The sequence below is a fragment of the Pseudomonas sp. Root401 genome, assembly GCF_001425105.1.
In the GTDB taxonomy this organism is placed as follows: Bacteria; Pseudomonadota; Gammaproteobacteria; order Pseudomonadales; family Pseudomonadaceae; genus Aquipseudomonas; species Aquipseudomonas brassicacearum.
In genome coordinates this window covers 1-57,184 of sequence record NZ_LMDO01000007.1, presented here as the reverse complement: position 1 = coordinate 57,184, position 57,184 = coordinate 1, and the positions used below count along the sequence as shown (strand labels likewise).

Here is a 57,184-nt window from a genome sequence, read left to right as displayed (position 1 = left end):
CAGCACTCTGGCATAAAAACCGTGGATTTACGCCTGCTTCAATTCGAGCGCGGCGATGACCGTTCATCTGTGCTAGCATGCCGGGCTCGGGTATTTCCAGGCTGCGGATGACAACTCGTCCCGGCGGCAAATGTTCGAATAACCCTGATTTGAATCCCAGTCACTCTGGTTCGGTTTTCCCGGTTGGCCGCAAGGCTCCTGCCGCTGTAAGGCAGGCGTTCGTCATTGAATGGCCTGGACTGGATCTTGTACTGGCTCATCCCAACCCACGTGACCTTTGGTAGGGGTCACCACTAGGAGAGGAGGCGCCATGCCAACTATTACTCTTCCCGACGGCAGTCAACGTTCATTCGATCACCCGGTTTCCGTAGCCGAGGTCGCCGCATCCATCGGCGCGGGCCTGGCCAAGGCCACCCTGGCCGGCAAGGTCAACGGCAAGCTGGTCGACGCCAGTGACGTCATCGACAGCGACGCCACGCTGCAAATCATCACGCCAAAGGATGAAGAGGGGCTGGAGATCATTCGCCACTCTTGCGCGCACCTGGTCGGCCATGCGGTCAAGCAGCTGTACCCGAGCGCGAAGATGGTCATCGGCCCGGTCATCGACGAAGGCTTCTATTACGACATCGCCTTCGAGCGTCCTTTCACGCCGGAAGACATGGCGGCCATCGAACAGCGCATGCAGCAGCTGATCGAGAAAGATTACGACGTCATCAAGAAAGTCACCCCGCGCGCCGAAGTCATCGAAGTCTTCAAGGCCCGTGGCGAGGACTACAAGCTGCGTCTGGTGGAAGACATGCCGGACGAGCAGGCCATGGGCCTGTACTACCACGAAGAATACGTCGACATGTGCCGTGGGCCGCACGTGCCGAACACGCGTTTCCTGAAGTCCTTCAAGCTGACCAAGCTGTCCGGCGCCTACTGGCGTGGCGACGCGAAGAACGAGCAGTTGCAGCGCGTCTATGGCACTGCCTGGGCGGACAAGAAGCAACTGGCGGCCTACATCCAGCGCATCGAAGAAGCCGAGAAGCGCGATCACCGCAAGATCGGCAAGCGCCTGGGCCTGTTCCATACCCAGGAAGAGTCCCCGGGCATGGTGTTCTGGCACCCGAACGGCTGGACCCTGTACCAGGTGCTCGAGCAGTACATGCGCCAGGTCCAGCGTGAGAACGGCTATCTGGAAATCAAGACGCCGCAAGTGGTGGACCGCAGCCTGTGGGAGAAATCCGGGCACTGGGCCAACTACGCCGACAACATGTTCACCACCCAGTCGGAAAACCGCGACTACGCCATCAAGCCGATGAACTGCCCATGCCACGTGCAGGTGTTCAACCAGGGCTTGAAGAGCTACCGCGAGCTGCCGATGCGCCTGGCCGAGTTCGGTGCCTGCCACCGCAACGAGCCGTCGGGTGCGTTGCACGGCATCATGCGCGTGCGGGCATTCACCCAGGACGATGCGCACATCTTCTGCACCGAAGAGCAGATGCAGGCCGAATCCGCCGCCTTCATCAAGCTGACCATGGATGTCTATCGGGACTTCGGCTTCACCGAAGTCGAAATGAAGCTGTCCACTCGTCCGGAAAAACGCGTTGGCTCCGACGAGCTGTGGGATCGCGCCGAAGCGGCCCTGGCCGCCGCCCTTGATAGTGCGGGCCTTGCGTACGACCTGCAGCCGGGCGAAGGGGCCTTCTACGGTCCGAAAATCGAATTCTCGCTGAAAGATTGCCTCGGTCGTGTGTGGCAGTGTGGTACCTTGCAGCTCGATTTCAACCTGCCGATCCGTCTGGGCGCTGAATATGTGTCCGAAGACAACAGTCGCAAGCACCCGGTCATGCTTCACCGCGCGATCCTCGGTTCGTTCGAGCGTTTCGTCGGGATTCTGATCGAACACTACGAGGGTGCGTTCCCTGCGTGGCTGGCGCCGACCCAGGCAGTGATCATGAATATCACTGATAAACAGGCAGATTTTGCCGCCGAAGTCGAAAAAACTCTCAATCAAAGCGGATTTCGTGCCAAGTCCGACTTGAGAAATGAAAAGATCGGCTTTAAAATCCGCGAGCATACTTTGCTCAAGGTTCCCTTTCTCTTGGTTATTGGAGATCGGGAGGTCGAGATGCAGACTGTCGCTGTGCGTACTCGTGAAGGTGCTGACCTGGGCTCGATGCCCGTCGCCGAATTCGCTGAGTTTCTCGCGCAAGCGGTTTCCCGGCGTGGTCGCCCAGATTTGGAGTAATTATTATTAAGCGTGAAATGAGACAAGATAAACGAGCTGCACCGAAAGCCCCGATCAACGAGAATATCTCGGCACGCGAGGTTCGGTTAATTGGCGCTGACGGCGAGCAGATTGGCATCGTCTCGATTGATGAAGCGCTTCGTATTGCTGAAGAAGCCAAGCTTGATCTGGTAGAAATTTCCGCAGACGCAGTCCCACCGGTTTGCCGGGTGATGGACTACGGCAAGTCGATCTTCGAGAAGAAGAAGCAGATTGCCGCGGCGAAGAAAAACCAGAAGCAGATTCAGGTAAAAGAAATCAAGTTTCGTCCAGGGACGGAGGAAGGGGATTACCAGGTAAAACTGCGCAACCTGGTACGTTTCCTGAGTGACGGGGACAGGGCCAAGGTATCCTTGCGATTCCGCGGCCGTGAGATGGCCCACCAGGAGCTGGGGATGGAACTCCTCAAGCGGGTTGAACAAGACCTGCTCGAGTACGGTTCGGTCGAACAGCATCCTAAGATGGAAGGACGCCAGCTGATCATGGTCATCGCCCCGAAAAAGAAGAAGTAATCACCAGGGCACGGCAGGCCTTGCGATTATGTTTATCAACTGAATGCGGAGTATCCGAACATGCCAAAGATGAAGACCAAAAGTGGTGCTGCTAAGCGGTTTCTGAAAACTGCTAACGGTATCAAGCACAAGCACGCTTTCAAGAGCCACATCCTGACCAAAATGTCGACCAAGCGTAAGCGTCAACTGCGCGGTAGCAGCTTGCTGCATCCGTCTGACGTGGCAAAAGTCGAGCGCATGCTGCGCCTTCGTTAATTTTTGGATCAAGAATAGAGGAAGTAACTCATGGCTCGTGTAAAGCGTGGCGTCATTGCCCGTAAGCGTCACAAAAAAATTCTGAAACTTGCTAAAGGCTACTACGGCGCGCGTTCCCGCGTATTCCGTGTTGCCAAGCAAGCGGTAATCAAGGCAGGCCAATACGCCTACCGTGACCGTCGTCAGAAAAAACGTCAGTTCCGCGCTCTGTGGATCGCTCGTATCAATGCTGGTGCTCGTGTTAACGGTCTGTCCTACAGCCGTTTCATCGCTGGCCTGAAAAAAGCGTCCATCGAGATCGACCGTAAGGTTCTGGCTGATCTGGCAGTGAACGAAAAAGCGGCGTTTGCTGCGATTGTCGAGAAAGCTAAAGCCACCTTGGCTTAAGTACCCCCGGCAGTCACCTGGGCCTACATCTGTGGGCCCAGGTGTCAAACGTCATAAATAGGGGAAGAGCCTTAAAGCTCTTCCCCTATTTCGTATCTGGAGTCTGTACATGGAAAACCTGGACGCGCTGGTCGCTCAAGCACTAGAGGCTGTGCAAAGCGCTGAAGATATCAATGCCCTGGAGCAAATCCGGGTTCACTACCTTGGCAAGAAGGGCGAGTTGACTCAGGTGATGAAGACCCTGGGGAACCTGCCGGCCGAAGAGCGTCCGCAGGTCGGTGCGCTGATCAACGTTGCCAAGGAGCGTGTCACAGAGGTCCTCAATGCGCGCAAGGCGCTGTTCGAGGAGGCGGATCTGGCCGCCAAGCTCGCCGACGAGTCCATCGACGTGACCCTGCCTGGCCGTGGCCAGACTTCCGGCGGCCTGCATCCGGTGACCCGGACGCTGGAACGCATCGAGCAGTTCTTCACCCACATCGGCTACGGCATTGCCGAAGGCCCTGAGGTCGAAGACGACTACCACAACTTCGAAGCGCTCAACATCCCAGGCCATCACCCGGCCCGGTCGATGCACGACACCTTCTATTTCAACGCGAACATGCTGTTGCGCACCCATACCTCGCCGGTACAGGTCCGCACCATGGAATCGCAACAGCCGCCGATCCGCATCGTCTGCCCAGGCCGTGTGTACCGCAGCGACTCCGATATCACCCACTCGCCGATGTTCCACCAGGTCGAAGGCCTGCTGGTTGATCGCGACATCAATTTCGCCGACCTGAAAGGAACGATCGAAGAGTTCCTGCGGGTGTTCTTCGAAAAAGAACTGGCCGTGCGTTTCCGCCCTTCGTACTTCCCGTTCACCGAGCCATCGGCTGAAGTCGACATGGAATGCGTGATGTGCAGCGGTAAAGGCTGCCGCGTCTGCAAGCAGACTGGCTGGCTGGAAGTCATGGGTTGCGGCATGGTTCACCCGAACGTGCTGCGTATGTCCGGGATCGATCCGGAAGAGTTCTCCGGCTTTGCTTTCGGCATGGGCGTCGAGCGCCTGGCCATGCTGCGTTACGGTGTGAATGACTTGCGCCTGTTCTTCGACAACGACTTGCGATTCCTTGCGCAATTTCGCTAGGGCTTGTACGAAAAGTCGCCGAGCGGCGATCAGGCAAGGCGAAAACAGGCGAGGAAGCGGAGTCTACTGGTTGTAAATGAGCATTCCGAGCCTGTTTTCAACGCAGCATGATCGTCGCGCAGGCACTTTACGTACAAGGCCTAGGTCGCAGTCCGTAACGAATCTATTAGGGGAGCAGGATGAAATTCAGTGAACAATGGCTGCGCGGCTGGGTAAGCCCGCAGGTAAGTCGGGACGAGCTGGTTGCTCGCCTGTCGATGGCCGGCCTTGAGGTCGATAGCGTCACGCCGGCCGCCGGTGATTTCAGTGGTGTAGTCGTGGGCGAGGTGCTGGGCACCGAGCAGCACCCGGACGCTGACAAACTGCGGGTTTGCCAGGTCAGCAATGGCGCGGAAACCTTTCAGGTGGTCTGCGGCGCGCCCAACGTGCGCCCGGGCCTGAAGATCCCGTTCGCCATGATCGGTGCCGAACTGCCGGGCGACTTCAAGATCAAGAAAGCCAAGCTGCGTGGCGTCGAGTCCAACGGCATGTTGTGCTCCCAGGCCGAACTGCAGATTGGCGAAGGCAACGATGGCCTGATGGAACTCCCGGCGGATGCGCCGGTTGGCCAGGACATCCGTGAATACCTGGGCCTGGACGATGCGAGCATCGAGGTCGACCTGACGCCGAACCGTGGCGATTGCCTGTCCCTGGCCGGCCTGGCCCGTGAAGTCGGCGCGTTGTATGCCGCTCCCGTGACGCGCCCCGTGGTTGCGAGCGTGCCGGCCGTGCACGACGAAGTGCGTTCGATTGAAGTCCTCGCGCCGGCCGCGTGCCCGCGTTACCTGGGCCGTGTGATCCGTAACGTCGACCTGTCCAAGCCGACGCCGCTGTGGATGGTCGAGCGCCTGCGTCGCGCCGACGTGCGCAGCATCGACGCCGCTGTCGACATCACCAACTATGTGATGCTGGAGCTGGGGCAGCCGCTGCATGCGTTCGATCTCGCCGAAATCAACGGTGGCATCCGCGTACGCATGGCCGAAGAGGGTGAGAAGCTGGTGCTGCTCGACGGCCAGGAAGTGACCCTGCGCAGCGACACCCTGGTGATTGCCGACCACTCCCGTGCCCTGGCAATCGCTGGCGTAATGGGCGGCGAGCACAGTGGTGTCTCCACGACGACCCGCGATGTGTTCCTGGAAAGTGCGTTCTTCGACCAGATCGCCGTTGCTGGCAAGGCCCGCTCCTATGGCCTGCACACCGACGCCTCGCACCGTTACGAGCGTGGTGTGGACTGGCAACTGGCCCGTGAAGCCATGGAGCGCGCCACAGGCCTGCTGCTGGACATCACCGGTGGTGAAGCCGGCCCGATCATCGAGACTGTCAGCGAACAGCACCTGCCCAAGATTGCCCCGGTCACCCTGCGTGCCCAGCGCATCACCCAGATGCTGGGCATGGAAATGGACCCGGCCGAAGTCGAACGCCTGCTCAGCGCCCTGGGCCTGAACATCAGCGCCGATGGGGCAGGGCAGTGGCGCGTCGAAGTGCCAAGCCATCGCTTCGATATCAGCCTGGAAGTCGACCTGATCGAAGAACTGGCCCGCTTGTACGGCTACAACCGCCTGCCGGTTCGCTACCCGCAAGCACGCCTGGCCCCGCAGGCCAAGGCTGAAGCCCGCAGCGACCTGCCGGAACTGCGCCGCCTGCTGGTGGCCCGTGGGTATCAGGAAGCGATCACCTACAGCTTCATCGATCCTCGTCAGTTCGAGCTGTTCAATCCGGGTGTCGAGCCGCTGTTGTTGGCCAATCCGATTTCCAACGACATGGCCGCCATGCGCTCGTCCCTGTGGCCAGGCCTGGTCAAGTCGCTCCAGCACAACCTGAACCGCCAGCAGGATCGCGTGCGGCTGTTCGAAAGCGGCCTGCGTTTTGTCGGTCAACTGGAAGGCTTGAAGCAAGAGCCGATGCTGGCCGGTGTCGTCTGTGGCAGCCGCTTGCCGGAAGGCTGGGCGCAAGGTCGCGATGTCGTCGACTTCTTCGACGTCAAGGCTGACGTCGAAGCGGTGCTGGGCTTCGCCGGCGCGCTCGACGCATTCACTTTCGTCCCGGGCAAGCACCCGGCGCTGCACCCGGGGCAGACCGCACGCATCGAGCGAGACGGGCGTGAAGTCGGCTATGTCGGTGCCATTCACCCGGAATTGTCGAAAACCCTGGGCCTTGATCGTCCAGTCTTCGTTTTCGAGCTGGTTCTGGCCGAGGTGGCACTGGGGAAAATGCCGAAATTCCAGGAGTTATCGCGCTTTCCTGAAGTGCGTCGTGACCTGGCGTTGCTGGCCGACCGTGAGGTTGCTTCCAGTGCTGTACTGGACGTAATCCGTGAAAATGCAGGCGAATGGCTGACGGACCTCAGGCTATTTGACGTGTATCAGGGTAAAGGCATTGATCCGCATAGAAAAAGCCTTGCAGTCGGCTTGACCTGGCAGCATCCATCGCGCACTCTTAATGACGATGAGGTGAATACCGCAACGCAGAATATCCTCACCTCGCTCGAAACCAGGTTGAACGCCACGTTAAGGAAGTGACGTATGGGGGCTCTGACGAAAGCTGAGATGGCGGAACGTCTGTATGAGGAGCTGGGCCTGAATAAACGGGAGGCCAAAGAATTGGTCGAACTGTTTTTCGAAGAAATCAGGCACGCTCTGGAAGACAACGAACAGGTCAAATTGTCCGGTTTCGGCAATTTCGACCTGCGGGACAAACGCCAGCGGCCTGGCCGCAATCCGAAAACGGGAGAAGAAATCCCGATCACGGCTCGCCGTGTGGTCACCTTTCGTCCAGGGCAGAAGTTGAAGGCCCGAGTTGAGGCTTATGCTGGAACCAAGTCATAACGACGAACTACCCGTCATCCCGGGCAAACGCTACTTCACCATTGGTGAAGTCAGCGAGCTGTGTGCGGTAAAACCACACGTGCTGCGCTATTGGGAGCAGGAGTTTCCTCAACTCAACCCGGTCAAGCGCCGCGGAAACCGTCGGTATTATCAGCGCCAAGACGTGCTGATGATCCGGCAGATCCGCGCGCTGCTCTATGACCAGGGGTTCACCATCGGCGGAGCGCGTCTGCGCCTCTCCGGTGATGAGGCCAAAGACGATACAACCCAGTACAAACAGATGATCCGCCAGATGATCGCCGAGCTCGAAGATGTACTGGTGGTGCTCAAGAAATAAATTTCTGCTTTTAAATACTTCCAGTTTTCAAAAGCTTGCGATATATTCCTGAGCGTTCCGTTGAGAAGCGGAACAAGATTCACGCCTAGTCGGGGCGTAGCGCAGTCCGGTAGCGCACTAGCATGGGGTGCTAGGGGTCGAGTGTTCGAATCACTCCGTCCCGACCATATTTTTCAATGACTTAGCCCAACCTGAAAAGGTTGGGCTTTTTCATGTCTGAAAAATTACTACCACATTTACTCCCTCGGATATTCTGGATCGCGAAAAGTTATGCCGCGATGGTCTCGTTAGCTTGTGCTGTGTGGTATTTGCCGGTGCCCGCGCAATCCGGGTGATGTCAGCCACGTCGACAATGCCTGGGTGGCTGAGCTGAAAATCCAAAGCCGTTTCCAACGTTCCTGCCTCATCCACCAGCTTCTGTCATGGACGAAACGGCCCCAGTGCTCATCCGACAATACCTCTGGCTATCGCAGCTTACCTTGAAGCGCTGTTGCGAGAATCGGTCATGGCCGACAACGCCACGGAGGTCGCTGCTGTGCGCGTCTCTACACCTAACTTCACATACACATGTTCCAGATGTTTGTTCACGGTGCGTGGGCTCAGATCGAGAATGGTGCCGATGTCGCGGTTGGTCTTGCCGCAGGCGACCCAGCGCAGAACCTCGACTTCCCGACCGGTGAGCTGAAAGCGTGCCGACAGCACCCTGTGCGCCGGCTCGTCGTCCAGGCTCGGCGCGGCTGGCTGTGACGCCGCTCGGGCCGAGAGCAGGATGCGCGAGGTGCGCAGGTGCGCGGCGACCCGGGCCAGCACTTCGTCGGTCTGGATCGGCTTGGTCACGTAGTCGCTGCCACCCACTTCAAAGCCCTGGACCACATGCCTGCTTTCCGTCAACGCGGTCATGAACAGCACCGGAATATCGGCGTTGGCCGGGTGCTCCTTGATCCGCCGGCAGGTCTCGAAGCCGTCCAGGCCCGGCATCATCGCATCCAGCAGGATCAGGTCCGGACGCCGACGTTCGATGCGGTTCAGGGCGCTGAGCCCGTCGAGGGCCACCAGCACCATGTAGCCGGCATCGTTGAGGGCGTCGGAGAGCATGGCGAGGTTGTCCGGGGTGTCGTCCACAATCAGCACGACACCGGGTTCAGCGACTGTGGTCAGTGCATTCATCTTCTGCCTCCTTGAGGGCGCGGTTGATTTCGTCCAGGCGAAAGTTTTTCAGCAGCTTGCGTAGCGAACTGATGAAAGGGGCGGTGGCTGGCGTTTCGGCCTGGATGGCGTCGAGTTTTTCGTGCAGACCGCGTACGTAGCCGATGGCGCTGAGTTCGCCGAGGGCGATGAGGTCAGGCTGGGAGGGCAATATCCCCGGTTCGGGGAATGTCGCAGGGGCTGGTTGTTCGCGGCGCAGCCAGTGCAGGTCGAGCTGTTTCTGGATCCGTTCGAGCAGCTCCGGGGTGTGTACCGGCTTGGCAAGGTAGTCGTTGCAGGCACTGGCCAGGCTGCGCTCGCGCTCGTCGTTAAAGGCATTGGCCGATATCACGATGATCGGTGCCGTGGACAACGCATTGCGGCGGATCAGCCGACTGGTTTCCCAGCCATCCATCGTCGGCATCGACAGGTCCATGAGGATCAGGTCCGGCCCCAGCAGGGCGACCTGGCGAATCGCTTCCTGGCCGTTGCTGGCCTGGACCACTTCAAAGCCCAGGGGCGTGAGCATGCCGCTGAGGACCTTGCGATGGTCCACATGGTCGTCCACTACCAGCACCAGACGCCGCGGCCCCTGGTAGCCGATGATGTCGTGTTCGACATGGATCACCGCCTGCGGCACCCGTACTTGCGAGAGAAACAGGCGCACCTGGAAACAGGTGCCCTTGTCCTGCTGACTCTTGACCTGCAACTCGCCGCCCATAAGCGAGGTGAGCATGCGGGTAATGGTCAGGCCCAGGCCAACGCCCTTGTCCTGGCGCATCAGATCGCCGCGTTCGAAAGGCTGGAAGATTCGCTCGATGTGCTCGGGGTCGATGCCGATACCCGTGTCGATGATGTCGAAGGTTGCCGTCTCGCGCATGTAACTGACCCGCAGGCAGACCTCGCCGCTGTCGGTGAAGTTGACCGCATTGCCCAACAGGTTGATGAGGATCTGCCGGACGCGCTTTTCGTCGCCTCGCACCACCGCCGGCATCTTGCCGATCAGCTCCAGGCGAAAGCGCAACCCTTTGTCCCGGGCTTGTGGGGTGAACATCAGCTCCAGATCGTGAATCAGTTCCGGGAAGGGGATTTCCGTCGCTTCCAGGCGCAGTTTGCCGGCCTCGATCTTGGCCACATCGAGCAGGCCGTCGATCAGCGACAGCAGGTGCGAGCCGCTGCGCAGGATGGTCGCCAGGGCATCCTGATGCTGCTCCGGCATGGCCGCGTCGCGCTGCAGGATCTGGGTAAAACCGAGGATGCTGTTCAACGGCGTACGCAGTTCGTGGGACAGTCCGGTGACGTAGCGACTCTTGGCCGCGTTGGCCGCCTCGGAAGCCTCCTTGGCATCTTGCAGGGCCTGGTCGGTCAAGCGGTGGGCTTCGATTTCCTGCATCAGCAGCTGGGTCTGGCGGTCCGATTCTTCCTGGGCCACGTGGCGGCTTTCCCGCGTCAGAACCACCCACCAGGCGAGGATGGCCGCCAGTACCGAGAGCGTCAGGAAGGCCTTGAAAAATGCCTGGTACAGCGTCGCCTGGGCTTGCGGCGAGTGGGGCAGCCCCTGGGACGCCTGGCCATAGATCAACGCCAGGGCGCCGCTGAGCATCAGGATCAGTGCGAGCAGCAGGCCCAGGTAATGCACTAGCCGGGTGTGCAGGCGTGGCACCGTTGCATTGGGCAGCAACCAATGCAACAGCGCTTCGAACTGTGCCGACAGACGCCCGTGGGGTTTGCAGCGATCGCCGCAACGCGCGTCCAGCGAACAGCAAAGTGAGCAGATGGGCGTGCTGTAGGCCGGACAGAAAGCCATGTCGGCGGTTTCGAACGGGTTGCTGCACAGGCCGCAGGTGATCTGCGTGCTCGGTGCCACCGGTTGCAGCAGTAGCGGATCGCTGGTGCGGGCGATGTAATAGCGGCTGCGGGTGGCCCAGGCCAGCAGCGGGGTCATGACCAGCGAGGTGCCGAGGGCGACGAAGGGCGGGGCGGCCTGGGCCAGCGCACCAAATAGACCGAAGTGGGCGAGGACCGACAGCAGCGAGGCAATCAGCATGGAGCCGACGCCCACCGGGTTGATGTCGTAGAGGTGAGCGCGCTTGAACTCGATGTGTTTCGGTGACAACCCCAAGGGTTTGTTGATCACCAGGTCGGCGACCACCGAGCCGATCCAGGCGATGGCGATGTTGGCGTAGAGACCGAGCACTTGGTCGATGACGTCGAATACCCCCAGCTCCATCAGCATCAGGGCAATCGCCACATTGAACACCAGCCAAACTACGCGGCCGGGGTGACTGTGGGTGACCCGGGCGAAAAAGTTCGACCAGGCCAGGGAGCCGGCGTAGGCGTTGGTCAGGTTGATCTTCATCTGCGAGACGAAGACGAACAGCACCATGGCCGCCAGGGCCCATTCTGGCGAGGCGAACACATAACCGAAGGCCACCAGGTACATCTGGGTCGGTTCCGTAGCGCGCTCGATGGGGATCTCGTGTTGCAGGGCGAGAAACGCCAGGAAGGCGCCAGCGAACATTTTCAGGGCGCCGGGCAGGATCCAGCCGGGGCCGGCGCAGAGTAGGGCGGCCCACCAGCGCTTGCGGTTGGCCGCGGTTTTTTCCGGCAGGAAGCGCAGGTAGTCGACCTGTTCGCCGATCTGCGTCACCAGGGACAGGGCCACGGTACAGGCCGCGCAAAACGCCAGCAGATTGAAGTCGCCGCCGCCGGTATCACGGCCCTGGAAACTGGTCCAGTCGCTGAAGGCCTCGGGGTTTTTCAGCAGCACAAACAGGTAGGGCAGCACCAGCAGCACCAGCCACAACGGCTGGGTCCAGAGTTGCAGGCGACTGATCAGGGTCACCCCATAGGCCACCAGGGGGATCACCAGCACAGAGCAGATCACATAGGCAAAGGCCAATGGGATATGGAAGTACAGCTCCAAGGCCAGGGCCATGATCGCAGCTTCCAGGGCGAAGAACAGAAAGGTGAAGCTGGCGTAGATCAGCGAGGTGATGGTCGAGCCGATGTAGCCGAAGCCGGCACCGCGGGTCAACAGGTCCATATCGACGCCGTAGCGGGCGGCGTAGTAGCTGACGGGCAGGCCGGTGAGGAAGATGATCAGGCTCACGGCGAGGATCGCCCAGAAGGTGTTGGTGAAGCCGTAGCTCAGGGCCAGCACCCCGCCAATCGCCTCCAGGGCCAGGAACGACACCGCGCCCAGGGCGGTGTTGGCGATGCGCAGTTCCGACCACTTGCGAAAGGACTTTGGTGTGTAACGCAGGGCGTAGTCTTCCATGGTTTCGTCGGCGACCCAGCTGTTGTAGTCGCGACGGATCTTGGCGATGCGCTGGGTGCCAGGTGGAAGCACGGTGAAAGACTCCTGGGGTCAAGGCGCTCCGTGCCAGGCGGGTGTGCCCGTGGCGGATAGCCGAGCAATTTTCATGCCCTGCGCCACGGCGTCTTGCCGCGCCAGCTGGTGCCTGCGCGCGCGTGTGCGCAGTGCCGGTCGGTCGGGACCTGGAGCAATAGCCTGCGCCGCATTGGTGCATTTTTCCCTACGTCAAATGACGTATGCGCTTACGTCAGGCTGCGTATACCCGTCGTCGAGACGCCCCTCCATGCTGATACCACCACCGTTGCTGGCCGCCATAGGGCGTACCACCAGCGTCACCGCAGAGGAGTAGCAGCATGCAACCACCATTGATCCGGACTAAAGGCTTGTTGCCGCGCCGCTTGGCGCTAGGGGCGGCGGCCCTGTCGTTACTGGCTGCCAGTGTGTTCAGCCAGGGTGTATGGGCGGACGAGGCCAACAGCACCGGCCTGGCGGTGACCGCCACTGAAGTCACGGTCGGCCAGTTGCACTCGGCCACCGGCACCATGGCGATTTCCGAGACCGGTTCGATCCAGGCCGAACGCTTGGCCATTGAGCAGATCAACGCTTCAGGCGGCATCCTCGGTCGGCAGATCAAGGTGATCCAGGAAGACGGCGCCTCCGACTGGCCGACCTTCGCCGAGAAGGCCAAGAAGCTCCTGGTCAACGACAAGGTGGCCACGGTGTTCGGCTGCTGGACCTCGGCCTCGCGCAAGGCTGTGCTGCCGATCTTCGAGAAGGAAAACGGCCTGCTCTACTACCCGACTTTCTACGAGGGGCTGGAGCAGTCGAAGAACGTGATCTACACCGGCCAGGAAGCCACCCAGCAAATCCTCGCCAGCCTCGACTGGATCGCCAAGACCAAAGGCGCCAAGACCTTCTACCTGGTGGGGTCGGACTATATCTGGCCACGCACCTCGATGAAGATTGCCCGCAAGCACATTGAAAACGTGCTGCACGGTACCGTGGTTGGCGAAGACTACTACCCCTTGGGCAACACCCAGTTCGGTTCGCTGATCAACAAGGTCAAGCTGAAGAAACCCGACGTGGTGTTCGCCGCCGTGGTGGGTGGCTCCAACGTGGCTTTCTACAAACAACTCAATGCGGCGGGCGTCAATTCGGCCAAGCAGACCTTGCTCACGCTCTCGGTCACCGAAGATGAATTGCTGGGCATCGGCGGCGAGAACATGGCCGGTTTCTATGCCTCGATGAAGTACTTCCAGAGCCTGGACAACCCCAACAACAAAGCCTTCGTCGACGCCTTCAAGGCCAAGTACGGCAAGGATTCGGTGATCGGCGACGTGACCCAGGCCGCGTATCTGGGCCCATGGTTGTGGAAGGCTGCGGTGGAAAAGGCCGGCAGTTTCGATGTCGACAAAGTGGTTGCAGCTTCGCCGGGCATCGAGCTGAAAACCGCGCCTGAAGGCTACGTCAAAGTGCATGAAAACCATCACCTGTGGAGCAAGACCCGCATCGGTGAAGTGCAGCCCGATGGCCAGTTCAAGGTGGTGTACGAGTCTGATCTGATCGAACCGAATCCTTTCCCTAAAGGTTACCAGTAAGGGCTGGCGCCATCACAGGCAAGCCAGCTCCTACGGGCGTTGTGTAGGAGATGGCTGGCTGGCGATGGGGGCCCAACGGTTTTCCACGTCCTCCCTCCAAGCAGGAGTCCATCATCATGGAATGGCTATCGGAATTTGGTGCCATCGCGGCGATGCAGGGGTTCAACGGCTTGTCCGTGTTCTGCGTGCTGCTGTTGATGGCATTGGGGCTGGCGATCATTTTCGGCCAGATGGGGGTCATCAACATGGCCCACGGCGAGTTCCTCACGATCGGCGCCTACACCACCTATGTCTGTTCGAGCCTGACCAGTCATTTCGCCCCATGGTTTCAACCCTATTATTTTTTCATCGCCATCGCCTTGTCGTTTCTGGTGGCCGGGGCCATCGGCTGGCTGGTGGAGTGGGCGATGATCAGTCGGCTCTACAAGCGTCCGCTGGACACGCTGCTGGCGACTTGGGGGCTGTCCCTGGTGATGCAGCAGACCTTCCGTTCGGTGTTCGGCGCCCGTGAAGTCAGCGCCACGCCGCCGGAGTGGCTGATGGGCTCGTTCAACTTCACCGAGTCCATCGAGATCCCGCGCAACGGTCTGTTCATGATGGCCCTGACCCTGCTGCTCACTGGGGCCATTTTTCTCTTGCTCTACCGCTCACGCTGGGGTCTGCAAGTACGGGCTACGGTACAGAACCGGTTGATGAGCCGTGCCGTGGGCATCAATACGCGCAAGGTCGATCGCATGACCTTTGCCCTCGGTTGTGGTGTCGCGGGGGTGGCCGGCGCGGCCTTTACCACCATTGGCTCCACCGGGCCCACCGCGGGCTCGCAGTACATCGTCGACACCTTCCTGGTGGTGGTCTTCGGCGGCGCACAAAGCCTGTTCGGCACTATTGCGTCGGCGTTCGTCATTGCCCAGACCCAATCGATCTCGGAGTTTTTCCTCAGTGGTTCGATGGCCAAGGTACTGACCCTGTCCGGGGTGATCCTGATCCTGATGTTGCGCCCTCAAGGGTTGTTCTCCATCAAAGTGCGCAAGTAGAGGCAAGCCGATGAAGCTTTTAGACAAGATGCTGGCGGGCAAGCGGAACCTGTTGGGCGTTGCCCTGTTGGCGCTGCTGATTTTCGTGGTCTTCCCGCTGACCCTGGATGCCTTTCGCCTGAACATGGTGGGCAAGTACCTGACCTATGCCTTCGTCGCTGTCGGCCTGGTGTTGTGTTGGGGCTATGGCGGCATTCTCAGCCTCGGGCAGGGGGTGTTTTTCGGCGTCGGCGGCTACTGCATGGCGATGTTTCTCAAGCTCGAAGCCTCCGACCCGCAGAGCACCAAAATCCAGTCGACGCCGGGCATTCCGGATTTCATGGATTGGAACCAGATCACCGAACTGCCGTGGCTCTGGGTGCCGTTCCACAGTTTCAGCTTCACCCTGTTGGCGGTGATCCTGGTGCCGGTAGTGCTGGCCTTCATCATTGGCATGGCGCTGTTCAAGCGGCGGGTGGGGGATGTTTATTTCTCCATCGTCAGCCAGGCCATCGCGCTGATCCTCACGGTGCTGATCGTCGGCCAGCAGGGCCTGACCGGCGGGGTCAACGGCATCACCGATCTCAAGACGCTGCTCGGCTGGGATCTGCGCAGCGACAGCGCCAAGTTGCTTTTGTACTTCATTAACGCGGCTCTGCTGTTCGGCTGCATTTTCATCGGCCGCTTCGTCCTCGCGTCTAAGCTCGGGCGGCTGCTGATGGCGATGCGCGACAAAGAGGAGCGGGTGCGTTTCTCCGGTTATGACGTGGCCAGTTTCAAGATTTTCGTGTTCTGCATCGCCGCTGCCTTCTCGGCCATTGGCGGCGCCATGTTCGCCTTGCAGGTGGGCTTCATGTCGCCTTCGTTCGTCGGCATCGTGCCGTCCATCGAGATGGTGATCTTTGCCGCCGTCGGCGGGCGCATGTCGCTGCTCGGCGCGGTGTATGGGGCTTTGCTGGTGAACTACGGCAAGACCTATTTCTCCGAGTCCTTCCCCGAGCTATGGCTGTACCTGATGGGCGGGCTGTTCATTGCCGTGGTCATGTACTTTCCCAATGGCTTGGCCGGACTCTGGGACAGCCATGGTCGCCAGGCCCTTGGCCGTTTATTGCGGCGTACCCCGCAGCAAGCCGCCGTTGCCGCACCCCTGCCGGAGACGCCGCGCACTGCGCCGCCGACCCCGGCTCCTGAACGTCCTTCGCTGGAGACGCAGCCATGACCGCCGTGGGTTTTCAAATGAACAAGCCGGTGCTGGTTATCGAGGGGCTGACGGTGTCCTTCGACGGTTTCAAGGCCGTGGACAACCTCAACCTGTACATCGACCGCAATGAAGTACGGGTGGTGATCGGGCCCAACGGCGCAGGCAAGACCACGGTGCTCGACCTGATCTGCGGCAAGACCCGCGCCACCAGCGGCAGCATCCAGTTCGATGGTAAGGAGCTGACCAAGATGCGCGAGTACAACATCGTCCGTGCCGGCGTCGGGCGCAAATTCCAGAACCCGTCGATCTACGAAAACCTCACGGTGTTCGAGAACCTGGAGATGTCCTACCCGGCGGGGCGCAAGGTGTTTGGCGCGTTGTTCTTCAAACGCAGTGCCGCGGTGATTGCCCGGGTTGAAGAGGTGGCGCGGGAGATCTTTCTCGGCGAGCTGTTGCAGCAGCAGGCCGACCTGCTGTCCCACGGCCAGAAGCAGTGGCTGGAGATCGGCATGCTGCTGATGCAGAACCCTGACCTGTTGATGCTCGATGAACCGGTCGCCGGGATGAGCGTCAACGAGCGCGTACAGACTGCGGAGCTGCTCAAGCGCATCAGCCAGGGACGCTCGGTGCTGGTGATCGAACACGACATGGAGTTCGTCAAGAGCATCGCCCATAAGGTCACGGTGCTGCACCAGGGCAAGGTCCTGGCCGAGGGCAGCATGGAGTCGGTGCAGAACAACCCGAAAGTCATCGAAGTCTATTTAGGCCATTGAGGAAGCAGGCATGTTCAACGTAGACAAGCTGTCCTGTGGTTACGGCCAGAGCCAGATCCTCCACGACCTCGACCTGGCCGTGGCCAAACGCGAAATCGTCGCCGTGATGGGGCGCAACGGTATGGGCAAGACCACGCTGTTCAAGAGCTTGATGGGCATCCTTCCGCAGTGGCGGGGGCAGGTCAGCGTCGATGGCCAGGAAGTCTCGAACCTGGAAACCCACGAGCGGGTGGAGCACGGCATCGCCTATGTGCCTCAGGGACGGATGATTTTCCCCAGCATGACGGTGTTGGAAAACATTCAGACCGGCCTGCCGGCATCGGCCCGGGGCCAGGTGCCCGAAGACCTTTATGCGTTGTTTCCGGTACTCCACGACATGCGCTCGCGCAAGGGTGGCAACCTTTCGGGCGGGCAACAGCAGCAGCTGGCCATTGCCCGGGCGCTGGCGACCAATCCCAAGGTGTTGTTGCTCGATGAACCCACCGAGGGCATCCAGCCGTCGATCATCAAGGACATCGCCCGCACGTTGAAAGAGATCCGCCACCTGCGCGACCTGACCATTGTGGTCTCCGAGCAGGTGCTGTCATTCACCCTGGAAATCGCCGACCGCTTCCTGGTGATCGAGAAGGGTCGCTTCGTGATTGAGGAGACCCGGGACAAGGTCGACGAAGCCACCATCAGTCGCTACCTCTCCGTGTAGGCGCGATCGGCCCCCTTTGTAACAGCTGGCAAGACAGCTCAAAGGGGTACGTCATCCAACGTATTGGCCGATTCGTGCCGCCATTCGAGACTGGTTCCAACGCGGTACATCCCTAATGTTCAGGAGCTTCGCCATGACCGATACCTTGATCAAAGTCGACCTCAACCAGCCCGCCACCGAGAACGAACAGATCCACAACCGCTGGCATCCGGACATTCCCATGGCTTGCTGGGTCAAGCCGGGGGATGACTTTATTCTCGAGACTTACGACTGGACCGCCGGCGCGATCAAGAACAACGACGACGCCTCGGATGTGCGTGACGTCGACCTGTCCACCGTGCACTACCTGTCCGGTCCGGTGGGCGTGCATGGCGCCGAGCCGGGGGATCTGCTGGTGGTCGACCTGCTGGACATCGGCGCCAAGGCCGAATCGATGTGGGGTTTCAACGGTTTCTTCTCGCGGCAGAACGGTGGCGGATTCCTCACGGATCACTTTCCCAGCGCACAGAAAGCCATCTGGGATTTCAAAGGCATGTTCACCAGCTCGCGGCACATTCCCGGGGTCAACTTTGCCGGCCTGATCCACCCCGGATTGATCGGTTGCCTGCCCGACCCGGTAATGCTCGGCGACTGGAACCGCCGCGAGCAGGAACTGATCGACACCGACCCGACCCGCGTACCGCCCCTGGCCAACGCCCCGCTGGCCGCCACTGCACACATGGGCAAGCTCAAGGGCCAGGCGCGGGATGATGCCGCAGCCACCGGCGCACGCACCGTGCCGCCGCGCGAACATGGCGGTAACTGCGATATCAAGGACCTGTCCCGGGGTTCGAAGATTTTCTTCCCGGTCTACGTCAAAGGCGCCGGGTTGTCGGTGGGGGATCTGCACTTCAGTCAGGGCGACGGCGAGATCACTTTTTGCGGCGCAATCGAGATGGCCGGCTGGGTGCATATGAAAGTCGAGCTGATCAAGGGCGGCATGGCCAAGTACGGGATCAAGAACCCGGTGTTCAAACCCAGCCCGATCATCCCGACCTACCAGAACTACCTGATCTTTGAAGGTATCTCGGTGGATGAATCCGGCAAACAGCACTACCTGGACGTCAATATCGCATACCGCCAGGCCTGCCTGAATGCGATCAACTACTTGACCAAGTTTGGTTATTCGCCCGCCCAAGGCTATGCACTGTTGGGCTCTGCGCCGGTGCAAGGGCATATCAGCGGCGTGGTCGACATCCCCAACGCCTGCGCGACCCTCTGGTTACCCACCGAAATCTTCGAGTTCGACATCAACCCCAACGCCAACGGCCCCATCAAACACCTCGATGGCAGTATCGATCTGCCGATCGCCCCGGACCTGTGAGACACGCCCGAGCTCGATCAATGTCTGGAGAGCGCCATGCCGACTTATGAGTACGAATGCCAAACCTGTGGCTCTTTCACAATGTTGCGGCCCATGGCCCAACGGCACGAGTCGTGCCAGTGCCCGTCTTGCGCGGGCCCAGGAGGGCGCTTGCTGTTGTCTGCGCCAGCACTGACGACGTTGTCGAGCAGTCAACGCCAGGCCATGGCGACCAACGAGCGAAGTGCCCACGCGCCGCAGACGCTTGGCGAGTACCAGCAGAACCGTCGTCACCCCAGTGGGTGCAGTTGTTGCGCACCGAGCAAACCGCTCGCCCCGACCAAAGAAAATCCACAGGGGCTCAAGCGTAAAACCGGCTCCAGACCTTGGATGATCAGCCATTAACGGAGGTAAATTTCATGCGTCATGGTGATATTTCCAGCAGCCCGGACACCGTGGGTGTCGCGGTCGTCAATTACAAAATGCCGCGGCTGCATACAAAAGCCGAGGTCATTGAAAACGCCCGCAAGATTGCCGACATCATCACCGGTATGAAACGCGGTCTCCCCGGCATGGACCTGGTGGTGTTTCCTGAATACAGCACCATGGGCATCATGTACGACCACGATGAGATGATGGCGACTGCCGCCAGTATTCCAGGCGAAGAGACGGCGATCTTTTCCGCCGCGTGCCGTGCGGCAGACACGTGGGGGGTGTTTTCACTGACCGGTGAGCGGCATGAGGAACATCCCCACAAAGCCCCGTACAACACGTTGGTGTTGATCAATAACCAGGGCGACATCGTCCAGAAGTACCGCAAGTGCATTCCCTGGTGCCCCATTGAAGGCTGGTATCCGGGTGACCGGACCTATGTCTGCGAGGGTCCCAAGGGCCTGCAAATCAGCTTGATCATTTGTGATGACGGCAACTACCCGGAGATCTGGCGCGACTGTGCAATGAAAGGGGCTGAGTTGATCGTCCGTTGCCAGGGCTATATGTACCCGGCCAAAGAGCAGCAGGTGATGATGTCCAAGAGCATGGCCTGGGCCAATAATTGCTATGTGGCAGTGGCCAATGCGGCCGGCTTCGATGGGGTTTATTCCTACTTTGGTCACTCGGCGATTATTGGCTTCGACGGTCGCACCCTGGGCGAATGCGGTGAAGAGGAAATGGGCATTCAGTACGCACAATTATCCGTTTCGCAAATCCGCGATGCGCGAGCGAACGACCAATCACAGAATCATTTGTTCAAGCTGCTGCATCGCGGTTACACCGGAGTCTATAACTCCGGGGACGGCGACAAGGGCGTGGCTGACTGCCCGTTCGACTTTTACCGCACCTGGGTACTGGATGCACAGAAAGCCCGGGAAAACGTCGAAAAACTGACCCGTAGCACCGTCGGCGTGGCTCATTGCCCGGTGGGAGAGATTCCCCACGACGGTAAAGAAAAACACGCAGGCTAAACCATGCCTTTCGTGAATGATCGCATCGACCCAAACCCCCCACAGCCCAGCCTGACCAGCGCATCACCGGCAGCAGATGTGTTCACCTCACGCTTCGTCTTCAATCCCGCCCAAGTCATGGCGTTGTTGCGCAGTCGAATTGTCGGCCAAGAACACGCCATGAGCGCGGTCGAGGCGTTGCTGAACGTGGTTAAGGTCGATATTGGTGAACGTGAGAGACCGTTGACGGTGAACCTGTTCATGGGGCCGACCGGTGTCGGCAAGACCGAAATCGTCCGTCTGCTGGCACTGGCCATACACGGTCGCGCCGATGCTTTTTGTCGCATCGACATGCACACCTTGGCCCAGGAGCATTACTCGGCGGCGCTCACCGGAGCGCCACCTGGTTATGTGGGGAGTAAAGAGGGCGTCAGTCTGTTCAATAGCGAATTGATTCAAGGCACCTACAGTCGCCCAGGCATCGTGCTGTTCGATGAATTGGAAAAGGCCAGCAAGGAAGTGGTGCGCAGCTTGTTGGGCATTCTTGAGAACGGCCAACTGACCTTGGCGGGCGGTAGCCGAACGCTGGATTTTCGCAATAGCCTGATCTTCATGACCAGCAACATTGGTGCCCGGCAAGCGAGCACCTACAGGGAACGTTTTTCACGCGGTTGGCGGCGCTGGCTCGGCATCGCCCCACAAGGTGAGCAGGCTATGTTGGAGCGAGCGTTGCACGCCTGGTTCGAACCGGAATTTCTAAACCGTATTGATCGCATCCTGGTTTTCCAACGCATCGAAACCCAATGGCTGGAAGCGTTGTTGCAGATCGAACTGAACAAACTCAACCAACGGCTCGGTCAGCATCGCCGTACGCTGGTCCTGGACGTTGCGGCAAGCGACTGGCTGTGCCGAAAGCATGACCCACGCTTTGGTGCTCGGGCCCTGACAAGGCGAGTGCGGGTCGGGCTGGAGCCTGCCATCGCTGAGTGTCTGCTGGCTTATCCGCAGGCAATGCAGATGACTGCGACGGTCGAATCAAACAGGCTCACGGTTGCTCCATTGTCGTAAGAGACGACACCGGATTGCGGTTTGATGCTATAGCCTCGGGAATCGCTGTCGCACTACGCTGGGTGACGATGCGCATCACCCAGCGTGTTGGCTTTTACAGCGTCGGGCTTTTTCATGTCTGCGATTTTCGCTTCTGAAAGTTAAAACTGGATCTTACTGGCGCAGTTGTCTTGGGGATGCGTTCAACAGGCGGCGCATAAGTCGCCGCAGGGCCGTGGCATCCTGGTATCCCACCTGCTCGGCGATAGATTCAACGGAGTGTCTACTGGTTTCCAGTAGCACGCGGGCCCTGTTCAGTTGCACACGCTGGATCAAATATTGGGTTGAAAGGCCGGTTGCTTTTCGAAGGTGGCGGGACAGCGTTCGCTCAGACATGCCCACGTACGCCGCAAGGCTCGGAACGCTGGGAGGATGGGGCAGGCAGGCTTCTATGTAGTCGGTGAGGTTGGCGACCAGTGTATTGCCCCGTGCCATGATCGCTGGGTTGATGAATGGGGATTGCAACTGTCGGCCGTCGAGTAGAAGAGCCTTGCCCACATAGTCGGCGAGCGTCGGCGACAGGCGTCTGCGCAGCAGGTGCAGCATCAGGTCAGTTTGCGCGAAGGCTGCGCCAGCGGTCGTCAAGGGTGGGTCGCAAAGCACCATGACGTTGGGGTCGACAATGCAGTCCGGCGCAATGCTCGACAGCCAAGGGGCGAGCCACCAGGAGGTCGTTACCTTCCGACCGTCCAATAATCCTGCGGCATGCAGGAGAAAGACAGCCGAGCACGAGGCGGCAATCTCCTTGCCTTCATTCACATGTGCCCTCAGCGCTGGCAGTGTCTGAAGTACCCAGTCTTCCCCCAGACGCAGCAGTAGCGCGTCGAAGTCGCTGATGCCAAGACCCGGAATGACCCAGCAGGAGTTGTCCTCGGCGTCTGTCGTCAGTTCGTCGACCAACAGTTGCATGCCTTGCCCTAGCGTAATCAGCCCTGGCTGCGGCCCGCAAACTCGCCAGCGTGGCACGGCAAGGCCTTGCCGCTGCGCAAGTGTCGCGGCGGAGCCGAGGATGTCCAGGGTGGCCGCCACGCTTGAGGCGAACGACCCGGGAAAGACTAGAACAGTGAAATCGTACATTGTCCGATTATGCCCGAAAGAAGGCAAATCGGTCACTTATGGAGTGGAGAGATAACTGGCCCAATGGCGCTTCCAATTAACAGTGAGGTTTTGCCATGCCAAACATCTTGATCAAGGTGCCTACGGGAGCTTTCAGTCAGCCACAGCGCCAACAGTTGCTTCGAAGCGTGAGCGACGTGGCAATGCTTAATGAACACATGGGCGATGCCCCTCAGCAGCGTGCTTTGTGCTGGGTGCTCATTGAGGAAATTCAGGCTGATGAATGGTTCTGTGGAGGCGTTGCTCCTCATGCCAGGGCCGTTCCATGCATTGTCATCGTCAAGGTGCCTGCCGGCGTTCTTGATGCACCGATGCGCCAGCGCTACGTACGTGAATTGCATTGCGCAATACAGTCGAGCCTGGCAACGGAGGATCAGCGCCAGTTGCTGACCTCAATACAGATCCAGGATGTTGTCGATGGCACTTGGGGGGCGAACGGTGATATTTGGCATTTGGCCGACTTCACCCGTGCAGCCGGGTACGGACATCTCGCTCCCTAGGCTATAGGCCTTCCAGAAAGTGCAATGCCTGGTGACCGTCTTATTGCAGAGTGTTGACGTGTGTATAAGCATGCACATATAGTCGGTTGCATGACTGATCGAATCCTTCACCGAACCCGCGCAATTGACGCTGCCATCGAGTCGCTCGATGGCGCTTTCTTCAAGGCGCTTTGCGAGCCTTCGCGTGTCGCTGTGCTCAAGCGTGTGATGCAATTGGGGCGCGCCGATATCGGCGAGATTGCCCAAGGATTGCCCCAGGAACGTTCAGTGGTTTCCCGACATCTGCAAGTGCTGTTAGAGGCAGGTATTGTCCGCGGCACCAAGGTCAGCAGGCAGATGTTCTACGAGGTGGACGGTCCGGCGGTGGTGGCACGCCTCGAAGCCATTCTTGAGCATATGAAAAGCCTGACCCCGTTCTGTTGCCCAGGTACGTCCTGATATTTTTTTGTCTTGTAGTGTGCATGAGTGTGCATATATGAATGTAATGAATGAAATTCTGGATGTCATCGTGATTGGCGCTGGCCAGGCAGGATTAGCCTGTGGTTGGCACTTGCAGCAGCACAACCTCAGGTTCCTGATTCTGGATGCTGAGCGATCTGCGGGAGGGAATTGGCGCAACTACTACGACAGCCTGAAGCTTTTTTCTCCAGCGGCTTACTCGTCATTGCCAGGCATGCGCTTCCCGGCGGAACCTGATCATTACCCGCTTCGTGATGAGGTCGTGCGCTATCTGGAAGACTATGCAAAGGCATTCAAATTGCCAGTTCGTCAGTCCACCCGCGTACAGCATGTACGCAGAGAGCACGGGCTGTTTCGGCTTCAGACCGACGATGGGGAAAATTTTTGCTCCAAGGCGCTGATCGTCTGCACGGGTGGATTCAATCAACCTTCCATTCCAGATATTCAAGGGCTGCAGGGCTTCCTCGGGCGCAGTTTGCACAGCGCGCAATATCGAAATGCCGATGGCTTTGGTGGGCAGCGAGTGGTTGTGGTCGGTGCTGCAAACTCGGCTGTTCAAATTGCTTATGAACTGGCCCATGTGGGCAAAGTCGTGCTGGCCAGCAGGGAGCCGATTCGGTTTTTTCCGCAAAAGATCCTCGGCCTGGATTTTCATGGGTGGCTGAAGTGGTCAGGGTTGGAAAAGACCCGTTGGTTGAGCGATCAAAGTACGCCGGTGCTCGATGACGGCATCTATCGTCGAGCCCTCAAGCAACGGCTTTTCGAGCGCAAGCCGATGTTCGAGGCGATAACACCAACCGGCGTGATCTGGGCTGATGGGCAGCACACTGAGGTGGATAGTTTGGTGTTTGCTACAGGATTTCGCCCGAACCTGAAATTTTTGAGCGGGTTGGAATGCCCGGGCGGTGAATATTGGGCTCATCGTAACGGGCAGGCGAAGCACCTGCCTGGGTTGTATTTTGTCGGTCTGCCGAAACAACGGAATTTTGCTTCAGCGACACTTAGGGGCGTCGGCCAGGATGCGGCCTACATCATGCCCAGCTTGATGCGATCTGTTCGCAATGTGCCTGTTTAGCAGGCAACTTTCGAGTTTTTCCGAAGGGAGGGGTTTATCTATTATTCGTAAAATCATATATTCGAAAAACCGTATATGAGTCGAGACTTCACAATGACCAGCAAAGCCCGTGTTCTGTCCGCTGAGAATCGATATGGCTGACCATCTGACACCGACCGCTGTTTTCAAATGCCTGGCTGATGACACCCGCGTGCGCACCATGCTGCTCATCACTCGTGAAGGAGAGCTTTGTGTTTGCGAGCTGACCTGCGCGTTGAACGAGAGTCAGCCAAAGGTCTCCAGGCACCTGGCGCAGTTGCGCACTTGCGGCCTGCTTTCTGACCGTCGGCAAGGCCAATGGGTGTATTACCGACTGCACCCGAATCTCCCCGATTGGGTTCATCAAGTGCTGACCACTACGCTGGAAAGCAACAAGCACTGGTTAAGCCCTGATGCCAAACGCCTTGATGGAATGGGTGATCGCCCTGAGCGTGCAGCCGTGTGCTGTGAAAGGCAGACCGCCTGATTACGCTGATTGGCACGCTGTAGCCTCAGGAACAATGATCATGAGTAACAGGAGCTCTTCCTTCCTGCATCGGCCAGTTCGACAGCCAATCGAACGCCCACTGACAACAGAGCACAACAACATGGCTATCAAAGTTGGCATCAATGGATTTGGTCGGATCGGTCGCCTCGCTCTGCGGGCTGCCTGGAGTTGGCCTGAGTTTGAATTCGTGCAGATCAACGATCCAGCGGGTGACGCGGCCACTCATGCTCACCTGATCAACTTCGACTCGGTGCACGGCCGTTGGAACAACGAAGCCCGCGCCGAAGGCGACAGCGTCGTCATCGACAATAAGCGGATCAAAGTCACGGCCAACAAGGCGATCGCCGACACAGATTGGTCGGGCTGCGATCTGGTGATTGAAGCCAGCGGCAAGATGAAAACCGTCGCGGTGCTGCAGGCTTACCTGGACCAGGGGGTCAAGCGTGTGGTGGTGTGCGCGCCGGTGAAGGAAAAAGGCGCGTTGAACGTCGTCATGGGCGTCAACCAGCACCTGTTCGACCCGGCGCAGCACCGCATTGTCACCGCCGCCTCGTGCACCACTAATTGCCTGGCCCCAGTCGTGAAAGTCATCCACGAAAAGCTGGGCATTCGCCACGGTTCGATCACCACCATTCACGATCTGACCAACACCCAGAGCATTCTCGATCAGCCACACAAGGATCTGCGTCGTGCGCGGGCCTGCGGCATGAGCCTGATTCCAACCAGTACCGGCTCGGCCACCGCCATTGCCGAAATCTTCCCGGAGCTGCGTGGGCGCCTCAATGGTCACGCCGTACGTGTGCCGCTGGCCAATGCTTCGCTGACTGATTGTGTCTTTGAAGTCGAACGGGCCACCACCGTCGAAGAGGTCAATCAGTTGCTCAAGGACGCTGCCGAGAATGAGCTCAAAGGCATCCTCGGTTTCGAGGAGCGCCCGCTGGTGTCCATCGACTACCGTACCGACCCGCGTTCATCGATCATCGATGCGCTGTCGACCATGGTCATCAACGGCACCCAGGTCAAACTTTACGCCTGGTATGACAACGAGTGGGGCTATGCCAACCGCACGGTCGAACTGGCCAAAATGGTCGGCCTGGCAGTCTGAGGAGCGGCCATGAAAGCGTTGTCCGCCCTCGCTCCGCAAGTGCGGCAGTACCTGCTCGTGACGGGCAACTACTGGGCCTTCACCCTCACCGACGGCGCTTTGCGCATGTTGGTGGTGCTGCACTTTCACGCGTTGGGCTACAGCCCGCTGCAAATCGCGGCGTTGTTTCTGTTCTACGAACTCTTTGGCGTGATCACCAACCTGGTGGGTGGTTACCTCGGCGCCCGGCTGGGCCTGAACCGAACCATGAACATCGGGCTGGGCCTCCAGGTGGCGGCGCTGTTGATGCTGACAGTGCCGGTAGCTTGGCTGACCATCCCTTGGGTAATGGGGGCTCAGGCGTTGTCCGGAGTCGCCAAGGACCTGAACAAGATGAGCGCCAAAAGCTCCATCAAGCTTCTGGTCCCCGATGGGCAACAGGGCAAACTCTACAAATGGGTGGCGATCCTCACTGGCTCGAAGAACGCGCTCAAGGGTGTCGGCTTCTTTCTTGGTGGCGCCTTGCTGGCAGGGGTCGGTTTCAAAGGCGCCTTGCTGGCCATGGCGGGTGGCCTGGCGCTGATTTGGATCAGTAGCCTGGTCCTGTTGAAGAAGGACCTGGGCAAGGCCAAAGCCAAGCCAAAGTTTCGTGACATCCTGTCCAAGAGCCGGGCGATCAACATCCTTTCGGCGGCGCGGATGTTTTTGTTCGGCGCCCGCGATGTCTGGTTCGTGGTGGCTTTGCCGGTGTACCTGAGCAGCGTGTTCGGCTGGGACTTCTGGAAGGTTGGCGGCTTCCTGGCGGCCTGGGTGATTGGCTACGGCATCGTCCAGTCCTTCGCGCCCAACATCACTGGAAAAAAACGAGGTCACGTGCCGGATGGTCGTGCGGCGTTTCTGTGGGCACTTGCACTGGCGGGTCTGCCCGCGGCCATTGCCCTCGGTCTGGACACCGGGCTGTCGCAACAAATGGTGCTGTTGGGTGGGCTGATGGTTTTTGGTGCGTTGTTCGCCGTGAATTCGTCGCTGCACAGCTACCTGATCGTGTCCTACGCCAAGGAAGACGGCGTGTCGCTGGATGTGGGGTTTTATTACATGTCGAACGCCATGGGGCGCTTGATCGGCACCGTGCTCTCTGGCTGGATTTACCAGGTGTTTGGATTAGGCGCATGCCTTTGGATATCAAGCGCATTCGTGTTGCTGGCCGCCTTGATTTCCATCGCTTTACCCAGGCATGCCGAGGCGATATGAAGCCGCCAGGCAGGACGGCATGAACCTCATCGGGCTACGTGCATGTGGAGGAACTGGCAGGGCCCGCCGTCGAAATCCAGCCCTGAATATCCGCAACCGTCGGAATCCTTCCGCTGCTGACTACCTTCTCGTTGATCACCAGAGCCGGCGTGGAGAGGATGTCATAAGTCATCATCTTGCCCATGTCGGTGATCTTTTCGAATTCGGCCTGGATATTGAGATTCTGCGCAGCTTGACGGGCTGCGGCCTCCAGTTTCTTGCAGTTGGCGCATCCTGAACCGAGGATTTTGATGTTCAGCATTTGGAAGCTCCCTGGTGTGAAAGTCAGCTTGCTGTTTGTTGACGCTGAGAACGGATCAACTGGCAGATTGCAGCGGTCATGACCAGCGCGACCGCCACCCCTGCACCAAGGGTGCGCCAGCCGGTGCCATCGACCCAGGCACCGTAGAGCAGGCCTGCCACGATGCTGAACGACGCGACTAATCCAACGTAGGCGGCGGTCTTCTTGCGACCAATCACAGCCACCACCATGAGCATGCTCTGCAAGCTAAGTTCAGGATCTGCCATCAGATAGGCCAGGAGCGGGCCAGGATGCATACCAAGATCAAGGAACATGCGGGCGACGGGTACTTCTACCAAGGTTGGGAAGTACATGAACACGCCGAACCCTACTGCTATGGCATTGGCGAGCACCGAGTTGCTGCCTGCAAGGCTTTCAATCCACTCGGGTTGAATAACCTGGCGAACCATGCCGACGATGAACACCCCCACCACCAGCACAATAAATATCTGCTTGACGAAGCGCCAGGCTTCCCACAGCCAGCCTTGCCAGTCTTCGGCTGGCAGTTTTCGGGCAAAGTACCAAACAGACAATAGGGCCAGTGCGACACCGAATACTCGACCCGTGAAGATGAACACCAACATGCCAGGTTCTGGCGTCAGGCGCATCGAGGCGATCAGCAAAGTACTGGCGGTCAGACCCAGTGCAACCCATGTCCAGCTGTTGGCACCTTCGGTGATGTTATCCAGACCACGCTTGGCCGTGGCGGCAATCATCAGGAGCAGGGCGATGAGTACAGACCCCTGCAAGCTCACGCCTTCTTCTCCTTTGCTGGCGTCATAGGGAACCCAGTCAAACAGGGTGTCCTGCCACGCCTGGGCCCAGACAAGCGGGACTTTGATACTGAACAGGTCTGCGGTCAGGGGCCACAGTCTCAAGGTGCCCGCGATCAGCAGGGCCACCAGAGATAGGAGGATGCCCAGGGCAGGCCCGGAAATGCTGGCCTTCTCTGCGAACAGGGCATCTGCCTGTGCATCGTGGGTCAGGTCGTCTTTCCAGAATAGAGTCGCCATTATCAAGCCAATACCGATGCCGAAGATCAGGCAGAGAATCAAACGGGCAATTGCAAACTCTGCTCCCAGAATGTTGCCGGTATAGGCGAGGGCCATGATATTTCCTGCCGGGGCAAAAAACAGAAAGGTGATCGCCGGGCCGATACCCGCGCCTTTGCGGTAAACGCCCGCGAACAAAGGAACAATGGTGCATGAGCAGACGGCGATCAGTGACCCGGCCAATGCCGCCGCAGGGTAGGAAACATAGACAGGTGCATGCCGTCCCAGCCAGTGAGTGATGCTGGCTTTGGGAATAAGTGCTGCCATGGCCCCGGCAATGAAAAACGCTGGCAACAGACAAAGCAGGACGTGGGCCGCCAAGTAGGAAGCCAGACTGCCAGCTCCACCATTGATTAACTTAAGCAAAAGGTCCATGGCAAACCCTGGAACATGACCATTAAAAGCCAGGTTCCAAGGTATTTGTTGTGCGCTGAACGGGCTTGACGTAGATCAGTTGCATGCTGAAAAACTTTACGTCATTCGCTAGACCACTGCACGGCGCGGCCCAGCGCAAAGCAAATCATTCACTGAGCTGTAGCCAGGGTGAAGCTTGGACGTCGATAGCAGGATAGGGCGGCGCTCTGAATCAACGCCGACGGTCTGCCCGCCCGCGTACCATTTTGCAGAAAACCAGTATCGTGCGAGCTTCACCTGGGTACTAAGGTCTACCTGACCTTTTACGCATAGATCCTCCCGTTCCTCGGCTGACCTCAAAGGATCCTTCTTTGCGCTGGGCAGGCCATCTTGATATGAAGGGTGACTCGCTTTTAGCGAAAGCGTCTACGCAGCTCTTCGCAAAGAAGTAATAAGGACATTGCGTGCTACAAAAAGTGATTCTGCTGATTCTGATCGTCAGCTTGAGCGGCTGCATGGCCACCGCGATGCGGATGGATTACGACAAGCACCGATGCCCCTACATCGGCCTGCGGTTTGACTGGTGGCTGGTGGGCACGTCCAAGGGAAAGCTGATCCCATTCTTGCTTATCGACGCGCCGTTTTCATTGGTGGTCGATACCGTATTCTTCCCCTTCGAATACCAGTACAGCTGCAACCTCTAAGCGACAGAGATTTTTACGTGTCGGGGGATTTGTGGTTACTGTTGGCGTTGGTTCGCGGCCAGGCCTGTCCGCGAACCCGGATTCAGACATAGCGCTTTTCTAAAGTAGAGGGATCCTCATGAAAGCCGTAGTTTACGAAGCCTTTTCCCAACCCCCACGTTTGATGACCGTCGAAGACCCGACCCCCGAGCGTCACGGTGTGGTGGTTCAGGTCCTTGGCACGGGCGTCTGCCGAAGCGACTGGCATGGCTGGAAAGGTCATGATCCTGATATTCAGTTGCCCCATGTCCCGGGTCACGAATTGGCGGGGATCGTGGCGGAGGTGGGGAGGGATGTCACTCGGTGGAAGGTGGGCGATCGCATTACCGTGCCTTTTGTCGGTGGCTGTGGGGCTTGCCCGGAATGCAATAGCGGCAACCAGCAGGTGTGCCACAGCCAGTTTCAGCCGGGCTTCACCCATTGGGGGTCTTTCGCCGAGTATGTGGGGATTCACAAGGCGGATTTGAACCTGGTCGCGTTGCCTGAAAACATGGATTTCGCCACGGCGGCGAGCCTGGGCTGTCGTTTCGTCACCTCGTTCCGTGCGGTTGTCGATCAAGGCAAGGTCTCGGCGGGCCAGTGGGTCGCGGTTCATGGCTGTGGCGGTGTGGGGTTGTCCGCGGTGATGATCGCCAACGCTATCGGGGCGAACGTTATCGCCATCGATATTTCCGACGACAAGCTCAAGCTTGCCCAGTCACTTGGTGCCGTCGCGACGGTCAACGCAAGCCGCGTGGCGGATGTCACCGAGGCGGTACTCGAGATTACGAAGGGCGGCGCTCACGTTTCGCTGGATGCCCTGGGTCATCCAACGACCTGCTTCAACTCCATCAATAATCTCAGACGGCGCGGCAAGCATGTCCAGGTCGGCTTGATGCTGGCCGACCACAGCACGCCAGCGATCCCCATGAGCAAGGTCATTGCCTACGAGCTGGAGATCTGTGGCAGCCATGGCATGCAGGCTCACCGTTACGGCGCGATGATGGAAATGATCACGTCTGGCAAGCTGGCGCCTGACAAATTGGTCGGTAAGACCATCAGCCTCGAACAATCCATTGATGCGCTCATGAACATGGATCGGTTTGACACGGCAGGGGTGACGGTGGTGACGCAGTTCTAGGTGTTCGTCGACGGTTGGCCGAGGGATTGCCGATAATGCGCTTCGTCGACTTCGGTCAAGGTTGCATAACCATCGTAGTGATAGATGCGATGTTGGTCACGGGCGTAGCGGTCATCCAGGAATTGGAGGGTCGTCAGGTCGATCCGCTTGGCGCTCAGCGGGCGTCGGTGGCAGAACAACTTGCGCGTGCCCAGTTGCAGGAAGTCGGGATGGGGCACGCGGACTTCATCAGGGTCGAATGCCACATCCAGCGGCTTGCCTTCCGAGAGAATCAGGGTAGGGCTGATGGCATAGGTGCCGAGAATGCGGGTGTCCGAGGGATGTAGCCGCTTTTTCGCCTCGCCGTAGTAATACACCGCATCCCGATCCTTGGCCCAACCATGACCGCAGGACTCGAACGTGGCCGCTTGCGCCTTACGAATCGGCTCCGGGACGTGGTAAAAAATCCGCTGACAGAACACCGTCTTACCGTCAGTCAGGTAGGGCGCACCCAGTGAGCGGAAATGCTCCGCGGGTTCCTGGGAAAACCGTTCGGGCACCTCGGATTCGGCGTTATGAAACGGGATCAGATACAAGCCCTGGGCATCGCCGCACAGGTGCGTGTCCAGCAGTTTGAAACTCGCCGCGTCCAGCCCGTTGATCACGCGGCCATGGAAATACACCTGGCGGCCCAGCTCGAAACCCTGGCCGATGGCACGCAAGGGCAGGGTTTCTGCAGGTGTTTGCGCTGCTTCAGGCAGGGCCTGTAGACGGTGCCACCAATAGTCCTTCAACTGCGGATGGGCTTCGAAGTAAGGAGCCCATGCCTGTTGCATGGCCGCATCGATGATGCCGCCAGAGCCCAGCGGGCCGTGCTTGTCACCGACCAGCACGGGCGCGTAATCCTGGTCATTGCGATAGAGCTGGGTCACTACGAAGCTTTCCACGTCGACATCAAGGCGTTTCTGGCGCCTGTAGACGTGCTGATGATCACGGTAATAGTCGAACCCCAAGTGGCGAAAACTCGGACCATGGGCATCACGCAAACGGGTTCCGGCGGCGTAGACGAACGTGTCGTCCACGGCAAAATAGTCATGCTCGCGTTCGCTGGCGCTGACCACGCGGCCGCACTCATCAAACACTGGCTGCCAGCATTTGAGCAGGTGGAAATCGCCAACGTAGCGAATGCTCTTGCCGGTCAGGTAATAGGCGCGGTGTCGATCTTTGGCGTAGCGCTCGTTAAGCATGGTGAAGGTTGTCAGGTCGGCATTGTCGATGCGGTAGAAGTATTCATAGGAAATGCTCGAACCTTGCTGCGCTTGCACGATGATCGACTGCCCATCGGTGCCCCAGCGATGGGCGAGCATCTGGAAGTCGTCGGGATTTTCGATCGGCAGCGGCGTGCCGTCCTTCTGGTGCAGGGGTTTGAAGCCCTTGTAGACCTGATTGTCGATCACTCGATAGGACGGGTGGTTGCAATAGCGCACCCGCGGCGTGGCGCTGGCGATAAATTGCCCTTGCAGGAAGATATTCACTCCGTCGCTGAACAGGGCAGACGCTGAAGTCACCGAGGCTGGCGACGCTGGCAACAGGGCCAGGCTGTCGGGGCGTGCCTCGGGGATTTGGCTGATCGCGTAGTCGCCGAACCAATAGGCGCCGGTTGCGTCGCGCCAGTACTGGTGGCCGAGGCTTTCCAGGCCGTTGTCGAAGCGAAACGGCAGGGCCTGCAGCGCGTGGTAGCCATGGCGCTCCCGGTAGGCTGGAAGCAGGTAGTAATCGCGCAGCGTGTCGCGCAAGACCCAAAGGTTGCGTCGATGTCGCCAAACCGGCTGACCGGCAAGCAAGGGCGAGGGCGGATAATGCCCAGCGCTGGCAGACTGTGCTATCGCGCTGGGGTATGCACCTTCGGGGTTGAGCATGATGTACACATCAGGCACTTGCCCGTCGCCCAGCAGCACACCGTCGACGAAGGCGAAACCTTGATGCCATTCAAGTTGCAGCGGCTCCCAGTCAGCAATAGCCGTCTCTATGTCAGTCATGTTATTGCGTCTTGAACGTCTGATGGTTGGCCAAGGACTACAAGTTTTGCAGCGAGCTCGATCCCTGGCGAGGCAGGCTCAAGAGTGTATACTTTGGCAAATTTTGTCAAAAAACAGGCAAAGCCATGAGTACCATGAACATCTCCCTGCCGGACGCTCTCAAATCTTTTATAGATGATCAGGTTAGCCTGCGAGGCTACAGCACCAGTAGCGAATATGTGCGGGAGCTGATTCGCAAGGATCAGGATCGGCAGCATCTGCGCGGCCTGGTACTGGCCGGGGCTGAGTCGGCTCCCACTGCTCCTGTGAATGGCGACTACTTCGAATCTCTACGGGCCAAGGTGCGCAAGGGGTGAGGATGAAGGCGAAACCCGTCATTCCGCGAGCTCTGGCCAGCCAGGATGTAGAGGACGCCGTCAACTATTACCTAGATCAGCAGGCCGAGCAGGCGGCACTTAGTTTCATCGACGCCCTGGAAAACGCCTATACGAACATCAGCCGCCATCCGGCATCGGGTATGACCCGGTACGCCCATGAGCTGGATATACCCGGATTGCTCTGCTGGCCGCTGAAACGTTATCCCTATCTGGTGTTCTACGTTGAACGCGATGAACACATTGATGTATGGCGAGTTTTGCATGGCATGCGGGACATCCCTGAATGGATGTCGTCATGACTCAAGCGAACCGGTTGGCCACAATAACGTAGCCCAATCTGTAAAGATTGGGCTTTTTCACGCCAGAAAAATGGAACGCCAAGCCACTGGCCGCCGCCAGGCTCAAAAAATGAACTTGAACAGCGCAATCACCACGATCAGGCCAATCAGGAAGATGATGCCTACGGTACCGCCAAGGAATTTCAACATAAAAACGCTCTCATCGGATGGGCTTAATCGTCTAGACCGCTACCGATAACGCTCGTTTCGTTGAATATTCATGCGTGGTGATCAATGAACCGCAAAGGATCTAGGCACCGGCACATGCTCGAATTTGGAAATGGTCTTGATCCAGTAGCGGCGATAGTCCGTCTGGTCCGGCGCCAGCGGTTTGTGGCTGGACCAGGGATGTTTCTCCTTCAGGCTGGCGCGGTATGCCTCCCATTCTTTCTGCTCGGCCACTTCCCGGGCTTTGCTCCGGTCATCGAACCAGCCCAGAACGTAAGCTTCGCCCTGATCCGTGCCGTGCGCTATCAGCAAATAAATCTCTGTCATGACTGACCTACCGTTCTGTCCTGCGCCCCAGTCGCGGGGTCTTATCCTGGGTATCGGCCGTTATTGGCCGTTTTTGAGATTGATCGCAGAAAAACGCTGAGCCCAAAGGTGCGCCTGACGAAATTGTTGAACAGTCGAGCGGTCGCTTTGGCTGGCGAGTGCTTCCGTGGCGGTTTTACCCAGATCGGTGCCTTCATCCACGATCCAGACCCCCGGTTCCCGGTCGCGCAGGGCCATTTCACCGAAGCGAGTGGAGATGATGGGCAGGCCGAGGGCGCGGTATTCGTAGTATTTGATCGGGTCGACCGAGGCGGTCAGGCGGCTGAGCTTGAACGGGATCAAACCCACCGAAAACGTTGCCATGGCGGCGATTGCACTGGCGTGGGAGCATTCGGCGAGCAGCTCGATGTTGGCGGGCAATACGCAAGGCGGTGGTGTGAAGAGGGGGCCGATCAGCCGGATGCGGTTTCCAGGATTGGCCTGCGCCAGCGCGATGACCAGCTCCCAATCGAACCAACGCCCCAACGTGCCAACGTAGCCGAGTACCTGTTGTTTGGCACCGAAGTCCAGGCTTTCGACCGGCGCCAGTGCGTGCATGTCACAGGCATTGAGGGCCAGTTCCACCTGGTCGGTTGTGCCCAGGAGTTTGTCGCGAAGGGGGTTGGAGGACGCCAGTACTTTGGATACCCGTCGAATGAGCTGTGCCTGGCGGCGTTCCATGGATCTGCGTGACAGGCCCTGATAAAAGGCCGGGAAATCATCCATGGCATCGTAGACGGCATGGCTTGCAGGGATGAGGGCGAGCAGTTGCAGGGCCAGTTCGGAAGGTTTTCCGACACAGATCATGCATGGGCCTTCTGCGGAAAATGCCGCGGCCTCTTTGAACAGGTTGCGCCACAGTCGCTTGAGGAGCATGGCCGAGCCCGGAATGGGCTCGATGGGTAAGCTCCGGGGTTTGCAGACCTGCAACCAGGGTGGAACGGCGACGCTTTGCTGATCGGCAACAGGCGGCTTGCGCTTGAAATCGTTCGGCGTGGGTAAACGCGTCGGGTACGGATCGATCCAGAGTACTGGCGCCCCGGTCTGGTTGTGATACCAGTTGATGAAGTGATGGGGGCGCTGGCTGAAGCTGGCCCATGGCAATGGGGACAGGTAGATCATGCGCATGGCTGCAAGTGCTGCCTTAAAACGTCGACGATGCGCGCGGCGGCCTTACCGTCGCCATAGGGGGACACCCCGCGTGCCATGGCCTGATAAGCCTGCGGATCATCGAGCAGCCGCTGGGCTGCTTCGACAATGGTGTCCCGGTTGGCGCCGACCAGCTTGACCACGCCGAGGTCGACCGCCTCCGGGCGTTCGGTTTCCTCTCGAAGGACCAGCACCGGTTTGCCCAGGGCCGGGGCTTCTTCCTGCACGCCCCCGGAGTCACTGATGATCAGGTACGAGCGCTTCATTACCGCGATGAACGGCGCGTAATCCAGCGGTGCGCAGAGGATGATGTTCGGGGTCCGCCCGAGCAGTTGGTGCGCGACATCCTTGACGTTCGGGTTGGGATGGACGGGATAGAGGATCTGGATGTCCGGATTCCGTTCGGCCAGGTGCTTGATTGCCTGGCAGATATTCTGGAACGGTTCGCCGAAGTTTTCCCGGCGATGGGCGGTCACCAGCACCAGGCGTTTGCTGGCGTCCAGTGGGATAGCCAAGGCGCAGTCTTGTGCGGCAGTCATCAGCAAGGCATCGATCACGGTATTGCCGGTCAGGGTGATATCGCTGGTGGCGACACCCTCGCGCAGCAAGTTGTCCACGGCTTGCTGGGTGGGCGCGAAATGCCAGCGGGTCAGCTTGCTGGCGATCACCCGGTTGGCTTCTTCGGGGAACGGATTGCCGAGGTCCCCGGTACGCAGGCCCGCTTCGACATGGCCAAAGGGAATCCGCAGGTAGAAGCACGCCAGTGCAGCACTCATGACCGTGGTCGTGTCGCCTTGAGCCAGCACGACATCCGGTTTCTCGGCTTGCAGTACGCCGTCGAGTTCCAGCAGCAAGCGTGAGGTCAGCGCCGCCAATGACTGGTTGGGGCGCATGATGTCCAGGTCCAGGTCGGCGGTGATTGCGAAGCCCTCAAGCACCTGGTCCAGCAGATCTCGGTGCTGGGCAGTGGCGAGCACCCGACAAACGATATTGTCTTGGGCCTGGAGCGCCTTGATCACCGGTGCCATTTTGATGGCCTCCGGACGCGTACCGACGATGCAGAGTACCTTGCGGGTCATGCCTTTTGATTTCCTATCATTGTTACGAGTGAGCGTGCTATCCGGTCCGCGTTGGCCATGAGGGTCAGCGTGTGGGATTTCTCGGTAAGGCTGGGCAGGCAGGCGCCGTCGACAATATGCACACCGCCAAGGCCCGCGACTTCGCCAAGGCGATCGGTCTGCCCGATCCTGGGCGTCGAGTGCATGGGCAGGGTTCCCGCATAATGGATATCCGCCCCCGGCTTGCCGACGGTGAAGCTCATGGGCATCAACAGCGCGCCCATTTTCCAGTAGATCCGGCGCAGCGTTGCCTCGGCAGTTTTCATGAGCCCGGGAAGCTCGGAATGCACTTGGCCGTCGATGCGCAACGTACCGTCGGGGCGCAAGACCGCGGTGTTGTTGGACAGGTGCCCGGGAAGGAAGATGTTCCCGACGAGGCAAGCGCTGAGCAGGTTTTTCAGCAGTTCGATGCTGTAGCGTTTGCTCATGGGGATCCGGCTGACAAACTCGGTCATCGGCAAGCCTGTGGTACTGAACGTCGAACCGAAAGCCGTGGTACTGGCCGTCAGCGCCAAGGCAAACGATAGCTGGCCCAGGCCGAATGTCGACCCCCTTGGGGTTCCGAGCATTTTTGGCAGCCACAGCAGGAAGGCGGCCGTCGGTGATGACAGTAGTGGGATCGGGGCCGAATGTTTCAGGCTCTTGAGGGCGAGCCGGGTCGTGGCCAGGGTCCCCGCCGCCAGCAGCAGGCGCGTACCGCAGAAGCGCCGGGCGGAGCGATGGTCGGTGATCGCCCAGGCACCGTCCAGTTTCTGCAGATCCTCCACGAGGAAGTCCTGGACGTGCTGGAACCCAGGGTATTGCTTGAGTTTTTGCAGCTCTTGCGAGGCGCTATACAAGGCCTGGTTCTGGCAGCCCCACAAGCAGTTTCCAGACAGGTCGCAGGCCTTGCGCTCGTCCAGCGGCTGGCTCAAGACGGCGACCCTGGAGCGGCCAAGGCGAAACCCCAAGTCGGGAAAAGCCGATCGGCGCCGGGTGTACTGATCGAGCAGGCGCTGGTGCAGTGTGTCCAATGGCAGGGGCGGTTGCGACCACTCGTCGAGACCGAAGTAGCTTGAGAGGTCGTCGTCGATCCGGCCACTGATACCGATCCGGCGAGATACCGTTTCATAGGATGCCTGCATCTCGGAACAATCGATGGGCAGCCCGGCAAAGTCGCTGGCCCCGAGCGTTGCCACGCCGCAACCCCAGGCGTTGGACAGGCCTCCGGTGGCCAGTGAACCGATGCCGATAAAGTTGTCGGTCTCGATGCGATTGCGTGCGCTGAACCCCTCGAAGACATGGGCGTGGGTCGGCGTCTTCAGCTTGGGCGATACCGCGTCCAGTTGGTTCAAGGCGTGGAAGTTTTCGCCGATCATCCATTTCCACTGATGCTCATCGTTTGCCCTGGCGCTGAGAAATGGACGCGTCGGCGGCGTCGCTGAGCCTGTATCGGCCTGGGCATCGACCATCAGGACGTTCAGGCCCGCCTTGACCAGCGGATAGGCCGCCGAAGTCCCGGCCGGGCCGCTGCCGACAATGATCACATCAAATTCAGGCTTCACGGTGGGCTTCACTTCCAAGCAACAACTGGCGGGCAAAGGGGCGGCCTAACAGCGCCGCTATCTTCCACGCCAGCGCTTTGACCGAGGTGAGTCCCAGCGCAACCAGCGTGGCGATCAGGCTGCGCGGCGGTTGGGTGCCGAGAAACACCTGCGCCCCCTGGGGGCTGGCTTCGGCAATACCGAGTGCAATCTGCAGGCGCCAGGCCAGTTCCTGGCCTTCGGGCTGGTGCAGGACACCGGGATTGTCCAAGAGCGCCAGGAATATCGGCCAGCGCATCAGCAAGCGTGAGTGAATGATGGATCGGGTTTTGCCCGCACGTTCCAACGCCCTGGCGTAACGACTGACCAGGCTTTTTTGCGGCGGGCGTTTGAGCAGGTAGTGCAAAAGCACCGCGGCTTCTTGCAGAAGCCCACGACGTTGCCCATGGCCGGAGCGATGCATGCCGTGGGCAAGGGGGCGCAACTGGATGCCGAGTTTTTGCAGGGAACGCGCGCTGTCCATGGGCGGCAGGTGGATGAGGGAAAAAATTCGCTCCAGGCCCAATTTCGCGCTCAAGGATCGTCCGAGTGACAGGCGCAATAGCCTGAGCAATGCCACTGGCAGAGGGACTGGCAGGCGAGCGGCACGCACCCGGTGCGCGGCAATCGACATCAGGAAGCGGCCAAAGGCAACCGGCTGCACGGCGCCCAGATTGAGGATCTCGGCGTGAATGTCGTTCCGCTCGACGACCGCCAGTATCGAGGCTGCCAGGTCGTCGACATGAATAGGTTGTACGCCAGGCGCCGGCATCAGGATCGGAATAAACGGGCTTCGACGCACCAGCCCTGACAACAGGCCAAAGAGCCCGCGTTCGGGGCCGCCATACACTTGGCCGGGACGGATCACGCTGCCCCCGGCGGCCAGCACGTGCTGTTCGATACGCCACTTGGTCCGGCCATAAACGCCAGGGGCCGTGGCCTCGGCGGTTTGACTGGAGATGAAAATGAACCTGGCCGAGCCTTGTTGGGCGCAACGGATCAGTGCCTGGGCCGCCTTTATTTCGTCGTCCGCGCCGGCGTCAGCGCTTGTCCATGTGTCGGCCGCCAAATGGATCAACACCTGGGTGCCCGCCGGGCACTCGGGCGCCGGGCCCCGCAGGTCATAAGGCAGCCAGGTGTAGACGGTGGGGCACGGCTGGCGCGTGGCGCACACGACCTCGTGTCCGCTTGCCGCCGCGAGGGCTGACAAGCGTTGTCCGATGTAGCCTGTCGCGCCGGTAATCAGTAGCTTCATCGTCATGCGCCTTCGGCGCGGTCAGCGGGAACAGGCGGGCGCGCGGCGGAATGGAACACGAACAGTTTGCTGATCCAGTAGGTCAGGGCCACACAGACCACGTCGGAGACGAATTTCACCGGGGCAGGGCTGTTGACGAAATACAGCGCCACGCTGAACAGCGCCGAAGCGAGCGGAATATTGATGGCAAGCAATGAGAAATAGCGCACCGCTTGAACCTTGCTGCTGCCCCCGGTCGACTGGAACGTGAAGTGCCGATGCAAAAAGAACGCGAACACACCGGCGACGCCTTTACCGGCGATGTTGGCCAGGACGGGTTGATCGTTGAACAAGGCCATCAACAGCAAAAAGGTTCCCATGTCCAACGCATAAGCCACGAGTTGGATGGCGCCGTACCGGATAAAGGTCAAGACTTCCTCCGGATGACCACGATGTGGTGCAGCGCCAATACCCGTCTCAACGGATACAGCAGTTTTTCAACGACCTTGAGCACAGGGATCAGCGCGTCGGGCAGCAACTGGCGAAAGTTCAAGCCACCGGAAATCAGGTAGCGCAGATAATTGCCGCAGATTTCCTGGTGGACGATTTCCAGGCCCGGGTGCTTGCGCTCGAACGCCTGCCTGTCGCGAGCGAAGACGATGTAGCTGAGGGCCTGGTTGGCGCCGTTCATGGGCCCGGTCGACGGGGTTTCCCAAGACGGGAAGTGCATGTCGAAGCCTTCGGACTTGAACAGGCGCTTATAGAGAAAAGCGGCAAAGGGGCCGTGGAAGGGTTCGATCAAAATGGCGCCGCCGCCGATCTTGAGGGTTCTTTCCAGCTCCGTGAAGAAACGATCGGGATGAGGGAAGTGGTGAAAACAGTTCTGGCCGTAAAAAGCCCTGACCGAGTGATCGTCCAGGCTCATTGCCTCGGCATTGAGCGCCATGTCCAGTTGCTCGGTGGCGACAATGTCGGTCGCCAATACATCAGGGTACGAATTGCGCATGGGCGCGATGCCCGCCCCCAACTCCACCTCAAGACCTTCGACCTTGAAATGGCGGTCCGCCAGGCGATGAAACGCATGGTGGAACTCTACGAAGACTTCCCGAAGCATTCGCTTGCGTTCAAGCACTTTGCCGTGAAGTTCGAGGCGTTCGCTGCCATCGACGTCCAATGCCTTGAGCGACGGGTCCGATAAAAAATCTCTCAGCGCTTTAATGAGTTTTCTTCCCGCAATGAGGTTGCTCTACCACGCCTGGATTGCCGTGGCCTGCTGGGTACGGAGGCGATGTCATAACCGAGGAACGCCATGATCAGTTGCAACCCCATGAGCATGGGCAGTGCGCTGAGCATCACGGTGCCGGCTGGCGTCGCGATGCCATTCTGCGCCGATTCATACCAGTGATAACTGCCGAAAAAGATGCCGAACAAGAACATGAGAATCCCGATCGGCAGTTCGATCGAAGCCAGGGACATGTCGCGCAGATAATAGTTGTAGAGCACGCGCTTGGTGAAATTGCGCAGGTGTTTGAACAGGAATTCACCGACGATTTTCGAGATCTTGAGGTGACTGACCTCGTCGCCGTATCGGGCTTCCATTGGAATATCCACCACGACGGCGCGCACGGTGTTCAGGCGGAACAGAATGTCGGTCTCGAAAAAGTAGCGTTGGCTGACCTTGTCCAGGGGTAACAGCCTGGCGACGTCACGGTGAATCGCCGTGTAGCCGTTGGTGGGGTCGAACAGATCCCAGTAACCCGTCGACAGTTTGGCCATCAGCGACAACACGGCGTTGCCGAAAAGGCGAATGCGCGGCATCGATTGGACTTCTTCCAGATCGAAAAACCGATTGCCCTTGGTGTAGTCGGCCTCTCCCCCCAGGATCGGCTCGATGAACAGCGGGATCAGGGTTGGGTCCATCTGGCCGTCCCCATCGATTTTGACGATGATACTCGCGCCGTCGTCGAGGGCGGCTCGATAGCCGGTCATGACCGCACCGCCCACGCCTTTGTTGACGTCATGGGGCAGCACCTTGACCCGAGGGTCGTTACAGGAGGCCAGGACATGCCCGCCTGAACCGTCCGGGCAGGCATCGTCGATCACGTAGATACGCCAGACCTCCGGCCCTATGGCCGCTATGACGGCGCCTATATGAGCCGTGACCCGATAGCTGGGGATGACGACGGCGACGCGTTGCTCGTCCGTGAAAAGCGCTGTTTTTGAGTTCATCGATATCGCCAACTATTGCCTGAATGAAAGTGACTTGAACTCCAGGGGAGTGTCGGTATGCCCGGATGCATAGATGATCACGGACGTGGCATTGGCAGGGGCTACGACGTTCATCTCATGGGTCTCCCATTGCGTGGTGCAGTCAAACGTCTCGATGCTGGCGGTAATGAAGTCGCCTTGTTCGTCCATCCAATTGGCCTGGATTCTTCCGGCCGTGGCTGTCGTTGCGCAGCGTGCCGACACGCTGTTGATGTACATCAGCCCCGGCGTCACGTCGACACGTTGGGTTGCCGGTGTCTTGACACTGACGGTCAGGATCTTGCGCGCCGCGTCATAGGTCGAAGGTGACGTCAGGCTCCAGCCTTCGAGGCTGGACAGTTCTGGGTTGAGCAGGTGTTCGTCGTGGGTGTCATTGAGCTTGCGCAGTTCCATGTCACCCAGTCTGGCATACGACGTGGACACCGCGAGCAGCCGATCGAGTGGTGCTTGGGGAAGGGACTTGAGGTCGATCACCAGCCAGCTCACCTGGCGCCGGCGCAAGCGCTGGGCAAGTTCTGATGGCGAGGCCGCCGCGTCGAATTCGCTTTTCCATTTCAGGTTGTACCACGAGGCGTAGAGGGCATCGCCATGCAAACCCGCCATCAACGGCGACGCAAAGACCGCCACGGGCTGATGCCCGGTATTCAAGGCGTTGACGGTGTCGACCATTTTTCGGATGGGCAGGCGTTCCAACAGATAGGCATCCCGACCTGCCGTGCTCAACAGTGCCGAGGGTTTGATTTCACCATAGTAAGTCGCGGCCTGGATGAAACGGGTATTGGTCAGGATCAACACGGCACCGGCCACGATGGCGAGGCTGCGCGGGAAGATCCTGGCGTCGGAAAAGGGCAGGGCCAGGATCACTGAGAACAGTGCGAAGGAGGGGAACACATAACGCAGGTAGGCCGTTGAGTGGAACGTCATGAACATCGCGCCGGCGCCGACCAGGAGAATGCACAGGGCTTTCTTGTTGCCGCTCAACAGCACGGCGACGGCTGCCGTGGGCAAAAGCAGCCATTGAAAGCCTGCCGCACCAACCCGCCCCTCGATGAACTGAGGCGACTTGAAGACCATTCGATAGAGGGTGTCCCAGGTCACCCCGGTACCGAAAATGGCCGGTGGTTCGAAGTTGATGTTCGGCCAGAGCGGCGAATGAAAAATGGCATTGAAAAACGGGAACACGGGGTTGCCGGTCAAGTACCCGGCAGAGACGTAAGGGGTAGCACCGGCCAGTATCAGGGCGATACAGCCCAGCAGGAGTGTCTTGACGATTCCTGGGACAGCCCAGGCCTTGTAGTGCAGCAAGAGGATCGCCAGCAGGACCGGCAGGACGCTCAAGGTCACGGCCTTGGTCGCCATGGCGAAGCCCAGCAGGAGGCCGGCCAGGAGCAATTGCGACAGGCGCTCCCTGGGCTCCGGCGTGAAGCTTGAGACCTTCAGGATCGCCAGCGTCCCGGCCATCATGAAGGCGGTCCACGCCGATTCGATGTGCAGGCTGCTGCTTTCAGCGAAGGCGAGGGGCGTTGACAGAAAGATCAGGCTGGCCCAGCGGGCGCTTGTGGCGGAGCCTCCGGCCCAGAGGGTCATATTGCGGATTTGCCAGGCCAGCAGCAGGGTGAACGCGCTGTTGCTCAGGCGCGAGGCTGTTTCACCGGCCAGCAAATAGACAATGCTGTAGATCCAGTCGGCCAGCATGGGCATGACCGCCCACACATAGGTGTTTGCATCGAACTTCCATTGATGCTGTTGGGCCAGGTGTGACGGGACAAAGAGGTGCATGGCCAACGCGTCATGCCCAACCTCCGGCATGAAGGCGACCAACACGTAGAGGCAGGCGAAGCTGCAGATCAGTACGTCGAGCCCCGTCTGGAGGGGTGTTTGCGCTGAGCGGCTGGCCTGGATTTGCCGCAACAGTTCACGGCCTATCGACGTGACGTGTCTGCGCCCCAATACAAGCGGCAACAACAGCAGCGCGCCATACAACCAGGGGTAGTTGATCGGCAAGTAGGCCGCCAGGCCTGTCAGTGTGCCGAACGTACCGGCTCCCACCAGCAGGTGGACGCTCCAGTCGTCCAAGGCGTCCTGCCTGAGCAGCCACCTGCCGAGCACGGTCGAAGACAGTGCGAACACCGCGACGACCATCACCGGCCAAATCTGTGCGCAGGCAATGGACAGGCACGCCAGCAGACCCAGGCAAAGAATGATCGGTGGCTTGCGAGTGAAGACGGTGAGGGCGGCCAGGCCTGCCAGGCACAGCAATATCGTCCGGGTGCCGCTGTTCATGGACGCCAGTTCAAGCGTCGAAAAACCGTATACGCCGACCACCGTACTCGCCAGTAGAACCAACAACACCACTGCGTACTTCAGGCTGTATCTGGGCAAAATATCCTCTCGGCTTGTTTGATTCATTGTGGCGAGGGGATTTATCCCCGCTGGGTTGCGAAGCAGCCCCAAAAAGGCTGAATGCAACCAACCTGGCACGCTGCGGTGGCTGGGTTCAGGGCCGCTTCGCAGCCCGGCGGGGATAAAGCCCCTCGCCACAAATTCATCTGCTGCGCATGCAAAAGGGGTGCTTATACATCTCGGTAGGTGTGCGGGACCCAGGATCCCCACTTGCTCTCGTAGATCGCCCGGTTCTTTTCGAAAAGCGCCTGTTTTTTCTTGGCACCCAAGGTGTCGAACGAGGCGGACAGTTGGTGGTGAACGAAGACGTCCTCGGCACAGGCCGCGCGCATGCCACGCCGCTGCACGCGGCGGCAGTAATCGTCATCCTCGAAGAACCCCAGGCCATATTCTTCGCACAGGCCACCGATCTGCTCGTAGGTCGAGCGCGGAAACATCACGCAGAAAAAGGCCAGGGTGTTGATTTCGAACCACTCACCCATGCGCGCGCGGGTCATTTGCGCGGCTTCGGCGGGCATGTCTTCTATCCGGTCATAGCCGGTGCTGACTTTGGCCTCATTGCCGATGTTGTTGGTGATCGGGCCGATGATGCCGATTTCCTTGTTGTCCCGCAGATGACGGATCAAGCCTTTGATCCAGCCGGCGGTGACGACCGTGTCGTTGTTCAGGACAACCAGATAGTCGCCACTGGCTGCCGCGAGGCCCAGGTTGTTACCGGCGGAAAATCCCTTGTTGTCCGGGTTGAGGATGACGATCCGGTCTGGATGCCCCTTGGCCCAGGAGGTGAGGTAGGCCGGGGTCTGGTCGCTGGAGTGGTTGTCGACAACGATGATTTCAAGGTTCGGGTATTGGCTCTGGGTCAACAGGCTGTCGAGGCAGGCCTTGGTCAGTTCGAGGTTGTTGTAGGTCAACACCACGACGCTGACTTTGGGCTGGGGCAATGTTGCGATGGCCTTGCGCAAGCTGGCGGCCCGATGCTGCCAGGTCTGGCCCCGGGCGAACGATTGGCGCGCCTTTAGCGTGGCGCTGGCTTCTGGCGCTGCGTCCAGCACATCGCGTATGGCCGAGATGAACTCAGTCGGCTCTTCAACCGCCCAGACCAGCTTGCCGAACTGGCTCAACTCCGGCAGTTTCACCGAGACCACCGGTTTTCCCGCGCTCAGGTATTCATAGACCTTGACCGGATTGGTGGCGAGGGTCAAAGGCATGACCTTGAACGGCAACAGGCAAACGTCCATGGCATAGAGATAATAAGGTAGGGAGGCATACGGGACTTCGCCTTCCAGGACCACATTCGGGCAGGCCTTGAAGTATTTTTTCGCCTGGACGGTATCGCTGCCGATCAACAGTATCAGGTGTTTTGGGAAGGCCTGGGCGACTTGCTTGACCAGGTCCAGGTCGAACCATTCGGCAATGACGCCGTAGTAGCCAATGATTTTTCTGTTGGCGGGGTCCCGATAGACCTTGTCGGGACGTTGGCTGAAGAAGCTGAACTCGCAGGCGTTGCGGATCACCTCGACGTTGCGGTTTTCCCGCTTGCCGTGTTGTTCGATCCAGTCGGATGTCGCCACCAGCAAATCCGCCCTGCGCATGAGGGCGATTTCAAGGTCGAGCAACTCCTGGGCAACGTTGCCAAAGCCTTCATGGTGATCCATGCAGTCATAGACCAGCGTGGAGTTGGGGACACGCCTTGCCAGCGGGAACCAGTAGGCGTGTTGGACGATGCAATCCACGGCACCGCCGTTCGCCGACTCCAGAAGCATGGCCAGGCCTTGGCGCAACTGGTGGATCGCCGCTGTTGACGGCGGGGCATGATAAATGGCCGGTGCGCCGCGCACCTTGAACCGGATCTGGAACAGCCGGTTGGAGCCCTCCAAGGGCTCTGCCTCGAAGCCGGGGGCATCATCGTCGATAAAGTGGTTCGAGATATAAAAAGTCGTTTGTCCGGCCCGGGCCAACTCCTTGGCCAGGTTTTGCGGACGCTGGATGCGGAAGTGCCAGTCAATCACGCCGAACATCAGGATCATGGGCTGCCCATGGCTGGACGGCACGGCAATATCGACCGGCGGTGGCAGGGTTTGCAGTTGGGTGACGCTGACGGCTGTCTCTGGCTCGCCAGGCGTTGCCCTGGTGCGTTTCAACCAGCTTCGGAGCCGATGCGCCAGCTTGCTTTTCTGGTGTGCGGAGAGCGGTAACCAGGCGTAGATCCGGCGCGATAACCTATACAGCTGCTTGCGTATCGAATAGCGCAGCGGTGCACGTTCAATGGCGTTTCCCCAGTCCGAAAGCTTGAACAGCTCAACCTGCTTGGCCGCCAGTTGGGCGCGTAGATCCACTGCCCAATCGGAAAGCGCCACCGCCTCGCGCTCTTTGGTCCGCAGCAATGCCTCGGCGTCTTTGCGACGCTGTTCGGCCACCCGCAGTTGCTCGCGCAACCGCCCGGCCTTGCCTTCTTGAAGTGACAGGCGGGTGCGAAGCGCTTGTGAACCCAGGTTCAGTTGTTTGATAAGCCGATCTCGATTCTCGATTTCCTTGACCAGTTGCAAGGCTTCGATGGATCTGGATTGTGTTGAGCGAGTCAATTTGTCAATGCAATCAACAAGACGGTTGATCTGGTCCATGCGGTTTTCTGGTCCTTTGGTCAATACGGCAACGCATACTCGGTCTTTCAGGATCGATGTTGGCTTCAATCAACAGACAGGCCCAGGCTCCAGCCGTGCCATGAATCATCATAGCGGTTGCTGGACGGGGCGCCACGCATACAAGCGTCATATGACGTCGGCAAAGCCTTTGCGTGTCCTCTGGAACCAGGCGAACCCTGAGCACGCAATCAGCACCGAGATCGCCGAATAAGCGGCCAGGTGCTCCCATTGTGGCGCCTTGCCCCAGAACATGACATCGCGAACCATTTCCACCGGCAGCGTCAGGGGGTTTGCCTGCAGGGCGACCTGATAGCTTTGGGGCAGGGTCGAGAGTGGATAGAAAATCGGTGAGAGAAACAGCATCGCCGTGATGATAATGCCGATGAACTGGCCTATATCGCGCAGGTAGACGCTTATCGAGGCGAGAAACCAGGAGATACCCAGCGTCAGCAGTACCAACGGGAACAGCACCACCGGTAGCAGAAGAGCGGTTACCGGTGGGGTACCGAACAGGACGATATAGAAGACCAGCCAGGCCAGGACGCTGACACCCATGTGGAACAGCGCTGCACCGAGGGACACCAGGGGCAGGGTTTCCAGTGGGAACACAATCTTCTTGACGTAGTTGGTATTGGCCAGCACCAGGCCCGGCGCACGGTTCACGCACTCGGAAAACAGGTTGAACACCAGCAGGCCAGCGAACAGCACCAGGGCGAATTCGCTCTTGGATTCTCCGCCGCCAGACCAGCGGGCCTTGAAGACAACGCTGAACACGAACGTGTAGACCACCAGCATGAAAACCGGCGTGAAGAACGACCATAAAATACCGAGCATCGAGCCTTTGTAGCGACCGATGACTTCTCTGCGGATCAACACGTAGATCAATATTCGATTGATCAGGACACTCTTGACCATGGCGGCAGGGGACGTGCTGAACGACTGCATCGGTGCTTGATCCTTAAGACAATAGCGGATGCTCCTTGAGTCGCATCCTCATGGAGGGTAGGCCAAGTGTAGATTCATTCGCAGTTTTTTATCCCATCTGTGCTTAACTCATCCGCAGCACCCAGCGAAGGACTTATTCAGTAACGCCGCAATAATGGCCGTGATTCATGGAAGGGTTTTGCCGATGTCGTTTGAAGTGGCCATCTGCGCCGAAAACCTGAGCAAGTGTTATCAGATCTACGATGCGCCCAAGGACCGCCTGTTGCAGATGCTGGTGCGTGGCAGGAAGCGTTTCTATCGCGAGTTCTGGGCCCTGGACGATGTTTCCCTGACCATCGCAAGGGGGGAGACCGTTGGTATCATCGGCCGTAATGGCAGTGGTAAATCCACCCTGTTGCAACTGATCTGCGGAACGTTGATGCCGACCCGGGGCAGTGTCCAGGGGCATGGCCGGATTGCGGCGTTGCTTGAGCTGGGGTCCGGTTTCAATCCGGAGTTCACCGGCCGGGAAAACGTCTATGTGAATGCGGCGGTGCTGGGCTTGAGTCGCTCGGAAATCGACGCTCGCTTCGATGACATCCTCGCCTTTGCCAATATCGGCGACTTTATCGACCAGCCCACCAAAATCTATTCCAGCGGAATGCTGGTACGGCTGGCCTTCGCCGTTTCGGTCTGTGTCGAGCCCGAGATCCTGATCGTCGATGAGGCCCTTTCCGTCGGCGATGCCTCGTTTCAATTCAAATGCCTGAATCGGCTGGAAGAACTGGCTGCCAAAGGCACGACCCTGCTGTTCGTCTCCCATGACATGAGCATGGTCAAGCGCTTTTGCCATCGGGTCATCTATCTGCGCGCAGGCCGGGTCGTTGCCAGCGGTTCGCCCGATGAAATGGCCGAGCTGCATTTGCTCGACATGCGCGACGAGCAACGCCGCTGGGCCAGTGGCGGGGTCATACCGGTTACGCGCAAGTCATTCATGGGCGGGCAGGAGGGGATGGCCTTTGGGACCGAAGAGGGGCACATCAGCGCTGCCTGCTTCACCAACACCCAGCAGCTCTCCTCCAGTTACCTGTATGGCGACGACATCGAGATCCGCGTCGAGGCGTTGCTGCATGAGTCGATCACGCAACCCAACATCAGCTTCACCATCCAGGAAGCCAGGCTGCTGGTGATCGGCGGGGGCAACTTCGCACTGCAACCAGGCCCGGCCGAGAATGGCTGGCGGCGCACAGCGATCACGGTGCGCTTCCCGGCCAACCTCGCCGAGGGGCGCTATCATGTCACGCTCAAGCTGTTGCACGGCGCGACGGAAGACACCTCGCAACTGATCGAGAAGCAGGTGGCGCCCTTGGCGTTCGACATGTTGCCGAACCACAAGAATTTCCTGGGCATGGTCGACCTGGGCTTGCAGAGGATCGACCGTCGACCAGTCGAGGCGCTTGCCAAGGCCTGCGGGACTCAAGGAGAGAAGGTTTTGACGCAACACCTGGACGAGCGCACGTGGCAGGTCGCTATATTCGGAACCTTTGATGTAGAAAACTACGGTGACCTGCTGTTTCCGATCATTGCCGAGGCGGAGTTGGCCCGGCGCTTGGGTTCAGTCAACCTGCATCGGTTTTCCTATCATGGGAAAACCCGATCTGAATGGCCCTATGCGGTGACGTCGTTGACGCAGTTGCCTCATGTAGCGGCCAGCCTGGATGGTGTTTTGATCGGCGGTGGCTTCCTGATCCGCTTCGATAAAGTCGTTGCCCACGGCTATGGTCCGACAACCGCCAATATCCATCACCCTACCGGTTATTGGTTGACCCCTGCGCTCATTGCGCAGCAGCACGGGGTTCCGGTCATGTGGAATGCCCCCGGGATGCATTGCAACAGTATTCCCGACTGGGCCAGGCCGTTGTTGACGATGGCTCTTGAGCAGAGCCAGTACGTGCGAGTCCGTGATGGCCTGTCGCGCGATGCCCTCGGGGCGCTCACCCAGCAGGCCGAGATCGAAGTGCTGCCCGACACCGCGTTCGGCTTGCCCCGCCTGATCGATGAGCAGCAGCCTTGCGCCGAGTTCGTTCGCCTGCGCGAGCAGGCCGGGCTGACCGGGCCCTACATCGTGATCCACGCCATTCATGTGGTGGAATCTTTTGTAAAACTGTTCGAAGACCACGCCGAGGCGTTCCAGGGCTATCAGTTCCTGGTGGTGCCGATTGGCCCTGTCCTGGGTGATGATCCGTCGGTCATTGCGGCGCGCCTGCCCCAGGCCATCACCTTGTCGTTCTGGCCAGAGCCGTTGCTGATGGCGGAAATTCTCAGCCAGGCCCAAGCGGTGATCGGCCATAGCTATCACCTGGCAATCACCGCTTTGGCGTTTGGCGTCCCGGTGTTCTGCTCGGCGGATCTGACCACGGGCAAGTACACGGCGCTGGCGGAGTTCGATTCACTCCATGCGTTGCCGGACGCGGCGACGGTCGACCCACAATGGTTCCTCGCGCGCGTGGGCAAGACCCGGCCATCGCCCGCGGCGCGTGCGGCGGCGGATCGGCTGGTCGAGCACTGGGACCGGGTTGCGGCGATCATCCGCCAGGGTAAAACCTCGTCCCAGCCTGTATTGGGTGCATTTCTACAGCATCTACCCAACCTGCTCGAGGCCGCGGCCGAGGGGCGTGATCCATTGCCGGCTGAGTGTCCGGTAAGCCCCACCGTGCCGGAGCCTGAGGTCATCGAGCCGGCGCCGGAGCCGGCAGTAGAGGCGCTTGCCCAGCAACAACGGATTGCCCAGCTCAGTCAGCAACTGGCCCTCAGTGACGCCAGGATGCTTGAGTTGCAGAATTCCAATTCATTCCGAATGACCGCGCCACTGCGTTCCATCGCCCGTGGTATCAGAAACCTGACAGCGAACAAGAACAGACAATGCTAGATCTCTCTCGTCTCACGCCAGCGGCGCTAAAGTCTCACCCGTTCTCATGGGCTGAAATCGGCCGTCTGTATTCGGCCGAGGATGCCGCCGCGTTGGCGGCGACCTTCCCTCATGATCACTTCAAGACGGTGAGTGGCTATGGTGGTGAAAAAAACTATGACTACGAGGCCCGCGCCCTTGTAGACATGGGCACCCATACCATCGCTTTCCCCGAAGAACTGAGCGAGGCGTGGTTGAGGCTGGCGCAGGATCTTGGCTCGGCGGGCTATCGAGAGGCCATGTCGGAGCTGGCCGGGATTGATCTGCGCAGCGTGCCGATGGAGGTCAACGTTTTTCATTACGGTCCTGGCGCGAGCCTGGGGGCCCATCCGGACCTGCCCGATAAACTGGTCACCCATATCCTGTATTTCAATGAGTCCTGGGATCGCAACGACGGCGGGTGCCTGAACATCCTGCACCGCAACGATCCCACTGCCGTGGCGGCCGAGATCGAGCCCCTGGTGGGCAACTCGGCGATCCTGGTGCGTTCGGATAACTCCTGGCATGCTGTCACGCCCGTGGTGAGCGGCTGTCATTCCTCCCGCCGTAGCCTGACGGCAACGTTCTACCGACCGGGGGCCCTCAGTTCCATGTGGCCGCCGGGCGACAGCACTCCACTGCATGGATACCCACGTGCTTAAGCTCGACAGCACCTTGATCGACCGCGACGCCGCCTTGGCTCAAAGAGATGCGGCGATCAATGAGCGCGATATTGCCTTGGCAAAAGTCGACTTCCTGCAAAACACCCGTTCGTGGCGTTTCACCCGACCGCTGCGCTCGCTTTTCCGGTTGATGCGTTATGGTTTTAGCGCCACGCAGGAATTCCCCGAGACGGCCGCTGCAATCGTCTACCCGGCCGCACCGCAGCCGTTGCCGAACCCTGACGTGGCCCCGGATTTCACCACGAAAGGGCGCCTGGATATTCTCTGCTTCGCCAACATTGAGTGGGCTGCACGCTTCCAGCGACCGCAACAGTTGATGAACCAGTTTGCGATCAATGGTTACCGGGTGTTTTATATCGTCCCCTCCAGCGTGCCGGAACAGGGACAGCTCTATCGGTTGACCTCAGTGGCGCCCAATATTTTTGAAGTGGCGCTGCAGCGTGATGTGCAAGAGGCGTATTACGAAAAAGTGGTGACGCCTGAGAATCATCAGGCTTTGCTGCTCGCCATGGCCGCACTGGTCGCCGATATGCAGATAAGAACCGCCCTCTCGGTAGTGCATATTACTTACTGGAGCCCCGTGGCACTCAGCCTGCGAGCCATGCATGGCTGGCGCATTCTCTATGACTGCATGGATGACTGGGATGGTTTCCCGAACATCGGCGAACAGCTGCTGAGCGAGGAAAAGACCCTGATTGCCCAGGCCGACCTGGTGACGGTTTCCGCCGCGTTGCTTTACCAGAAGTGGGGCGCCCATAACCCACGCTGCGTACTGGTCCGAAACGCGGTGGATTTTGCTTTTTTTCGGCAGCACTGCTTTACCAATGATGTACTGAGCGGGTTTGCCGGGCCTGTCATTGGCTACTACGGCGCCCTGGCGCAATGGCTCGATTATCCCTTGCTGGCGGCGTTGGCAGACAGGCGGCCAGAGTGGAACTTCATCCTGGTGGGGGATATTTTTGTCGACGATCTGGCGGGCCTTGAGCACAAGCCCAATGTCCAGTTGCTGGGCAGGAAGCCTTACTCGCAAATGCCGCTTTACCTGGATCATTTCGATGCCTGCCTGATTCCCTTCAGGCTCTACAACGTGACGCATGCGGTCGATCCGGTGAAGTTCTACGAGTACATCAGTGCAGGCAAGCCGGTGATCTCCACGCCTTTGACGGAGATGAGCATTTACAAAGACCTGTTGTACTTCGCAACCGGGGTCGATGAGTTCATCGAGCAGATCGAGCGTGCCTTGGCCGAGCGCGACCTGGCCTTGTACAAACGACGCGTAGAACTTGCCCGGGCCAATGATTGGAAAGATCGATTCGATAGCATGCAACTGGCTATCGTCGGGCTGTATGAAAAAGTCTCCATCGTGCTCGTGACGTACAACAACCTCAATCTGACGATTCAATGTGTAAACAGCATTCTGCGTAATACCACCTGGCCCAATTACCAGCTCATTGTCGTCGACAACGGCTCGGAGGACGGTACGGGCGATTATCTTGAACGCCTGCGCCAGGAAGTGCCGACCGCGAAGGTCATCATCAACCCGGACAACCGAGGCTTCGCTGCGGCCAATAACCAGGGCTTGCGAGAAGCCGATGGTGACATCCTGCTGTTGCTCAATAACGACACGGTAGTGCCAGACGGCTGGCTGGATCCGCTGGTCAGGCATTTGAGAGACCCGAGCATCGGCTTGGTGGGACCGGTCACGAATGCGGTAGGAAACGAAGCGAAAATCGAAGTTTCCTACACCGGCATTCAGCAGATGCAAGATTTTTCAGACTGCTACACCAAAGCCCACAAGGGGCAGTCGTTCGATATCTCGATGCTCGCCATGTTTTGTGTCGCCTTTCGCCGAGGCATTCTCGAAGAGGTGGGGTATCTGGATGAAGCATTCGGTATCGGAATGTTCGAGGACGACGACTACAGCCGTCGCGTGCAGGCGGCTGGCTACCGGACGGTCTGCGCCGAAGACGCGTTTATCCATCATTACGGGCAGGCTTCGTTCAGGAAGCTGATCGCCAGCGGTGAGTACCAGGCCCTCTGGGACAAAAACCAGGCGTACTTCGAAAGCAAATGGGGCGCTTGGCAAGCCCACGTTCATCGCGACGAGCCTGGGGTGGAGACAGGGGACAAGGGCTAGATCGCGACAAGGCCATCACATTCAACATCCTCATCGACTGTGACACCGCCGTCGCGAGCAAGCTCGCTCCCACAATTGGATCGGGGTACGACCGAGAGAGCCAGGTCGGCTGTCAGGCCGCCTCGCGAGCAAGCTTTGCTCCCACAGTTCTGATGGGTGTACGGCCGAGAGAGCCAGGTCGGCTGTCAGGCCGCCTCGCGAGCAAGCTTTGCTCCCACAATTGGATCGGGGTACGGCCGAGAGAGCCAGGTCGGCTGTCAGGCCGTCTCGCGAGCAAGCTTTGCTCCCACAGTTCTGATGGGTGTACGGCCGGGAGAGCCAGGTCGGCTACTAGGCCGCCTCGGCGTGGACGTTGATCTCGGGTTAGCCGCGCTGGGCCATGGATGGCCCTTCGCGGCGGCCCACGGAGCAATACCTTCGTTCAGGCATGCCGAGCCTAGGCGAGGCACCGAGTGGTGGGGCAGAAGCGTTTTGGTTACTTTTGACTGGGCCGGCTTCCGGGCTCTTCAAAAGTGACCCGCCGTTGGGCGGAACCCTAAGTGGCCGTTACCGCAGCAACGGATATACACCCCGCCCCAGAGAAGCACCTTTTTTTCCCTAAGCAATCCAGACCCAAACCATCCCACCTATCGACCAGGCAAATCCTCACCCATCAGATGAAACGCCCTGGGAGCAAAACCAAGCCAATCACTGGCGGGCGAATGGTCAAACACCAAGTCCTCGTTCATCCGCGCCACCAGCGCACTTGAAAGATGTCGATAGCGTGGCAGACACCGCATGATCGAAACGCCCCGGCTTAATACCTGTGCAGGGAGGGGCAGCGTTCGCTCCGGACGTCCCATGGCCTGGAATATTCGCCTCACCATCGTGTGATACGGCAAGACTTCCCCCCCTGAGAGGTTGTAGCCGCCACTGGGCAAGCCAGGCGTACTCATGGCGGACAGGCACGCCTGGATCACGTCACCAGCATGCACCGGCTGGCGCAGTCCGGTTCCGCCCCCGATAAGCGGGAAAAATCCGAAGCGCTGAATGAAACGTGCTATTTGCGAGATGTTCTTGTCGCGACCAAAGCCATAGATCATGGTCGGTCGCAGGATCACCCATTCGACTTGTCGTTCGATCGCCCACTGCTCAAGCTGTTCTTCTGCGCGTATCAAGCGTTGCGCCACGTCCCGTTCCCGAGCATCGGGCGATGTTTGCTTGGCAAAACGGCTTGTGGAGGACAGCACGACAACGCGCTTGACGCGGGCGCTGGCCAGGCGCTCCAGATAGTCGGGTACCACCCAGGCGGGGGCGAATGACAGGAAGGTGTCCAGCGTCAGTCCGTGCCAGTCGTCAGCATTTCGCCACGTCACACCGGGGCAGGACACCGTGGGCAGGCTTCGAGTGAAGACGCTCGTCGGGAGACCGGTTTGTGCCAGCAATGGCAGGGTGTGCTCGCCCAAGAGGCTGGAGCCGCCCAATATTCCTATCCGCAATTGAGGTCTCTTATCGTGGGTTCCATGCATGTTTAAACCGGGTAGCCGCGTGGCGAAGGACCATCAGGCTGAATCGAAACCAGACTCCGATCACCACGCTGACCCATAGCACTGCAGGGTATTTGCGGCGGAAAAACTTGCGATAGAAACGCAGGATCCCCAGGTGTTTGTGCCATTCGACGAAATAGGGACGCTGGCGACTGCAGCCACCGAATACATGCATCACCCGGGCATCTGGCACGAACAACACGCGCCAGCCGGCCTGATGGAAGCGCATGCACCAGTCCAGGTCCTCGCAATGAAGGAAATAGTCTTCGTCCCACAACCCGACACTCTCGATCGCTTCGCGCTTGACCAGCATGCAAGCCCCGGAAATGGCCTCAACGACAATGGGGGTGCCGGGTAGCGGCTCCTTGTGCAATAAAAAGTCGGACAACAGCGATGGGAAAAGTCCTGAGAGCCGCGAAAGTCCGAAAGCCCGCATGAAGGCGCGTCTGGGTGTTGGAAATACCCGGCGCCCACCGGCTTGCTCGCTGCCGTCCGGGTTGCACAGGAACCCTCCGACCATGCCGATCTCTGGCGCGCTACGCAGCGCCAGCAGCAAGTGGTCTATGGCATCGGCGGCCAGTACGGTGTCCGGGTTCAAGAAAAATAAATTGGGGGCCGCTGACAGGCGGGCACCTTGGTTGCACGCCACGGCGAAGCCGAGGTTGGCGGCATTGCGTACGATTTGAAGCGAGTCGCCGACAGCGTGGGTTCGCTCCACCAGCATCAGACTATCGTCGTGGGAGTCGTTGTCCACCACGATCACGCTGGAAGCGCCAGCGGCAAACGCCGACCTTACACACGCCAACAGAAGCTCACCGGCATTGTAATTGACGATGATGACATCACACTCGCCACGTAGAGATGATGTGCTCCATTCATCAATAACGAGCAGTTCCACTGCTTCCAACTTCATCACTCCATTGCTCAAACCTGGATACGTATGGGATCGCAACTACTCAGGTCTGTATCCAAGATAGCAGGTCCGTGCCCTACGACCAGTTCCGGCCAGCGCTTTCAGAACGTTTGCCCCAAGGAAAACTGAAACACCTGCGTATCAGCGTAATCCGGCGTTCGGACCGGAAAGGCCACGTTGGCGCTCAACGGGCCCAGCGGGCTATACCAGGTCACCCCGACCCCTACCGAGCTGGCCATCTGGCTGAGATCGACCCCGTCGCATCCCTGGGTGGTGCTCAGGTAGCACTTGTCGGAATAGACGCTGCCCACGTCCCAGAACACCGAGGTGCGCAGTGATTTGTTGTCTTTGATGAAGGGCAGTGGGAACAGGTATTCCACGCCGCCGGTGATGAGTATGTTGCCGCCCAGTGACTCGGTGTCCCGGTCGGAGTAGTACGCTTGGCCGGCACTGGCATAGGTGCCGGTGGCCGGTGTGTTGCGCGGGCCGAGGGTGCCGCTTTCAAAACCGCGCACCGAGCCTTCGCCACCGGCGGTGTAGTTTTCATAGAACGGCAGGCCGTCGGTCGAACCGTAGCTGTTGCCGTAGCCGAGCTTGGTGTGCAAGCGCAGCGAGGTAGCGTCGCTGACCGGCAGGAACGTCTGCCCGGTGTAGTCGATCTTGTAGAAGCCCAGGTCGCTGCCGGGCACCGTCGCCATCAGGTTCAGGCTTTGCGAATGCCCACGGGTGGCCAGCACGCCCTTGTTCAGGGTCGATTCCGACCAGCCGAGGTTGGCCTTGAAGTTGGTGAAGTCCTTGCCTTCGCGCTCGATGAAATCGTAGATCTCATCGGCGCTGTAGGTCCCTGGTTCGATGCTGTCATGTTGCACCGTCACGCCGAAATTCAACCGTGAGGTTTCATTGATCGGGTAGCCGAGGGAGGTGCCGGCGCCGTAGCTGTTGATGGAATAGTACGAATTATCGTCATCGTAGTATTCGTTGTAGTCGGTGGCGTTATAGAACGCGTTGTAACCCAGGCTCACGCCGTCCGGCGTGAAGTAGGGGTCGGTAAAGCCGATGTTGTACTTGCTTTGGTAGGACGAGCGGGTCAGGCCCAGGCTGGCGTAGTTGCCGGTGCCGAGAAAGTTGTTCTGGGTGATCGAGCCGCCCAGAATCAGACCGGCGCTTTGCGAGAAACCGACGCTGGCGCTGATCGAGCCGGAAGCCTGCTCTTCGACGCTGTAGTTCACATCGACCTGGTCATCGACGCCCGGTACGGCCGGGGTCTCGACGTTGACTTCCTTGAAGAAGCCCAGGCGCTCCAGGCGGGTCTTGGACTGGTCGATCAGGTAGGTCGAGGCCCAGCCACCTTCCATCTG

At 59.3% G+C, this 57,184-nt stretch carries 51 protein-coding genes, 1 tRNA gene and 1 pseudogene; 32 read left to right on the top strand and 21 right to left on the bottom strand.

The annotated features are described in order from the left end of the window. Positions 1-310 precede the first annotated feature (310 nt). The 9 genes from thrS (at position 311) to ASC85_RS07195 (ending at position 7,920) form a co-directional block, all read left to right on the top strand. Complete coding sequence (thrS, locus tag ASC85_RS07235; RefSeq protein ID WP_003203626.1) at positions 311-2,233, top strand: threonine--tRNA ligase; 1,923 nt, start codon at positions 311-313, stop codon at positions 2,231-2,233. Then, complete coding sequence (gene infC, locus ASC85_RS07230; RefSeq protein WP_169432615.1) at positions 2,233-2,784, top strand: translation initiation factor IF-3; 552 nt, start codon at positions 2,233-2,235, stop codon at positions 2,782-2,784. Before thrS ends, infC begins: the two co-directional genes overlap by 1 nt. A gap of 60 nt (positions 2,785-2,844) precedes the next feature. Continuing rightward, the gene (gene rpmI, locus ASC85_RS07225) at positions 2,845-3,039 is read left to right on the top strand and encodes a 50S ribosomal protein L35 (RefSeq protein WP_002553160.1); all 195 of its coding nucleotides are present in this window, start codon (positions 2,845-2,847) and stop codon (positions 3,037-3,039) included. A gap of 30 nt (positions 3,040-3,069) precedes the next feature. Continuing rightward, a complete protein-coding gene (gene rplT, locus ASC85_RS07220; RefSeq protein ID WP_002553161.1) occupies positions 3,070-3,426 on the top strand; it encodes a 50S ribosomal protein L20 in 357 nt (118 codons plus the stop codon). Positions 3,427-3,535: 109 nt separating this feature from the next. Next, complete coding sequence (gene pheS, locus ASC85_RS07215) at positions 3,536-4,552, top strand: phenylalanine--tRNA ligase subunit alpha (RefSeq protein ID WP_057448799.1); 1,017 nt, start codon at positions 3,536-3,538, stop codon at positions 4,550-4,552. 179 nt (positions 4,553-4,731) lie between these two features. Continuing rightward, the gene (pheT, locus tag ASC85_RS07210; protein ID WP_057448798.1) at positions 4,732-7,110 is read left to right on the top strand and encodes a phenylalanine--tRNA ligase subunit beta; all 2,379 of its coding nucleotides are present in this window, start codon (positions 4,732-4,734) and stop codon (positions 7,108-7,110) included. Between the two features lie 3 nt (positions 7,111-7,113). Further along, positions 7,114-7,416, top strand: coding sequence for an integration host factor subunit alpha (gene ihfA / locus ASC85_RS07205; protein WP_002553164.1), 303 nt, complete (start codon positions 7,114-7,116; stop codon positions 7,414-7,416). Further along, positions 7,397-7,753 carry a MerR family transcriptional regulator gene (locus ASC85_RS07200; protein WP_003179985.1) on the top strand — a complete coding sequence of 119 codons (357 nt, stop codon included), beginning with the start codon at positions 7,397-7,399 and terminating at the stop codon, positions 7,751-7,753. The genes ihfA and ASC85_RS07200 overlap by 20 nt, the downstream gene beginning before the upstream one ends. 90 nt (positions 7,754-7,843) lie before the next feature. Continuing rightward, positions 7,844-7,920, top strand: a tRNA-Pro gene (locus tag ASC85_RS07195). 307 nt (positions 7,921-8,227) lie between these two features. On the opposite strand, the gene ASC85_RS07190 is transcribed toward ASC85_RS07195, so the two are convergent. Next, positions 8,228-8,920 carry a response regulator gene (locus ASC85_RS07190; RefSeq protein WP_013693775.1) on the bottom strand — a complete coding sequence of 231 codons (693 nt, stop codon included), beginning with the start codon at positions 8,918-8,920 and terminating at the stop codon, positions 8,228-8,230. Beyond that, positions 8,895-12,290 (bottom strand): ATP-binding protein, encoded by a 3,396-nt coding sequence (locus ASC85_RS07185; protein ID WP_057448797.1) that lies wholly within the window; start codon positions 12,288-12,290, stop codon positions 8,895-8,897. The genes ASC85_RS07190 and ASC85_RS07185 overlap by 26 nt, the downstream gene beginning before the upstream one ends. A 320-nt stretch (positions 12,291-12,610) precedes the next feature. Here ASC85_RS07185 and urtA point away from each other — a divergent pair, with 320 nt between their 5' ends. The 9 genes from urtA to ASC85_RS07145 all read left to right on the top strand — a co-directional run bounded on the left by urtA (position 12,611) and on the right by ASC85_RS07145 (position 21,394). Continuing rightward, the gene (gene urtA, locus ASC85_RS07180; protein WP_003203587.1) at positions 12,611-13,855 is read left to right on the top strand and encodes an urea ABC transporter substrate-binding protein; all 1,245 of its coding nucleotides are present in this window, start codon (positions 12,611-12,613) and stop codon (positions 13,853-13,855) included. Positions 13,856-13,971: 116 nt separating this feature from the next. Continuing rightward, positions 13,972-14,889 carry an urea ABC transporter permease subunit UrtB gene (gene urtB / locus ASC85_RS07175; RefSeq protein WP_057448796.1) on the top strand — a complete coding sequence of 306 codons (918 nt, stop codon included), beginning with the start codon at positions 13,972-13,974 and terminating at the stop codon, positions 14,887-14,889. 10 nt (positions 14,890-14,899) lie between these two features. Continuing rightward, a complete protein-coding gene (gene urtC, locus ASC85_RS07170) occupies positions 14,900-16,087 on the top strand; it encodes an urea ABC transporter permease subunit UrtC (protein ID WP_014337574.1) in 1,188 nt (395 codons plus the stop codon). After that, complete coding sequence (urtD, locus tag ASC85_RS07165; RefSeq protein WP_003203582.1) at positions 16,084-16,842, top strand: urea ABC transporter ATP-binding protein UrtD; 759 nt, start codon at positions 16,084-16,086, stop codon at positions 16,840-16,842. Before urtC ends, urtD begins: the two co-directional genes overlap by 4 nt. 10 nt (positions 16,843-16,852) lie before the next feature. Next, positions 16,853-17,542, top strand: coding sequence for an urea ABC transporter ATP-binding subunit UrtE (gene urtE, locus ASC85_RS07160; protein WP_013693772.1), 690 nt, complete (start codon positions 16,853-16,855; stop codon positions 17,540-17,542). Positions 17,543-17,675: 133 nt separating this feature from the next. Beyond that, complete coding sequence (fmdA, locus tag ASC85_RS07155; RefSeq protein ID WP_057448795.1) at positions 17,676-18,905, top strand: formamidase; 1,230 nt, start codon at positions 17,676-17,678, stop codon at positions 18,903-18,905. Positions 18,906-18,941: 36 nt separating this feature from the next. Beyond that, positions 18,942-19,289, top strand: a complete 348-nt coding sequence (locus ASC85_RS30925) for an FmdB family zinc ribbon protein (protein WP_082534334.1) — start codon at positions 18,942-18,944, stop codon at positions 19,287-19,289. Between the two features lie 14 nt (positions 19,290-19,303). Further along, positions 19,304-20,347 (top strand): aliphatic amidase, encoded by a 1,044-nt coding sequence (locus ASC85_RS07150; protein ID WP_057448794.1) that lies wholly within the window; start codon positions 19,304-19,306, stop codon positions 20,345-20,347. A gap of 3 nt (positions 20,348-20,350) precedes the next feature. After that, the gene (locus tag ASC85_RS07145; RefSeq protein WP_057448793.1) at positions 20,351-21,394 is read left to right on the top strand and encodes an AAA family ATPase; all 1,044 of its coding nucleotides are present in this window, start codon (positions 20,351-20,353) and stop codon (positions 21,392-21,394) included. A 153-nt stretch (positions 21,395-21,547) separates the two neighbouring features. Here the strand turns inward: ASC85_RS07145 and ASC85_RS07140 are convergent, their stop codons facing one another. Further along, positions 21,548-22,510, bottom strand: coding sequence for a GlxA family transcriptional regulator (locus ASC85_RS07140; RefSeq protein WP_057448792.1), 963 nt, complete (start codon positions 22,508-22,510; stop codon positions 21,548-21,550). Between the two features lie 95 nt (positions 22,511-22,605). Here ASC85_RS07140 and ASC85_RS07135 point away from each other — a divergent pair, with 95 nt between their 5' ends. From ASC85_RS07135 to arsJ, 6 genes are all read left to right on the top strand, one after another. Beyond that, positions 22,606-23,049: a tautomerase family protein gene (locus ASC85_RS07135; protein ID WP_057448791.1), complete on the top strand. Its 444-nt coding sequence runs from the start codon at positions 22,606-22,608 to the stop codon at positions 23,047-23,049. Between the two features lie 90 nt (positions 23,050-23,139). Further along, positions 23,140-23,487, top strand: a complete 348-nt coding sequence (locus tag ASC85_RS07130) for an ArsR/SmtB family transcription factor (RefSeq protein WP_057448790.1) — start codon at positions 23,140-23,142, stop codon at positions 23,485-23,487. Between the two features lie 37 nt (positions 23,488-23,524). Continuing rightward, positions 23,525-24,583, top strand: coding sequence for a flavin-containing monooxygenase (locus ASC85_RS07125; protein ID WP_057448789.1), 1,059 nt, complete (start codon positions 23,525-23,527; stop codon positions 24,581-24,583). Between the two features lie 133 nt (positions 24,584-24,716). Beyond that, entirely contained in the window at positions 24,717-25,088 is a 372-nt protein-coding gene (locus ASC85_RS30920) for a metalloregulator ArsR/SmtB family transcription factor (protein ID WP_082534333.1), read from the top strand. 121 nt (positions 25,089-25,209) lie between these two features. Then, positions 25,210-26,214, top strand: coding sequence for an ArsJ-associated glyceraldehyde-3-phosphate dehydrogenase (locus ASC85_RS07115; protein WP_057448787.1), 1,005 nt, complete (start codon positions 25,210-25,212; stop codon positions 26,212-26,214). Between the two features lie 9 nt (positions 26,215-26,223). Further along, positions 26,224-27,444 carry an organoarsenical effux MFS transporter ArsJ gene (gene arsJ / locus ASC85_RS07110; RefSeq protein ID WP_057448786.1) on the top strand — a complete coding sequence of 407 codons (1,221 nt, stop codon included), beginning with the start codon at positions 26,224-26,226 and terminating at the stop codon, positions 27,442-27,444. 34 nt (positions 27,445-27,478) lie between these two features. Here arsJ and ASC85_RS07105 read toward each other — a convergent pair whose 3' ends face one another. Beyond that, positions 27,479-27,745, bottom strand: a complete 267-nt coding sequence (locus ASC85_RS07105; RefSeq protein WP_057448785.1) for a thioredoxin family protein — start codon at positions 27,743-27,745, stop codon at positions 27,479-27,481. A gap of 23 nt (positions 27,746-27,768) precedes the next feature. Then, positions 27,769-29,211, bottom strand: a complete 1,443-nt coding sequence (locus ASC85_RS07100) for a permease (protein ID WP_057448784.1) — start codon at positions 29,209-29,211, stop codon at positions 27,769-27,771. 443 nt (positions 29,212-29,654) lie between these two features. Between ASC85_RS07100 and ASC85_RS07095 the strand changes: the two genes are divergently transcribed. Both ASC85_RS07095 and ASC85_RS07090 read left to right on the top strand, forming a co-directional pair. After that, a complete protein-coding gene (locus ASC85_RS07095; protein ID WP_057448783.1) occupies positions 29,655-29,894 on the top strand; it encodes a YceK/YidQ family lipoprotein in 240 nt (79 codons plus the stop codon). Positions 29,895-30,012: 118 nt separating this feature from the next. Beyond that, on the top strand, positions 30,013-31,053 hold the full coding sequence (locus ASC85_RS07090; protein WP_057448782.1) for a zinc-dependent alcohol dehydrogenase family protein: 1,041 nt from the start codon (positions 30,013-30,015) through the stop codon (positions 31,051-31,053). Here ASC85_RS07090 and ASC85_RS07085 read toward each other — a convergent pair. Continuing rightward, the gene (locus ASC85_RS07085; protein WP_057448781.1) at positions 31,050-33,071 is read right to left on the bottom strand and encodes a DKNYY domain-containing protein; all 2,022 of its coding nucleotides are present in this window, start codon (positions 33,069-33,071) and stop codon (positions 31,050-31,052) included. The two genes, ASC85_RS07090 and ASC85_RS07085, sit on opposite strands and share 4 nt — an antisense overlap. A gap of 125 nt (positions 33,072-33,196) precedes the next feature. On the opposite strand from ASC85_RS07085, the gene ASC85_RS07080 reads away from it, so the two are divergent. Continuing rightward, positions 33,197-33,427 (top strand): type II toxin-antitoxin system ParD family antitoxin, encoded by a 231-nt coding sequence (locus tag ASC85_RS07080; protein WP_024617907.1) that lies wholly within the window; start codon positions 33,197-33,199, stop codon positions 33,425-33,427. A 2-nt stretch (positions 33,428-33,429) separates the two neighbouring features. After that, positions 33,430-33,747 (top strand): type II toxin-antitoxin system RelE/ParE family toxin, encoded by a 318-nt coding sequence (locus ASC85_RS07075; RefSeq protein ID WP_057448780.1) that lies wholly within the window; start codon positions 33,430-33,432, stop codon positions 33,745-33,747. A gap of 102 nt (positions 33,748-33,849) precedes the next feature. On the opposite strand, the gene ASC85_RS33770 is transcribed toward ASC85_RS07075, so the two are convergent. From ASC85_RS33770 to ASC85_RS07020, 12 genes are all read right to left on the bottom strand, one after another. Continuing rightward, positions 33,850-33,936, bottom strand: coding sequence for a hypothetical protein (locus tag ASC85_RS33770; protein ID WP_442087941.1), 87 nt, complete (start codon positions 33,934-33,936; stop codon positions 33,850-33,852). A gap of 81 nt (positions 33,937-34,017) precedes the next feature. Further along, positions 34,018-34,281 (bottom strand): hypothetical protein, encoded by a 264-nt coding sequence (locus ASC85_RS07070; RefSeq protein WP_003203536.1) that lies wholly within the window; start codon positions 34,279-34,281, stop codon positions 34,018-34,020. Positions 34,282-34,341: 60 nt separating this feature from the next. Continuing rightward, on the bottom strand, positions 34,342-35,448 hold the full coding sequence (locus ASC85_RS07065) for a glycosyl transferase (protein ID WP_057448779.1): 1,107 nt from the start codon (positions 35,446-35,448) through the stop codon (positions 34,342-34,344). Further along, the gene (gene wecB, locus ASC85_RS07060; protein WP_057448778.1) at positions 35,439-36,548 is read right to left on the bottom strand and encodes a non-hydrolyzing UDP-N-acetylglucosamine 2-epimerase; all 1,110 of its coding nucleotides are present in this window, start codon (positions 36,546-36,548) and stop codon (positions 35,439-35,441) included. Before wecB ends, ASC85_RS07065 begins: the two co-directional genes overlap by 10 nt. Next, positions 36,545-38,131 (bottom strand): FAD-dependent oxidoreductase, encoded by a 1,587-nt coding sequence (locus tag ASC85_RS07055; protein ID WP_057448777.1) that lies wholly within the window; start codon positions 38,129-38,131, stop codon positions 36,545-36,547. Before ASC85_RS07055 ends, wecB begins: the two co-directional genes overlap by 4 nt. Then, a complete protein-coding gene (locus ASC85_RS07050; protein ID WP_082534332.1) occupies positions 38,121-39,404 on the bottom strand; it encodes an NAD-dependent epimerase/dehydratase family protein in 1,284 nt (427 codons plus the stop codon). The genes ASC85_RS07055 and ASC85_RS07050 overlap by 11 nt, the downstream gene beginning before the upstream one ends. A gap of 2 nt (positions 39,405-39,406) precedes the next feature. Continuing rightward, a complete protein-coding gene (locus ASC85_RS07045; RefSeq protein WP_057448776.1) occupies positions 39,407-39,814 on the bottom strand; it encodes a GtrA family protein in 408 nt (135 codons plus the stop codon). Further along, positions 39,811-40,497 carry a class I SAM-dependent methyltransferase gene (locus ASC85_RS07040; RefSeq protein ID WP_236712336.1) on the bottom strand — a complete coding sequence of 229 codons (687 nt, stop codon included), beginning with the start codon at positions 40,495-40,497 and terminating at the stop codon, positions 39,811-39,813. Before ASC85_RS07040 ends, ASC85_RS07045 begins: the two co-directional genes overlap by 4 nt. 92 nt (positions 40,498-40,589) lie before the next feature. Then, a complete protein-coding gene (locus ASC85_RS07035) occupies positions 40,590-41,612 on the bottom strand; it encodes a glycosyltransferase family 2 protein (protein ID WP_057448774.1) in 1,023 nt (340 codons plus the stop codon). Positions 41,613-41,624: 12 nt separating this feature from the next. Then, complete coding sequence (locus tag ASC85_RS07030; protein ID WP_236712335.1) at positions 41,625-44,033, bottom strand: phospholipid carrier-dependent glycosyltransferase; 2,409 nt, start codon at positions 44,031-44,033, stop codon at positions 41,625-41,627. 191 nt (positions 44,034-44,224) lie between these two features. After that, on the bottom strand, positions 44,225-46,675 hold the full coding sequence (locus tag ASC85_RS07025; RefSeq protein WP_057448772.1) for a glycosyltransferase: 2,451 nt from the start codon (positions 46,673-46,675) through the stop codon (positions 44,225-44,227). Between the two features lie 147 nt (positions 46,676-46,822). Next, positions 46,823-47,641 (bottom strand): ABC transporter permease, encoded by an 819-nt coding sequence (locus ASC85_RS07020; protein WP_057448771.1) that lies wholly within the window; start codon positions 47,639-47,641, stop codon positions 46,823-46,825. A 184-nt stretch (positions 47,642-47,825) separates the two neighbouring features. Between ASC85_RS07020 and ASC85_RS33000 the strand changes: the two are divergent. The 4 genes and pseudogenes from ASC85_RS33000 to ASC85_RS07005 form a co-directional block, all read left to right on the top strand. Then, positions 47,826-49,049 (top strand): annotated as a pseudogene (locus tag ASC85_RS33000) (ABC transporter ATP-binding protein); the annotation flags it as partial. Then, the gene (locus tag ASC85_RS32995; protein ID WP_236712337.1) at positions 49,029-50,549 is read left to right on the top strand and encodes a polysaccharide pyruvyl transferase family protein; all 1,521 of its coding nucleotides are present in this window, start codon (positions 49,029-49,031) and stop codon (positions 50,547-50,549) included. The pseudogene ASC85_RS33000 and the gene ASC85_RS32995, both read left to right, overlap by 21 nt. Next, positions 50,543-51,229 (top strand): 2OG-Fe(II) oxygenase, encoded by a 687-nt coding sequence (locus ASC85_RS07010; RefSeq protein ID WP_057448769.1) that lies wholly within the window; start codon positions 50,543-50,545, stop codon positions 51,227-51,229. Before ASC85_RS32995 ends, ASC85_RS07010 begins: the two co-directional genes overlap by 7 nt. Further along, positions 51,222-53,387 carry a glycosyltransferase gene (locus tag ASC85_RS07005; protein ID WP_082534330.1) on the top strand — a complete coding sequence of 722 codons (2,166 nt, stop codon included), beginning with the start codon at positions 51,222-51,224 and terminating at the stop codon, positions 53,385-53,387. The genes ASC85_RS07010 and ASC85_RS07005 overlap by 8 nt, the downstream gene beginning before the upstream one ends. 626 nt (positions 53,388-54,013) lie before the next feature. Here ASC85_RS07005 and ASC85_RS07000 read toward each other — a convergent pair. From ASC85_RS07000 to bamA, 3 genes are all read right to left on the bottom strand, one after another. Continuing rightward, positions 54,014-54,850, bottom strand: a complete 837-nt coding sequence (locus ASC85_RS07000) for an NAD-dependent epimerase/dehydratase family protein (RefSeq protein WP_177343163.1) — start codon at positions 54,848-54,850, stop codon at positions 54,014-54,016. A 25-nt stretch (positions 54,851-54,875) separates the two neighbouring features. Beyond that, positions 54,876-55,820 carry a glycosyltransferase family 2 protein gene (locus tag ASC85_RS06995; RefSeq protein WP_057448848.1) on the bottom strand — a complete coding sequence of 315 codons (945 nt, stop codon included), beginning with the start codon at positions 55,818-55,820 and terminating at the stop codon, positions 54,876-54,878. Between the two features lie 107 nt (positions 55,821-55,927). Then, positions 55,928-57,184, bottom strand: a 1,257-nt coding sequence (gene bamA, locus ASC85_RS06990; RefSeq protein WP_082534329.1) for an outer membrane protein assembly factor BamA, incomplete at its 5' end; no start/stop codon positions are given.

Excerpts from the sequence above, each read along its gene's own strand:
- pheT (WP_057448798.1), top strand. The coding sequence starts at position 4,732 with ATGAAATTCAGTGAACAATGGCTGCGCGGCTGGGTAAGCCCGCAGGTA.
- ASC85_RS07065 (WP_057448779.1), bottom strand. The coding sequence starts at position 35,448 with ATGCGCATGATCTACCTGTCCCCATTGCCATGGGCCAGCTTCAGCCAG.
- wecB (WP_057448778.1), bottom strand. The coding sequence starts at position 36,548 with ATGACCCGCAAGGTACTCTGCATCGTCGGTACGCGTCCGGAGGCCATC.
- urtA (WP_003203587.1), top strand. The coding sequence starts at position 12,611 with ATGCAACCACCATTGATCCGGACTAAAGGCTTGTTGCCGCGCCGCTTG.
- ihfA (WP_002553164.1), top strand. The coding sequence starts at position 7,114 with ATGGGGGCTCTGACGAAAGCTGAGATGGCGGAACGTCTGTATGAGGAG.
- ASC85_RS07025 (WP_057448772.1), bottom strand. The coding sequence starts at position 46,675 with ATGGACCAGATCAACCGTCTTGTTGATTGCATTGACAAATTGACTCGC.
- ASC85_RS07115 (WP_057448787.1), top strand. The coding sequence starts at position 25,210 with ATGGCTATCAAAGTTGGCATCAATGGATTTGGTCGGATCGGTCGCCTC.
- ASC85_RS07145 (WP_057448793.1), top strand. The coding sequence starts at position 20,351 with ATGCCTTTCGTGAATGATCGCATCGACCCAAACCCCCCACAGCCCAGC.
- ASC85_RS07075 (WP_057448780.1), top strand. The coding sequence starts at position 33,430 with ATGAAGGCGAAACCCGTCATTCCGCGAGCTCTGGCCAGCCAGGATGTA.
- ASC85_RS30920 (WP_082534333.1), top strand. The coding sequence starts at position 24,717 with ATGGCTGACCATCTGACACCGACCGCTGTTTTCAAATGCCTGGCTGAT.
- urtD (WP_003203582.1), top strand. The coding sequence starts at position 16,084 with ATGACCGCCGTGGGTTTTCAAATGAACAAGCCGGTGCTGGTTATCGAG.
- fmdA (WP_057448795.1), top strand. The coding sequence starts at position 17,676 with ATGACCGATACCTTGATCAAAGTCGACCTCAACCAGCCCGCCACCGAG.
- ASC85_RS07085 (WP_057448781.1), bottom strand. The coding sequence starts at position 33,071 with ATGACTGACATAGAGACGGCTATTGCTGACTGGGAGCCGCTGCAACTT.
- urtC (WP_014337574.1), top strand. The coding sequence starts at position 14,900 with ATGAAGCTTTTAGACAAGATGCTGGCGGGCAAGCGGAACCTGTTGGGC.
- ASC85_RS07050 (WP_082534332.1), bottom strand. The coding sequence starts at position 39,404 with ATGAAGCTACTGATTACCGGCGCGACAGGCTACATCGGACAACGCTTG.
- ASC85_RS07190 (WP_013693775.1), bottom strand. The coding sequence starts at position 8,920 with ATGAATGCACTGACCACAGTCGCTGAACCCGGTGTCGTGCTGATTGTG.
- urtB (WP_057448796.1), top strand. The coding sequence starts at position 13,972 with ATGGAATGGCTATCGGAATTTGGTGCCATCGCGGCGATGCAGGGGTTC.
- thrS (WP_003203626.1), top strand. The coding sequence starts at position 311 with ATGCCAACTATTACTCTTCCCGACGGCAGTCAACGTTCATTCGATCAC.
- arsJ (WP_057448786.1), top strand. The coding sequence starts at position 26,224 with ATGAAAGCGTTGTCCGCCCTCGCTCCGCAAGTGCGGCAGTACCTGCTC.
- ASC85_RS07100 (WP_057448784.1), bottom strand. The coding sequence starts at position 29,211 with ATGGACCTTTTGCTTAAGTTAATCAATGGTGGAGCTGGCAGTCTGGCT.
- rpmI (WP_002553160.1), top strand. The coding sequence starts at position 2,845 with ATGCCAAAGATGAAGACCAAAAGTGGTGCTGCTAAGCGGTTTCTGAAA.
- ASC85_RS33770 (WP_442087941.1), bottom strand. The coding sequence starts at position 33,936 with ATGTTGAAATTCCTTGGCGGTACCGTAGGCATCATCTTCCTGATTGGC.
- ASC85_RS07020 (WP_057448771.1), bottom strand. The coding sequence starts at position 47,641 with ATGCAGTCGTTCAGCACGTCCCCTGCCGCCATGGTCAAGAGTGTCCTG.
- ASC85_RS07200 (WP_003179985.1), top strand. The coding sequence starts at position 7,397 with ATGCTGGAACCAAGTCATAACGACGAACTACCCGTCATCCCGGGCAAA.
- ASC85_RS07105 (WP_057448785.1), bottom strand. The coding sequence starts at position 27,745 with ATGCTGAACATCAAAATCCTCGGTTCAGGATGCGCCAACTGCAAGAAA.
- ASC85_RS30925 (WP_082534334.1), top strand. The coding sequence starts at position 18,942 with ATGCCGACTTATGAGTACGAATGCCAAACCTGTGGCTCTTTCACAATG.
- urtE (WP_013693772.1), top strand. The coding sequence starts at position 16,853 with ATGTTCAACGTAGACAAGCTGTCCTGTGGTTACGGCCAGAGCCAGATC.
- ASC85_RS07150 (WP_057448794.1), top strand. The coding sequence starts at position 19,304 with ATGCGTCATGGTGATATTTCCAGCAGCCCGGACACCGTGGGTGTCGCG.
- ASC85_RS07090 (WP_057448782.1), top strand. The coding sequence starts at position 30,013 with ATGAAAGCCGTAGTTTACGAAGCCTTTTCCCAACCCCCACGTTTGATG.
- ASC85_RS07070 (WP_003203536.1), bottom strand. The coding sequence starts at position 34,281 with ATGACAGAGATTTATTTGCTGATAGCGCACGGCACGGATCAGGGCGAA.
- ASC85_RS07080 (WP_024617907.1), top strand. The coding sequence starts at position 33,197 with ATGAGTACCATGAACATCTCCCTGCCGGACGCTCTCAAATCTTTTATA.
- ASC85_RS07130 (WP_057448790.1), top strand. The coding sequence starts at position 23,140 with ATGACTGATCGAATCCTTCACCGAACCCGCGCAATTGACGCTGCCATC.
- ASC85_RS07040 (WP_236712336.1), bottom strand. The coding sequence starts at position 40,497 with ATGCTTCGGGAAGTCTTCGTAGAGTTCCACCATGCGTTTCATCGCCTG.
- ASC85_RS07140 (WP_057448792.1), bottom strand. The coding sequence starts at position 22,510 with ATGTACGATTTCACTGTTCTAGTCTTTCCCGGGTCGTTCGCCTCAAGC.
- pheS (WP_057448799.1), top strand. The coding sequence starts at position 3,536 with ATGGAAAACCTGGACGCGCTGGTCGCTCAAGCACTAGAGGCTGTGCAA.
- rplT (WP_002553161.1), top strand. The coding sequence starts at position 3,070 with ATGGCTCGTGTAAAGCGTGGCGTCATTGCCCGTAAGCGTCACAAAAAA.
- ASC85_RS07135 (WP_057448791.1), top strand. The coding sequence starts at position 22,606 with ATGCCAAACATCTTGATCAAGGTGCCTACGGGAGCTTTCAGTCAGCCA.
- ASC85_RS07035 (WP_057448774.1), bottom strand. The coding sequence starts at position 41,612 with ATGAACTCAAAAACAGCGCTTTTCACGGACGAGCAACGCGTCGCCGTC.
- ASC85_RS07010 (WP_057448769.1), top strand. The coding sequence starts at position 50,543 with ATGCTAGATCTCTCTCGTCTCACGCCAGCGGCGCTAAAGTCTCACCCG.
- ASC85_RS07125 (WP_057448789.1), top strand. The coding sequence starts at position 23,525 with ATGAATGTAATGAATGAAATTCTGGATGTCATCGTGATTGGCGCTGGC.
- ASC85_RS32995 (WP_236712337.1), top strand. The coding sequence starts at position 49,029 with ATGGTCGACCTGGGCTTGCAGAGGATCGACCGTCGACCAGTCGAGGCG.